51 protein-coding genes, 1 tRNA gene and 1 riboswitch are annotated in these 46,584 nt (G+C 71.1%); of the genes, 34 read left to right on the forward strand and 18 right to left on the reverse strand.

Features of this window, described 5'->3' with window-relative positions:
• Nucleotides 1-89: 89 nt before the first annotated feature.
• Entirely contained in the window at nucleotides 90-692 is a 603-nt protein-coding gene (locus ABT084_RS28830; RefSeq protein WP_351049885.1) for an RDD family protein, read from the forward strand.
• Nucleotides 693-780: 88 nt separating this feature from the next.
• Entirely contained in the window at nucleotides 781-1,542 is a 762-nt protein-coding gene (locus ABT084_RS28835) for an RDD family protein (protein ID WP_351049888.1), read from the forward strand.
• Nucleotides 1,543-1,570: 28 nt separating this feature from the next.
• Here the strand turns inward: ABT084_RS28835 and ABT084_RS28840 are convergent, their stop codons facing one another.
• On the reverse strand, nucleotides 1,571-1,849 hold the full coding sequence (locus ABT084_RS28840) for a hypothetical protein (protein ID WP_351049891.1): 279 nt from the start codon (nucleotides 1,847-1,849) through the stop codon (nucleotides 1,571-1,573).
• A 492-nt stretch (nucleotides 1,850-2,341) separates the two neighbouring features.
• Here ABT084_RS28840 and ABT084_RS28845 point away from each other — a divergent pair, with 492 nt between their 5' ends.
• Nucleotides 2,342-4,642: an immune inhibitor A domain-containing protein gene (locus ABT084_RS28845; protein ID WP_502969222.1), complete on the forward strand. Its 2,301-nt coding sequence runs from the start codon at nucleotides 2,342-2,344 to the stop codon at nucleotides 4,640-4,642.
• 110 nt (nucleotides 4,643-4,752) lie between these two features.
• Complete coding sequence (locus tag ABT084_RS28850) at nucleotides 4,753-5,058, forward strand: hypothetical protein (protein WP_330330671.1); 306 nt, start codon at nucleotides 4,753-4,755, stop codon at nucleotides 5,056-5,058.
• Here ABT084_RS28850 and ABT084_RS28855 read toward each other — a convergent pair.
• Both ABT084_RS28855 and ABT084_RS28860 read right to left on the reverse strand, forming a co-directional pair.
• Entirely contained in the window at nucleotides 5,055-5,666 is a 612-nt protein-coding gene (locus tag ABT084_RS28855) for a nicotinamidase (protein ID WP_351049897.1), read from the reverse strand. The two genes, ABT084_RS28850 and ABT084_RS28855, sit on opposite strands and share 4 nt — an antisense overlap.
• Nucleotides 5,667-6,225: 559 nt before the next feature.
• Entirely contained in the window at nucleotides 6,226-7,554 is a 1,329-nt protein-coding gene (locus ABT084_RS28860; protein ID WP_351049900.1) for a nicotinate phosphoribosyltransferase, read from the reverse strand.
• Nucleotides 7,555-7,634: 80 nt separating this feature from the next.
• Between ABT084_RS28860 and clpS the strand changes: the two genes are divergently transcribed.
• From clpS to ABT084_RS28895, 7 genes are all read left to right on the forward strand, one after another.
• Entirely contained in the window at nucleotides 7,635-7,949 is a 315-nt protein-coding gene (gene clpS, locus ABT084_RS28865; RefSeq protein ID WP_351049902.1) for an ATP-dependent Clp protease adapter ClpS, read from the forward strand.
• Nucleotides 7,949-8,587, forward strand: a complete 639-nt coding sequence (locus ABT084_RS28870; RefSeq protein ID WP_351049905.1) for a DUF2017 domain-containing protein — start codon at nucleotides 7,949-7,951, stop codon at nucleotides 8,585-8,587. The genes clpS and ABT084_RS28870 overlap by 1 nt, the downstream gene beginning before the upstream one ends.
• A gap of 341 nt (nucleotides 8,588-8,928) precedes the next feature.
• Nucleotides 8,929-10,365, forward strand: coding sequence for an amino acid permease (locus ABT084_RS28875; RefSeq protein WP_351049906.1), 1,437 nt, complete (start codon nucleotides 8,929-8,931; stop codon nucleotides 10,363-10,365).
• A 128-nt stretch (nucleotides 10,366-10,493) separates the two neighbouring features.
• Nucleotides 10,494-10,916, forward strand: a complete 423-nt coding sequence (locus tag ABT084_RS28880; protein ID WP_351049909.1) for a M67 family metallopeptidase — start codon at nucleotides 10,494-10,496, stop codon at nucleotides 10,914-10,916.
• A 99-nt stretch (nucleotides 10,917-11,015) separates the two neighbouring features.
• Nucleotides 11,016-11,126, forward strand: coding sequence for a putative leader peptide (locus ABT084_RS28885; protein WP_330330664.1), 111 nt, complete (start codon nucleotides 11,016-11,018; stop codon nucleotides 11,124-11,126).
• A 111-nt stretch (nucleotides 11,127-11,237) separates the two neighbouring features.
• A complete protein-coding gene (locus ABT084_RS28890) occupies nucleotides 11,238-11,525 on the forward strand; it encodes a MoaD/ThiS family protein (protein WP_351049912.1) in 288 nt (95 codons plus the stop codon).
• Nucleotides 11,525-12,475: a PLP-dependent cysteine synthase family protein gene (locus ABT084_RS28895; protein WP_351049915.1), complete on the forward strand. Its 951-nt coding sequence runs from the start codon at nucleotides 11,525-11,527 to the stop codon at nucleotides 12,473-12,475. Before ABT084_RS28890 ends, ABT084_RS28895 begins: the two co-directional genes overlap by 1 nt.
• 693 nt (nucleotides 12,476-13,168) lie before the next feature.
• Here ABT084_RS28895 and ABT084_RS28900 read toward each other — a convergent pair.
• Entirely contained in the window at nucleotides 13,169-13,537 is a 369-nt protein-coding gene (locus ABT084_RS28900) for a DUF488 domain-containing protein (RefSeq protein ID WP_351049917.1), read from the reverse strand.
• Nucleotides 13,534-13,965 (reverse strand): hypothetical protein, encoded by a 432-nt coding sequence (locus tag ABT084_RS28905; protein WP_351049920.1) that lies wholly within the window; start codon nucleotides 13,963-13,965, stop codon nucleotides 13,534-13,536. The genes ABT084_RS28900 and ABT084_RS28905 overlap by 4 nt, the downstream gene beginning before the upstream one ends.
• A gap of 238 nt (nucleotides 13,966-14,203) precedes the next feature.
• Here ABT084_RS28905 and ABT084_RS28910 point away from each other — a divergent pair, with 238 nt between their 5' ends.
• Complete coding sequence (locus ABT084_RS28910) at nucleotides 14,204-14,956, forward strand: MBL fold metallo-hydrolase (RefSeq protein WP_351049923.1); 753 nt, start codon at nucleotides 14,204-14,206, stop codon at nucleotides 14,954-14,956.
• A gap of 89 nt (nucleotides 14,957-15,045) precedes the next feature.
• Here the strand turns inward: ABT084_RS28910 and ABT084_RS28915 are convergent, their stop codons facing one another.
• Both ABT084_RS28915 and ABT084_RS28920 read right to left on the reverse strand, forming a co-directional pair.
• Nucleotides 15,046-16,320, reverse strand: a complete 1,275-nt coding sequence (locus tag ABT084_RS28915) for a PTS transporter subunit EIIC (RefSeq protein ID WP_351049925.1) — start codon at nucleotides 16,318-16,320, stop codon at nucleotides 15,046-15,048.
• 428 nt (nucleotides 16,321-16,748) lie between these two features.
• Complete coding sequence (locus tag ABT084_RS28920) at nucleotides 16,749-18,050, reverse strand: PTS transporter subunit EIIC (protein WP_351049928.1); 1,302 nt, start codon at nucleotides 18,048-18,050, stop codon at nucleotides 16,749-16,751.
• Nucleotides 18,051-18,235: 185 nt separating this feature from the next.
• Between ABT084_RS28920 and ABT084_RS28925 the strand changes: the two genes are divergently transcribed.
• From ABT084_RS28925 to rdgB, 4 genes are all read left to right on the forward strand, one after another.
• Entirely contained in the window at nucleotides 18,236-18,553 is a 318-nt protein-coding gene (locus ABT084_RS28925; RefSeq protein ID WP_351049931.1) for a PTS sugar transporter subunit IIB, read from the forward strand.
• 151 nt (nucleotides 18,554-18,704) lie between these two features.
• On the forward strand, nucleotides 18,705-19,430 hold the full coding sequence (gene rph, locus ABT084_RS28930; protein ID WP_351049934.1) for a ribonuclease PH: 726 nt from the start codon (nucleotides 18,705-18,707) through the stop codon (nucleotides 19,428-19,430).
• Nucleotides 19,431-19,551: 121 nt separating this feature from the next.
• Complete coding sequence (locus tag ABT084_RS28935) at nucleotides 19,552-19,980, forward strand: hypothetical protein (protein ID WP_351049937.1); 429 nt, start codon at nucleotides 19,552-19,554, stop codon at nucleotides 19,978-19,980.
• A gap of 45 nt (nucleotides 19,981-20,025) precedes the next feature.
• On the forward strand, nucleotides 20,026-20,640 hold the full coding sequence (rdgB, locus tag ABT084_RS28940; protein ID WP_351049940.1) for an RdgB/HAM1 family non-canonical purine NTP pyrophosphatase: 615 nt from the start codon (nucleotides 20,026-20,028) through the stop codon (nucleotides 20,638-20,640).
• 50 nt (nucleotides 20,641-20,690) lie between these two features.
• Here the strand turns inward: rdgB and ABT084_RS28945 are convergent.
• From ABT084_RS28945 to bcp, 3 genes are all read right to left on the reverse strand, one after another.
• Nucleotides 20,691-20,766, reverse strand: a tRNA-Leu gene (locus ABT084_RS28945).
• A gap of 47 nt (nucleotides 20,767-20,813) precedes the next feature.
• The gene (locus ABT084_RS38080) at nucleotides 20,814-21,116 is read right to left on the reverse strand and encodes an HNH endonuclease signature motif containing protein (RefSeq protein WP_502969219.1); all 303 of its coding nucleotides are present in this window, start codon (nucleotides 21,114-21,116) and stop codon (nucleotides 20,814-20,816) included.
• A gap of 254 nt (nucleotides 21,117-21,370) precedes the next feature.
• Nucleotides 21,371-21,838 (reverse strand): thioredoxin-dependent thiol peroxidase, encoded by a 468-nt coding sequence (gene bcp / locus ABT084_RS28955; protein ID WP_351049943.1) that lies wholly within the window; start codon nucleotides 21,836-21,838, stop codon nucleotides 21,371-21,373.
• Between the two features lie 121 nt (nucleotides 21,839-21,959).
• Between bcp and ABT084_RS28960 the strand changes: the two genes are divergently transcribed.
• From ABT084_RS28960 to ABT084_RS28970, 3 genes are all read left to right on the forward strand, one after another.
• A complete protein-coding gene (locus ABT084_RS28960; protein ID WP_351049994.1) occupies nucleotides 21,960-22,280 on the forward strand; it encodes a DUF3618 domain-containing protein in 321 nt (106 codons plus the stop codon).
• A gap of 22 nt (nucleotides 22,281-22,302) precedes the next feature.
• A complete protein-coding gene (locus ABT084_RS28965; protein WP_283448917.1) occupies nucleotides 22,303-22,647 on the forward strand; it encodes a GroES family chaperonin in 345 nt (114 codons plus the stop codon).
• 78 nt (nucleotides 22,648-22,725) lie between these two features.
• Nucleotides 22,726-22,792, forward strand: a riboswitch (guanidine-III (ykkC-III) riboswitch).
• A 31-nt stretch (nucleotides 22,793-22,823) separates the two neighbouring features.
• Complete coding sequence (locus ABT084_RS28970; protein ID WP_351049946.1) at nucleotides 22,824-23,144, forward strand: DMT family transporter; 321 nt, start codon at nucleotides 22,824-22,826, stop codon at nucleotides 23,142-23,144.
• Nucleotides 23,145-23,202: 58 nt separating this feature from the next.
• Here the strand turns inward: ABT084_RS28970 and ABT084_RS28975 are convergent, their stop codons facing one another.
• Nucleotides 23,203-25,638, reverse strand: a complete 2,436-nt coding sequence (locus ABT084_RS28975; protein WP_351049947.1) for a transglycosylase domain-containing protein — start codon at nucleotides 25,636-25,638, stop codon at nucleotides 23,203-23,205.
• Nucleotides 25,639-25,812: 174 nt separating this feature from the next.
• On the opposite strand from ABT084_RS28975, the gene ABT084_RS28980 reads away from it, so the two are divergent.
• From ABT084_RS28980 to ABT084_RS29000, 5 genes are all read left to right on the forward strand, one after another.
• Nucleotides 25,813-26,628, forward strand: a complete 816-nt coding sequence (locus tag ABT084_RS28980; RefSeq protein WP_351049949.1) for an ABC transporter permease — start codon at nucleotides 25,813-25,815, stop codon at nucleotides 26,626-26,628.
• Nucleotides 26,621-27,514 (forward strand): ABC transporter permease, encoded by an 894-nt coding sequence (locus tag ABT084_RS28985; protein ID WP_502969220.1) that lies wholly within the window; start codon nucleotides 26,621-26,623, stop codon nucleotides 27,512-27,514. Before ABT084_RS28980 ends, ABT084_RS28985 begins: the two co-directional genes overlap by 8 nt.
• A gap of 186 nt (nucleotides 27,515-27,700) precedes the next feature.
• Nucleotides 27,701-28,609, forward strand: a complete 909-nt coding sequence (locus ABT084_RS28990) for an ABC transporter ATP-binding protein (protein WP_351049999.1) — start codon at nucleotides 27,701-27,703, stop codon at nucleotides 28,607-28,609.
• A gap of 111 nt (nucleotides 28,610-28,720) precedes the next feature.
• The gene (locus tag ABT084_RS28995) at nucleotides 28,721-29,413 is read left to right on the forward strand and encodes a DUF1707 SHOCT-like domain-containing protein (protein WP_351049952.1); all 693 of its coding nucleotides are present in this window, start codon (nucleotides 28,721-28,723) and stop codon (nucleotides 29,411-29,413) included.
• A 195-nt stretch (nucleotides 29,414-29,608) separates the two neighbouring features.
• The gene (locus ABT084_RS29000; RefSeq protein ID WP_502969221.1) at nucleotides 29,609-31,084 is read left to right on the forward strand and encodes a DUF445 domain-containing protein; all 1,476 of its coding nucleotides are present in this window, start codon (nucleotides 29,609-29,611) and stop codon (nucleotides 31,082-31,084) included.
• Between the two features lie 102 nt (nucleotides 31,085-31,186).
• Here the strand turns inward: ABT084_RS29000 and ABT084_RS29005 are convergent, their stop codons facing one another.
• Nucleotides 31,187-31,486: a hypothetical protein gene (locus tag ABT084_RS29005; RefSeq protein WP_351049954.1), complete on the reverse strand. Its 300-nt coding sequence runs from the start codon at nucleotides 31,484-31,486 to the stop codon at nucleotides 31,187-31,189.
• A gap of 77 nt (nucleotides 31,487-31,563) precedes the next feature.
• A complete protein-coding gene (locus tag ABT084_RS29010; RefSeq protein ID WP_351049956.1) occupies nucleotides 31,564-31,728 on the reverse strand; it encodes a hypothetical protein in 165 nt (54 codons plus the stop codon).
• A gap of 512 nt (nucleotides 31,729-32,240) precedes the next feature.
• On the opposite strand from ABT084_RS29010, the gene ABT084_RS29015 reads away from it, so the two are divergent.
• The 3 genes from ABT084_RS29015 to ABT084_RS29025 all read left to right on the forward strand — a co-directional run bounded on the left by ABT084_RS29015 (nucleotide 32,241) and on the right by ABT084_RS29025 (nucleotide 35,181).
• Nucleotides 32,241-32,558: a hypothetical protein gene (locus tag ABT084_RS29015; RefSeq protein ID WP_351049958.1), complete on the forward strand. Its 318-nt coding sequence runs from the start codon at nucleotides 32,241-32,243 to the stop codon at nucleotides 32,556-32,558.
• A gap of 537 nt (nucleotides 32,559-33,095) precedes the next feature.
• Nucleotides 33,096-34,136, forward strand: coding sequence for a hypothetical protein (locus tag ABT084_RS29020; RefSeq protein ID WP_351049959.1), 1,041 nt, complete (start codon nucleotides 33,096-33,098; stop codon nucleotides 34,134-34,136).
• 22 nt (nucleotides 34,137-34,158) lie between these two features.
• Complete coding sequence (locus tag ABT084_RS29025; protein WP_351049961.1) at nucleotides 34,159-35,181, forward strand: NaeI family type II restriction endonuclease; 1,023 nt, start codon at nucleotides 34,159-34,161, stop codon at nucleotides 35,179-35,181.
• Here ABT084_RS29025 and ABT084_RS29030 read toward each other — a convergent pair.
• The 4 genes from ABT084_RS29030 to ABT084_RS29045 all read right to left on the reverse strand — a co-directional run bounded on the left by ABT084_RS29030 (nucleotide 35,162) and on the right by ABT084_RS29045 (nucleotide 38,900).
• Nucleotides 35,162-36,295: a DNA cytosine methyltransferase gene (locus ABT084_RS29030; RefSeq protein ID WP_351049964.1), complete on the reverse strand. Its 1,134-nt coding sequence runs from the start codon at nucleotides 36,293-36,295 to the stop codon at nucleotides 35,162-35,164. The two genes, ABT084_RS29025 and ABT084_RS29030, sit on opposite strands and share 20 nt — an antisense overlap.
• A gap of 137 nt (nucleotides 36,296-36,432) precedes the next feature.
• Nucleotides 36,433-37,341, reverse strand: coding sequence for an NgoMIV family type II restriction endonuclease (locus ABT084_RS29035; protein ID WP_351049967.1), 909 nt, complete (start codon nucleotides 37,339-37,341; stop codon nucleotides 36,433-36,435).
• A 49-nt stretch (nucleotides 37,342-37,390) separates the two neighbouring features.
• On the reverse strand, nucleotides 37,391-37,861 hold the full coding sequence (locus tag ABT084_RS29040) for a very short patch repair endonuclease (protein WP_351049970.1): 471 nt from the start codon (nucleotides 37,859-37,861) through the stop codon (nucleotides 37,391-37,393).
• A gap of 34 nt (nucleotides 37,862-37,895) precedes the next feature.
• Complete coding sequence (locus tag ABT084_RS29045) at nucleotides 37,896-38,900, reverse strand: tetratricopeptide repeat protein (protein ID WP_351049973.1); 1,005 nt, start codon at nucleotides 38,898-38,900, stop codon at nucleotides 37,896-37,898.
• Between the two features lie 47 nt (nucleotides 38,901-38,947).
• Between ABT084_RS29045 and ABT084_RS29050 the strand changes: the two genes are divergently transcribed.
• From ABT084_RS29050 to ABT084_RS29075, 6 genes are all read left to right on the forward strand, one after another.
• Nucleotides 38,948-39,820 carry a class E sortase gene (locus ABT084_RS29050; RefSeq protein WP_351049975.1) on the forward strand — a complete coding sequence of 291 codons (873 nt, stop codon included), beginning with the start codon at nucleotides 38,948-38,950 and terminating at the stop codon, nucleotides 39,818-39,820.
• Between the two features lie 106 nt (nucleotides 39,821-39,926).
• Nucleotides 39,927-40,112, forward strand: a complete 186-nt coding sequence (locus ABT084_RS29055; RefSeq protein ID WP_351049978.1) for a DUF3311 domain-containing protein — start codon at nucleotides 39,927-39,929, stop codon at nucleotides 40,110-40,112.
• 38 nt (nucleotides 40,113-40,150) lie between these two features.
• A complete protein-coding gene (locus tag ABT084_RS29060) occupies nucleotides 40,151-41,773 on the forward strand; it encodes a sodium:solute symporter family protein (protein WP_351050004.1) in 1,623 nt (540 codons plus the stop codon).
• A gap of 138 nt (nucleotides 41,774-41,911) precedes the next feature.
• Nucleotides 41,912-42,223, forward strand: a complete 312-nt coding sequence (locus tag ABT084_RS29065) for a DUF6412 domain-containing protein (RefSeq protein ID WP_351049981.1) — start codon at nucleotides 41,912-41,914, stop codon at nucleotides 42,221-42,223.
• Nucleotides 42,224-42,357: 134 nt separating this feature from the next.
• Nucleotides 42,358-43,071 (forward strand): YidC/Oxa1 family membrane protein insertase, encoded by a 714-nt coding sequence (locus ABT084_RS29070; protein WP_351049984.1) that lies wholly within the window; start codon nucleotides 42,358-42,360, stop codon nucleotides 43,069-43,071.
• Between the two features lie 122 nt (nucleotides 43,072-43,193).
• Nucleotides 43,194-44,051, forward strand: a complete 858-nt coding sequence (locus tag ABT084_RS29075; protein ID WP_351049987.1) for a fumarylacetoacetate hydrolase family protein — start codon at nucleotides 43,194-43,196, stop codon at nucleotides 44,049-44,051.
• 218 nt (nucleotides 44,052-44,269) lie between these two features.
• On the opposite strand, the gene ABT084_RS29080 is transcribed toward ABT084_RS29075, so the two are convergent.
• Nucleotides 44,270-45,421 (reverse strand): Gfo/Idh/MocA family oxidoreductase, encoded by a 1,152-nt coding sequence (locus ABT084_RS29080; RefSeq protein WP_351049989.1) that lies wholly within the window; start codon nucleotides 45,419-45,421, stop codon nucleotides 44,270-44,272.
• A 56-nt stretch (nucleotides 45,422-45,477) separates the two neighbouring features.
• On the opposite strand from ABT084_RS29080, the gene ABT084_RS29085 reads away from it, so the two are divergent.
• On the forward strand, nucleotides 45,478-46,584 hold a 1,107-nt coding region (locus ABT084_RS29085; RefSeq protein ID WP_351049992.1), incomplete at its 3' end, for an ROK family transcriptional regulator.

The following is a 46,584-nucleotide window of genomic DNA, read 5'->3' on the forward strand; positions in this document are numbered from 1 at the left end:
CGTATTCCGGGGCCGGCAGGGCCTTGCGGTCCAGCTTCCCGTTGCCCGTCAACGGCAGTACATCCATGACCACGACCGCGGAGGGAACCATGTGCGCTCCCGCTCCGGCCGACCCCGCTCCGGCCGACCCCGCTCCCGTCGGGGTCCCGGCCGAGGGCGCCGTCCCTGCCGTTCCCGCCCCCCGGCGCACCGACCACGCCGTCTTCGACCGGATGGCCGAGCGGGCCGTGCGCCCCGCCGGACCGGCCCGCCGACTGCTCGCGCGCGCCGTGGACTCGGCGGTCCTGGGCGCGGTCGCGGTGGCCGTGGCCCAGCCCCTCGTACCGGCCGTCACCGCGCACGTGGAGGCGAAGGTGGAGGCGGCCCGGGGGAGCGGGCACACCGTCACGGTGTGGCTCCTCGACGGGACCACCACCGGCTATCTGGGCGTCGTACTCGGGGCGGTGCTGTTCTTCGGGGTGTTCTGCGAGGTGCTGCCGACCGCGCGCTGGGGCCGCACGCTGGGCAAGAAGCTGTGCGGGATCCGGGTGCTGTCCGTCGCGACCCGGCGGCCGCCGTCGTTCGGCGCGGCGCTGCGGCGCTGGCTGGTGTACGCGCTGCTGGGCCTGCCCGGCTCGCTGTGGTGCCTGTTCGACCGGCCGCGCCGGCAGGGCTGGCACGACAAGGCGGCGGGTACGTACGTGGCCCGCTGACGGTCCGCCGACGGCCCGTGGCCCGGCGCGTCCCCCGAACGGACGCGGTCCCGTTGCGGAGGGCGCGGAGCCGGGTTCGACTCGGGCCATGAGTACCGACCAGCCGCCGCCGGGCCCGCCGCCCGAGGACGACCCGTTCCTCAAGAAGCCCCAGCAACCGACGCCTCCGTCGGGCGGTTCGCCGTACGGCCCGCCGCCGCCCGGCGGGCCCACGCCGCCCCCGGGCGGGCCGGGTGGCCCGGTGCCGCCCGGCGGCGGATATCCGCCGCCCCCGCCGCCGCCCTACGGAGGTGGCGGCCCGTACGGCGGAGACCCCTACGGGGGTGGTGGCGGAGGTCCGTACGGCATGCCGCCGGATCCGCTGGCCGGGATGCCCCCGCTCGCGAGCTTCGGCAAGCGGCTCGCGGCCCGCGTCATCGACGTGCTGATCATCAGCGTGCCGCTGTACCTGCTGCAGTGGATCTTCAGCAGCAAGCGCTACGTGGTCGACACGAGCAAGGGCGACGACATCAGCGACGTGGTGGTCAGGTCGTACAGCGGCAGCGGTCTGATCTGGACCCTCATCGGGATCCTCGCCTACGTCGGCTACGACTGGTTCATGACGAAGAGGAACGGCCAGACCGTCGGAAAGAGGGTCATCGGCGTCCGCGTCGCGATGCTCAACGACGGCAGCGTGCCGCCGTCCAACGCGTCGCTGACCCGCGCCGCCGTGCTCTGGCTGCCGACGCTCCTGTGCTGCTTCTGTCTGTGGCCGATCGCGCTCGCCATCTCGATGCTCATCGACAAGCCGTACAAACAGGCCTGGCACGACAAGGCCGCCAAGACCGTGGTGGTCACCGCGGCGACGTAGCGGCGGCGGTGCCGAGGTCCCAGAAGTCCTAGTGGTGCACGGAATGTTCGGCGGCGGCCGTCCGGGGAGCGGGAACCCGGGCGGCCGTCGGCGTCCCCACGTCGGCCGCGGCGGTGTCGGAACCACGGCGCCGCCGCTTCGGCATGGGCACGGTGAGGGCGACGAGGAGGCCGAGGGCGAGGGCCGCCGCCGAGATGACCGCGACCCCGAGGCCCGTACTCGTCTGCGAGAGCAGCAGCATGGCGATCGTCGACACCACTACGGTGACGGAGCCGGAAGTGAGCTGAACGGCGGTCGGTCGCGGCATGGCGGTATCCGTCCTCAAGCAGGGAGGGAACTCTACGACGGGGGATGCCCGAGCCCGACCAACGGTAAGCGTGTCCTTACCCGATGGCACGGGTCTGCCGGAGCACGGGGGGCGCACGGAGTCATGCGTTGGCCCGGGGTGAGGGGGCGCAGGCGCGGGCAGGAAGCACCGTTCGCCCCGAATGACTGGAGAACGTCCGAATAACGGAACTCGTTGACCGCATAGTGCAGTTGTAGGGAACAAGTCAAGGTCTGTCTTTTCTCTCGTTACTCCGGTCAAATGTCGTCACTTGAGACGCGTGCCGCGCGGAACCCCCGCTCCGATGGAGACGTTCCGAACGTCCTGGCGGCCGCGGGAGGGGAACGACATCAAGTGACCAGCAACTCCGACTTCGCCAGAAGGCGAGCGCTGCGCGCCACGGCCGTCGCCGTGACCATCGCCGCGTGCGCCGCCAGTGGCGCAGCCTTCACCACCGCGACCGCGTCGGGCCCCGTGGCCCCCGCGCCCGTGGCGGCCGCCGTCCAGCAGGACCCGACGGCTCCGGCCAACTCGGTCCAGCACAACCTCGACGGCCCGTTCAGCAAGCAGCAGGAGCAGGCCCGCAAGGCCGCCCTGGAGCAGGTGCTGGCCGGCAAGAAGAACGTCGAGCAGAAGGGTGCTTCCAAGGTCGTCAAGCTCGACGACAAGAAGTACGTCGAGCTCGGCCGCGAGAAGACCGACAAGATCTTCACGATCCTCGTCGACTTCGGCGACCAGGTGGACAGCACCACCATGTTCGACCCGGACGGCCCCACCGGCCCGAAGCCCCCGGTCCAGAAGTACGGCGGCACCCCCGGCCCGGCGCACAACCAGATAGCCCAGCCGGACCGTGCGGTGAACAACAGCACGGCCTGGCGCAAGGACTTCAGCCGCGACTACTTCCAGGACCTGTACTTCGGTACCGGCCAGGGCAAGAACTCGCTGAAGACCTACTACGAGAAGACCTCCTCGGGTCGGTACTCGGTCGACGGCCAGGTCCAGGACTGGGTCAAGATCCCGTACAACGAGGCCCGTTACGGCTCGAACTACTGCGGTCAGACCAACTGCAGCAACGTGTGGGACACCGTCAAGGACGGCGTCAACGCGTGGGCCGACGCCCAGAAGAAGGCGGGCAAGACCGACGCCGAGATCAAGGCGACGCTGTCCCAGTACGACCAGTGGGACCGCAACGACTACGACGGCGACGGCAACTTCAACGAGCCCGACGGCTACATCGACCACTTCCAGATCGTCCACGCGGGCGAGGACGAGTCGGCCGGTGGCGGTGTCCAGGGCACCAACGCGCTGTGGGCCCACCGCTGGTACGCGTACGGCACGGACGCGGGCAAGACCGGTCCGGAGGGCAACAAGGCCGGCGGCACCCAGATCGGCAACACCGGCATCTGGGTCGGCGACTACACCATGCAGCCCGAGAACGGCGGCCTCGGCGTCTTCGCGCACGAGTACGGCCACGACCTCGGCCTCCCGGACCTGTACGACACCTCCGGCGGCGGCGAGAACTCGGTCGGCTTCTGGTCCCTGATGTCGGCGGGCTCCTGGCTCGGCAACGGCAAGGACTCCATCGGCGACCTCCCCGGTGACATGACGGCCTGGGACAAGTACCAGCTGGGCTGGCTGAACTACGACACGGCCAAGGCCGCGACGAAGTCCACCCACAAGCTGGGCGTCTCGGAGTTCAACACCAAGGACAAGCAGGCCCTGGTCGTCGAGCTGCCGAAGAAGCAGGTCAAGACGGACATCGTCGCTCCCGCCGAAGGCGCCACCCAGTGGTGGAGCAACATGGGCGACGACCTCAAGAACACCCTCTCGCGCCCGGTCGACCTGACCGGCAAGACCTCCGCCGCCCTGTCCCTCAAGGGCTGGTGGGACATCGAGAAGGACTACGACTTCCTCTACGCGGAGGTCTCCACCGACGGCGGCGCCAACTGGACCGCCCTCGCCGGTACCGCCAACGGCAAGGCCATCCCGCTCGACGCCGGCGGTTCCCCGGCCCTGACTGACGCCTCCGGCGCCTGGCAGGACCTGAACTACCCGCTCGACGCCTACGCGGGCAAGAAGTTCGACCTCCGCTTCCGCTACCAGACGGACGGTGGCGCGGGCGGCAAGGGCTTCACCGGTGACGCCCTCAAGGTGACGGCGGACGGCCAGACCCTCTTCACCGACGGCGCCGAGAACGGCGACAACGGCTGGACGGCCAAGGGCTTCTCGCGCATCGGTGGCAGCTTCACCAAGGAGTACGCCCAGTACTACCTGGCGGAGAACCGCCGCTACGTCTCGTACGACTCCACCCTCAAGGTGGGCCCGTACAACTTCGGCTACGCCAACACCAAGCCGGGCTGGGTCGAGCACTACCCGTACCAGGACGGCCTGCTCATCTGGCAGTGGGACACCTCCCAGAAGGACAACAACACCAGCCAGCACCCGGGCCAGGGTCTGATCCTCCCGATCGACGCCAACGCCAAGCCCATGAAGTGGGCCGACGGCACCCTGCTGCGGAACAAGATCCAGCCGTACGACGCCCCCTTCAGCGCGTACTCGACGGACGCCTTCACCCTGCACAAGAACGGTGAGGCGCTCTTCCTGAAGCCGAAGCCCGCCAACCTGGTCTTCGACGACCACAAGGGCACGTACTACTACGACGAGAACCCGACCGGTTCGGTGAAGGTCACTGACACCAACACCAAGATCAAGATCGTGAAGGAGCCCTACGACGGTCTCCAGATGACGGTCGAGGTCGGTCCCTCCACCAAGTAACACGCAAAACTGCAGGTCAGAGCATGATCGGCCGTCGCCCTCTAGCGGGCGACGGCCGTTCGCGTTTAGATGCCGGTGCGAGTTTCTTATTGACGGGGGAGATGACAAGCATGCCCGGTGGAGGTTTCGTCAGGTTGCCAGGCGGCAGCGTGGTGGTCGCGCTCACGCTGCCCAGACCGTCCGGTGAGGGCGGAAATGTCCGCGTGCTCGTGCACGCCGTGAACCGGGCCCGCGCCCTGACCAGGCTGCGGAACCTCGGGATGCGGGCCGTGTACCTGCGCGGCAACGCGCAGCCCCCGACCCCCGACGAGGTGACGGCCGTCCTGCACCACCCGGACGGCCTGCTGTGGCGCTGCGCCCCCGACCGGGCCGCGGAGCTGTGGCACCCGATCCGGGCCCTCCTGCCGGGCGCCTAGGCGGCGCCCAGGCCGCCCACGTGCGGGGTGCCGGAGAGCTTCACCCCGGCCGTCCTGAGCTGCTCCAGGGCCCGCTCCGTGCTCTGCGGGGCCACTCCCGCCGTGAGGTCGAGCAGCACGCGGGTCTGGAAGCCCGCGGCCACGGCGTCCAGGGCGGTCGCCTTCACGCAGTGGTCCGTGGCGATGCCGACCACGTCGACCTCGGTGACCTCGCGCGCCCGCAGCCAGTCGGCGAGCGTGGCGCCGTTCTCGTCGGCGCCCTCGAAGCCGCTGTACGCCGCGTCGTAGGCACCCTTGTCGAAGACGGCCGCGATCGCGCCCGAGGCGACGGCGGGGGCGAAGTTCGGGTGGAACCCGACGCCCTCGGTCCCGGCCACGCAGTGCACGGGCCAGGAGGTCTCGAAGTCCGGCTCCGCCGGGGGGCGGGCGAAGTGGGCGCCGGGGTCGACGTGGTGGTCGCGGGTGGCGACGACGTGCCGGTAGCCGGGGGTGGCCTGGCCGATCAGCTCCGTGATGGAGGCGGCGACGTCGGCGCCGCCGGTGACCGCGAGGCTGCCGCCTTCGCAGAAGTCGTTCTGTACGTCGACGACGATCAGTGCGCGGTGCATGTCCGGTGTCCTTCGTTCGATGTGACGTCGGTACCTCTACCTCCGGCCGACCCAGCCCCTCCGGGTCCCCCCTTCCCCACCCCCGAGCCCCCGAACCCGGCGCCCCTCCCCGACCGGCCCGGGCACCTTCCAGCCCCGTCGGCGGGGCTGGAGCCCGGGCCATTTTCAGGCGACGGGTATCGGCCCCTTCCGGGTGCCTCCGGCGGGGCTGGAGGTCGGGCCATTTTCAGCCTCGCCGGCGTTTGAGGCGCCCCCGGAGGGCGGGACGAGCCGCGGACGGGGATCGGGCGACGGGTATCGGTGCCTTCGGGGTGCCTCCGGCGGCGCCTCAATCGCCGGCGGGGCTGAAAATGGTCGGCGGGGTCGGGGTTGCCTCCTGCGGGGTTGGAGGTCGGGCCATTTTCAGCCTCGCCGGCGTTTGAGGCGCCCCCGGAGGGCGGGACGGGTCGCGGACGGGGATCGGGCGACGGGTATCGGGGCCTTCGGGGTGCCTCCGGCGGCGCCTCAATCGCCGGCGGGGCTGAGAGTGGTCGGCGGGGTCGGGGAGGGGGCGGCCGGGTCAGGCGTATTCCGTGGGGATCACGGCCTCGCCGCGGGAGAGCTGGGTCGCGGACAACGGCAGGGCCGCCAACGCCCCCCGGTGCCGATCCCGCGCCGCCTCCAACGGCTCCCGCGCGACCACCTCACCCCCCTTGACCAGCTGCGTCAGCAGCTGCTCCCCGGCCAGCGCCGTCGGCACCGGCCCCGTGCCCAGAACCTCCGCCTCGGCCACCCCGTCGGCGTCCCGGCGCCGCGCGGCCCACTTGCGGCCGCCCACCGAGGTCTTCCCGCCGGAGGACTTCTTCGCCACTGGGTGCAGCGCCGCCTTCGGGTCGGCCGAGGTCGCCCGGGCGACCAGCTTGTAGACCATCGAGCAGGTGGGGTGCCCGCTCCCGGTGACGAGCTGCGTGCCCACCCCGTACGCGTCCACCGGCGCCGCGGCCAGCGAGGCGATGGCGTATTCGTCCAGGTCGGAGGTGACCACGATGCGCGTGGAGGTCGCCCCCAGCTCGTCGAGCTGCTGGCGCACCCGGTGCGCGACGAGCAGCAGGTCCCCCGAGTCGATGCGCACCGCGCCCAGCCCGGTGCCCGCCACCTCGACGGCCGTCCGTACCGCCTCGGCGACGTCGTACGTGTCCACCAGCAGCGTGGTCGAGCCGCCCAGCGAGGCCGCCTGGGCCTGGAAGGCGTCCCGCTCGCTGTCGTGCACCAGGGTGAAGGCGTGCGCGCTGGTGCCCACGGTGGGGATCCCGTACCGGAAGCCCGCCGCCAGGTCCGAGGTGGAGGCGAAGCCGCCGACGTACGCGGCCCGCGCCGAGGCCACCGCGGCCAGCTCGTGCGTGCGGCGCGCGCCCATCTCGATCAGCGGCCGGCCGCCCGCGGCCGAGGCCATCCGGGAGGCGGCCGCGGCGATCGCCGAGTCGTGGTTGAGGATCGAGAGGACCACCGTCTCCAGCAGCACGCACTCGGCGAAGCTGCCCTCGACGCGCAGCACCGGGGAGCCGGGGAAGTAGACCTCGCCCTCCGGATAGCCCCAGATGTCGCCCGAGAAGCGGTACGACGCCAGCCAGTCCAGGGTCCGCATGTCGACGACGGCCCGCTCGCGCAGGAACTCCAGCACGGCCGCGTCGAAGCGGAAGTTCTCCACCGCGTCCAGCACCCGGCCCGTTCCGGCCACCACCCCGTAGCGCCGCCCCTCGGGCAGCCGCCGGGTGAAGACCTCGAAGACCGAGCGCCGGTCGGCGGTGCCGTTGGCCAGCGCCGCCTGCAGCATCGTCAGCTCGTAATGGTCCGTGAAGAGCGCTGTCGACGGCACGTCCACCGGCAGGCCCAGGTCCGCAGGGTTCATGGCACGGATGCTAGCGCACATCTCGTCAAAGTGACGAGATGTAGGGCCCGTTTGTGCGACGGGCCCGTCACAGTGGCAGCATGGGACGAGTGAGTGTCGCCCCCATTGAGATCGAACGCACCGAATCCGCCGAGGAGACCTTCGCGGTCCCCGAGCCCGACGTCCCCTGGGTGACGATGGTGCACAACGACCCCGTCAATCTCATGAGCTACGTCGCGTACGTGTTCCAGGCGTACTTCGGCTACTCCAAGGACAAGGCGAACAGACTGATGCTCGACGTCCACCACAAGGGGCGGGCCGTCGTCTCCAGCGGCAGCCGCGAGGAGATGGAGCGCGACGTGCAGGCCATGCACGGCTACGGCCTGTGGGCGACCCTCTCCCAGGACCGCAACTGATGGAGCGCGAGACCGGCACCTTCGTGCCGCTCGAGGGCGGCGGCGCGGCCGTCGCCCTCGACGAGATCGAGATCCAGATCCTGCGCTCCCTGGCGGTACAGCTGCTGGAGCTGATCGGCCCCGGCGCGGCCGAGCCGGCCGAGGATGCCGACCCGCTGGCCGTGCTCTTCGCCGCCGACGGCCCCACCGAGCCGCCCTCCGACCCCGCGCTGGCCCGGCTCTTCCCCGACGCCTACGGCGGCCCGGGCGGCGACGAGAAGGCCGATCCGGAGGAGCTGCGGGCCCACTCGGCCGAATTCCGCCGGTTCACCGAGAACGACCTGCGCACGCGCAAGCGCGAGGACGCGCTGGCCGTCGTACGCAGCCTCGACACGCTGGTCACCCCGGCTGACGGCGGCGAGGGCGATGACGGCGCCGGGGGCGGTGGCGGGGTGCTGGAGCTGACCGGGGAGCTGCCGCTGCGCTGGCTCGGCTCGCTCAACGACCTGCGGCTCACCATCGCGGCGCGGCTGGAGATCACCGAGGACGACGAGAGCGCGGTCCTCTTCCGGCTGCCGGACAGCGATCCGCGCAAGCCGATGGTGATGGCGTACCTGTGGCTCGGCGGTCTCCAGGAGACGCTGATCGAGACCCTCTGAGCGGTGCCGCGCCGCCGCGACGGCCAGGGCTTCGTTCACGCTCCGTTCGCTCAGCGGACGCTCAAATCCGGATAACGATCAGATCACCGTCATGCGGTGATCTGATCGCCTTCATGGGCTATGTCCGCATTTTTTCGTGCTGTGGGTCACTTTTTCGTGCCCCGCCCACCCGTAAGCCCGTGATAAATCTTCACGACTGCCGACGGGACGCCACCCCTGTCCCCGGCTCGCTCCAACCGGCTGACCGCCGGGTGCAACTCCATCCGTATCCGGGGGGATCGAGGATCCGGCCCGCGGCCACTCTGTGGCGCGGGTCGGCGTGGAGAAAGGCGCACCAAGACATGACCTCTGTGCAGGTCGAGCACGACGACACCAAGCCGGCCGGCGGCGGAGCCGAGGCGGGCGAGGGTTACCACCGCACGCTCGGCGCGCGGCAGATCCAGATGATCGCCATCGGCGGCGCCATCGGCACCGGCCTGTTCCTGGGCGCCGGCAAGGCGATCTCCAAGGCGGGCCCCAGCCTGATCCTGGCCTACGCCATCGCGGGCCTGGTCATCTTCTTCATCATGCGGGCCCTGGGCGAGCTGCTCATGTACCGCCCCGTCTCGGGCTCCTTCTCGGACTACGCCCGGGAGTTCCTCGGCCCCTTCTGGGGCTATGTGACGGGCTGGACGTACTGGCTCTTCTGGGTGGTCACCGGCATCGTCGAGGTCACCGCCGCCGCGAAGTACATGTCCTTCTGGACCCACGGCGACTTCCCGCAGTGGGGCTTCGCGCTGATCTTCACGCTGATCCTCTACGCCGCCAACCTGATCTCCGTGAAGCTCTTCGGCGAGCTGGAGTTCTGGTTCTCGATGGTCAAGGTCACCGCCATCGTCGGCATGATCCTGATCTGCGCGGGCATCCTGACCATCGGCTTCTCCGACGCCGCCGACACGGCGAGCGTCTCGAACCTGTGGAACGACCGGGGCTTCTTCCCCAACGGCATCGGCGAGACGCTGATGACCCTGCAGATCGTGATGTTCGCCTTCCTCGCGGTCGAGCTCGTCGGCGTCACCGCCGGTGAGTCCAAGGACCCCGAGAAGACCCTCCCCAAGGCCATCAACACCGTGCCGTGGCGGATCGCCGTCTTCTACGTCGGCGCACTGATCATGATCCTGTCGGTCATCCCGTGGAACCAGTTCAAGGCGGGCGAGAGCCCCTTCGTGCTGGCCTTCGAGAAGATGGGCCTCGGCATCGGCGCGGCCATCGTCAACTTCGTGGTGCTGACCGCCGCCCTGTCCTCCTGCAACTCGGGCATGTACTCCACCGGCCGCATGCTGCGCGACCTCGCGCTCAACGGCCAGGGCCCGAAGGTCTTCACCAAGCTGACCAAGAGCGGCACCCCGCTCGTCGGCACCACCTTCTCCGCCGCGCTGATGCTGGTGGGCGTCTGGATCAACTACGTCGCCCCGGGCAAGGCCTTCGACTACGTCGTCTCCTTCGCCACCATCTCCGGCATGTGGGCCTGGATCATGATCCTGGTCTGCCAGATCCGCTACCGGGCCAAGGCCGACCGCGGCGAGCTGCCCGGGTCCTCGTTCCGGGCGCCCGGAGCCCCGTACACGAGCTGGTTCGCGCTGGCCTTCATCGCCATGGTCATCGTGATGATGGGCATCGACAAGGACGCCCGGGTCTCGCTGTACTGCGCCCCGCTGTGGGGTCTGATCCTCGGCGTCTCGTACCTGGTCATGAAGAACCGCGACCCGCGCGGCGCGGCGTTCACCGAGGCCTCGTAGCGTCGTAGCCGCTTGGCCTCGTAGCCGCCTGGCCTCGTGGCCGCCCGGCAGAGGCTGTCTGTCCAGCATCCGGGCCCTTCCGTACCACTCCTCGGTACGGAAGGGCCCGTCTGTCTATCCTTTCGCTCATGCTGACCCTCACCCAGGACCTGTACGACCGGATCGTCGAGCACGCCCGCCAGGACCACCCGGACGAGGCCTGCGGGATCGTCGCCGGTCCGGCGGGCACCGGCCGCCCCGAGCGGTTCGTCCCGATGCTGAACGCCGCGCGGTCGCCCACGTTCTACGAGTTCGACTCCAAGGACCTGCTGAAGCTCTACCGCGAGCTGGACGACCGGGACGAGGAGCCCGTCATCGTCTACCACTCGCACACCGCGACCGAGGCCTACCCCTCGCGCACCGACGTGACGTACGCGAACGAGCCCGGCGCGCACTACGTCCTGGTCTCCACGGCGGACAAGGACGGCCTGGGCGAGTTCCAGTTCCGGTCGTACCGCATCGTCGACGGAGTGATCACGGAGGAAGAAGTGCAGGTCGTCGCGGCTTACTGAGGGATGACGGCGGGGCTACTGACCAGTATGTGAGCCGATGTCGTCCACGATGCGGGATCACACTCCAAACGGGGGACCGGGAATCGTTAACATGACCGCATGGTTCCCCACGACGTGAGCATCGAGACGCCCGGCAGGCTGCTGCTCGTGGCGCGGCTGCACGTCGATCTGTGCCGCCTCGCCAGTGCCATCTGTCCTGCCGCTGCCTGATCACCGCAGTGCCCGCAGTGCCCGTAGTGCCCGCTGAGCCGCGCCACCACCGCTTCGCCCTTCCGCACGTTCTCGCACCTCTTCGAACCTTCTTCACGACTGGAGCCAGCCATGGCCATCGAGGTCCGCATCCCGACCATCCTCCGCACCTACACCGACGGCGAGAAGGCCGTGTCCGGTGAAGGCGCCACCCTCGCGGACCTCTTCCGCGACCTGGAGACCCGTCACAAGGGCATCCAGGAGCGCATCATCGACGAGGCCAAGGGCGGCGAGCTGCGCCGCTTCGTGAACGTGTACCTCAACGACGAGGACGTCCGCTTCCTCGCCGGCATCACCACCGAGCTGAAGGACGGCGACAGCGTCACCATCCTCCCGGCCGTGGCCGGCGGATCGAAGTAATGCGCTACGACTCCCCGCTGGCGGCGGTCGGCAACACCCCGCTGGTCCGGCTGCCCCGGCTGTCCCCGTCCGAGGACGTCCGGATCTGGGCCAAGCTGGAGGACCGCAACCCGACCGGCTCGATCAAGGACCGCCCCGCGCTCCACATGATCGAGCAGGCCGAGAAGGCCGGCCGCCTCCACCCCGGCTGCACCATCCTGGAGCCCACCTCCGGCAACACGGGCATCTCGCTCGCCATGGCGGCGAAGCTCAAGGGCTACCGGATCGTGTGCGTCATGCCGGAGAACACCAGCCAGGAGCGCCGTGAGCTCCTGGCCATGTGGGGAGCCGAGATCGTCCCGTCGCCGGCCGCCGGCGGCTCCAACACGGCGGTGCGCGTCGCCAAGGAGCTGGCGGCGGAGCACCCGGACTGGGTGATGCTCTACCAGTACGGGAACCCGGACAACGCGGGGGCCCACTACGCCACGACCGGGCCGGAGATCCTCGCCGACCTGCCGTCCATCACGCACTTCGTGGCGGGCCTCGGTACGACGGGCACCCTCATGGGGGTCGGGCGCTACCTGCGCGAACACGTCGAGGGCGTGCGGATCGTCGCCGCCGAGCCGCGCTACGACGACCTGGTCTACGGCCTGCGGAACCTGGACGAGGGCTTCGTCCCGGAGCTGTACGACGCCTCCGTGCTGACCACCCGCTTCTCGGTGGGCTCGGCGGATGCCGTGACCCGCACCCGGGAACTGCTCCAGCAGGAGGGCATCTTCGCGGGCGTCTCCACCGGTGCGGCGCTGCACGCGGCGATCGGGGTGGGCCGCAAGGCGGTGGCCGCGGGCGAGTCGGCGGACATCGTCTTCGTCGTGGCCGACGGCGGCTGGAAGTACCTCTCGACGGGCGTCTACACGGCCGCCACGACGGAAGAGGCCATCGAAACCCTCCACGGCCAACTCTGGGCCTAGGCCAGGTCCAGCCCCGCCGGCCGGGGTTTTCGCCCGGTCAGCCGCCCCGCACCGGCTGCCAAATCCAGCCCCGCCGACTGGGGTTTTCGCCGGGATCTGCCCGGTCTAGTGGCCCCGTCCCGGGGTGCCGAATCCAGCCTCGCCGGCTGGGTTTTCCGCCGGGGTCTGCCCGGTCCAGTGGCCCCGTCCCGGGGTGCCGAATCCAGCCTCGCCGGCGTTTGAGGCGCCGCCGGAGGCGACATCGGGCGGTGGGTGGTGGCGGCTGGTGTGCGGGCTGTGCCCGGTGGTGCCTTCGGCTGGCCCTCAAGCGCCGGGCGGGCTGGGTTTTGGCCGGCTTCTCGCTGCGGTGACGCACATCCAGCTTTGCGGGCGTTGTCCCCGCCAAGTCCGGTCCAGTGGCCCGGTCCCGGGGTGCCGAATCCAGCCTCGCCGGCGTTTGAGGCGCCGCCGGAGGCGACATCGGCCGGTGGGTGGTGGCGGCTGGTGTGCGGGCTGTGCCCGGTGGTGCCTTCGGCTGGCCCTCAAGCGCCGGGCGGGCTGGGGTTTGCCCGGCTTCTCGCTGCCGCGACGCACATCCAGCTTTGCGGGCGTTGCCCTCGCCAAGTCCGGTCCAGTGGCCCCGTCCCGGGGTGCCGAATCCAGCCTCGCCGGCGTTTGAGGCGCCGCCGGAGGCAGGGCCGGGCGGGGTGGGAGTCACGGGGTCAGGAGCGAGGCCAGGATGGCGGCGTGGCTGGAGGACGGGTTCCGGACGGCGGTCAGGAGGGTCACCGGGCCGGCCGCCGCGAGGCCCCGCAGCCGCTCCAGCCCGGCCAGGGCCTCGGCCCCGGCCAGCTCGGCCTCGTACCGCTCGCGGAACTCCTCGAAGTCCCCGCCCCCGCCGTGGAACCACTTCCGCAGCTCCGCCGACGGGGTGAGCTCCTTCGGCCACTCGTCCACCGCGGCCGCCGCCTTCGCCAGCCCCCGCGGCCACAGCCGGTCCACCAGCACCCGCACGCCGTCCACCGCCGGATCCGGGGGATCGTAGACCCGCCGCAACCGCACCCCCGGCACCGCCCCGGTCACCGGCCCTCACCTCCGAGTCCGAGCCCCTTCACCTGATCCCACACCGCGGGATCCACCGCCCCGACCCGCCGCCGCAGCTCCCACACCGAGACCTCCCGCGCCCGGTCCGCCTCCACGAACGCGGCCCGGCCCCGCGCCGCCCCGAGCACCCCCGGCGGCAGCGCGATCACGCCGGGCCGGGCGTCCCGGTACTTCCCGGTGACCGGAGCGACCCGCGCACGCCGCCCCCGTACCGCCAGGACCAGGTACGAACGGCCGTCCTCCAGGCACCACAACTCGCGCGCCACCGGCTCCGGCGCCGGCCCCGGGCCGTGCCCGGCCGCACCGGTCCGACCCGGCCGCACCGCCGCCGTCCGCCGCCCCGCCACCAGCACCACGAGGGCCACGGCGACCACCGCCGCCACCCCCGGCCACCAGGACGTGTCCATGCATCGACCGTAACCGCGCCCCCACCCGCCCGCACGGCCCGCACGGCACCCGCGCACGGCAACCCGTGTACGGGCGCTCGCTCCACCGGGTGACACCGCAGGTGAGTTGCCCCACAACGGCCCGCCGCGGAGGAGCGACGGGACGATTCGCGCTTTACGCTCGACTCCACGCACGCCCCCGTCGCCCTCCCCGTATCCGTGTAACGTCCACGGACCGTCCACGGAGGTTCCCGTCTCCATGAAGCTCACCGTCGTCGGTTGCTCCGGCTCGTTCCCCTCCGCGGAATCGGCCTGCTCGAGCTACCTCGTCGAGGCCGACGGCTTCCGGCTGCTCCTCGACATGGGCAACGGCGCCCTCGGTGAGCTGCAGCGGCACTGCGGCCTGTACGACCTCGACGCGATCTTCCTCAGCCACCTGCACGCGGACCACTGCATCGACATGTGCGGCTACTTCGTCGCCCGCTACTACCGCCACGAGGGCGGCCGCTGCGGCACCATCCCCGTCTACGGCCCCGAAGGCACCGAGAAGCGCCTGACCACGGCCTACGAGGACGTCCCCGACGAGCGCTCGATGAGCGAGGTCTTCGACTTCCGCACCCTGAAGGCCGGCACCTTCGAGATCGGCCCCTTCCAGGTGCGCACCGAGCGGGTCGCCCACCCCATCGAGTCCTACGCCATCCGCCTCGAACACGGCGGACGCTCCCTGACGTACTCCGGCGACACCGGCGTCTGCGCCGAACTCGGCCTGCTGGCCGAGGACGCCGACCTGTTCCTCTGCGAGGCCTCGTTCACGCACGGCAAGGAGGACATCCCCGACCTCCACCTCAACGGCCGCGAGGCGGGAGAGTTCGCCCGGGCCGGCCGCGTCGGGCGGCTCGTACTGACCCACATCCCGCCGTGGACCGACGCGGCCCGCAACGTCGCCGACGCCCGCGAGGTGTACGAGGGCCAGGTGGACCTCGCCCACGCGGGCGCCGTCTACGAGATCTAGCCCGCGCCCCGCGCACGCCGAAGCCCCCGCCGTCCGGAAGGAAGGCGGGGGCTTCGGCGTACGCGGGGGGCGCCTGACGGCGGCCGGGGCTACTTCGCCTCGGCCTTCTCCATCTCGGCGAGCTCCTCGTCGCTCTCGCGGCCCGGCGTCGGGAGGTTGAACTTGGTGATCGCGAAGCGGAAGCCGACGTAGTAGACCGCCGCGAAGACCAGGCCGATGGGGATGATCAGCCAGGGGGACGTGGCCTTGTTCCAGCCGAGGCCCAGGTCGATCAGGCCGGCGGAGAAGGTGAAGCCCGCGTGGACACCGAGCGCCCAGGTGACGGCCATGGAGACGGCGGTCAGCACCGCGTGGATGGCGTACAGCACCGGCGCGATGAACATGAAGGAGAACTCGATCGGCTCGGTGACACCCGTGACGAACGAGGTGAGGGCGAGCGAGACCATCATGCCGGTGACGGCCTTGCGGCGCTCCGGACGGGCGGCGTGCGCGATGGCCAGGGCGGCGGCCGGCAGGCCGAACATCATGATCGGGAAGAAGCCGGTCATGAACTGTCCGGCGCTCGCGTCGCCGGCCCAGAAGCGGTTCAGGTCACCGTGCACGACGGCGCCGGCGGCGTCGGTGAAGTCACCGATCTGGAACCAGGCGACGGTGTTGACGAACTGGTGCATGCCGATCGGGATCAGCGCGCGGTTGATGAGGCCGAAGATGCCGGCGCCGATGGAGCCGAGTCCGGTCATCCACTCGCCGAAGTTGGTGATGACCTCACCGATCGGCTCCCAGGCCAGGCCGAAGAAGACACCGACGAGGACGCCGACGAAGGCCATGATGATCGGGACCAGGCGGCGGCCGTTGAAGAAGCCGAGCCAGTCCACCAGCTTCGTGCGGTGGAAACGCTGCCACAGGACCGCGGCGAGCAGACCCATGATGATGCCGCCGAGGACACCGGGGTTGTTGACCACCGCAGGGACGTCGACGCCCTTGTTCTCGGTGGTGTTGATGATGGCCTCGTGCACCGGGAACGCGGTGAGCACGTTCTTGTAGACGAGGAAGCCGACCAGCGCCGCGAGGGCGGTGGAGCCGTCCGCCTTCTTGGCGAAGCCGATCGCGACACCGATGCAGAAGAGCAGCGGCAGGTTGGAGAAGACGGCGTCACCGGCGGTGGCGAACACCGTGGCGACCTTGCCCCAGCCGAGGCCGTCCTTGCCGAACACGTCGGGCTGGCCGAGGCGCAGCAGGATACCGGCGGCGGGCAGGACGGCGATGGGCAGCTGGAGGCTGCGGCCGACCTTCTGGAGGCCCTGGATCAGGCCCGATCCCCGCTTCTTCGCGGGCGGCGCCGTTGCGGCAGTAGCCGAACTCATAACTTCCTCCGGGGAGCAAGGCGCCGCCAAGGGGGTGCATCCAAGGGGGACGGCGACGTCTCGAAAAAGGGGGACACGCCGCCGGGGGAAGCGAGCGTGGTCTACACCAATGGGTGGTGTAGACCAGTTGTAACACGGTGAGGGTTAGATAAGGAACCTTCGTTTTCCTGTGGCCTGCGCCACACCCCGGCCCGGACCGGCCGCCCGAACGGCGGGGTGGACCCACGGACATGACGAAGGCCCCCGGATCCTGGGATCCGAGGGCCTGGACGGCCGGGCCGAAGGGCCCGGAACGCTGCGCCGCGAGCCGCATAACGGCTTGGCCACGCCGGGCTTGGCCACACCGGGCTTGGCCACGCCGGGCTTGGCCACACCTGGGGTGGCGGCGCCTGGCGTGGCTGAGCCTGGCTCGGCTGAGTCCGGCTCGGCTACGCCTTCGTGTTCTCCGCCTGCATGACCGCGATCTCCTCGTCGGACTCCCGCCCCGGAGTCGCCAGGTCGAGCTTCGTGATGAGGAAGCGGAACACCGCGTAGTAGACGACGGCGAACGCCAGCCCGATCACGATGATCATCCACGGCTTCGTCGCCAGGCCCCAGTTGATGACGTAGTCGATCAGGCCCGCCGAGAAGGTGAAGCCGTCGTGCACCCCCAAGGCCCAGGTGACCGCCATCGACACACCGGTCAGCACCGCGTGGATCACGTACAGCAGCGGCGCCACGAAGAGGAAGGAGTACTCGAGCGGCTCCGTGATCCCCGTGACGAACGACGTCAGGGCCACCGACAGCATCAGACCGCCGACCTCCTTGCGGCGCGCCGGCTTCGCGCAGTGCGTGATCGCCAGCGCCGCCGCCGGCAGGGCGAACATCATGATGGGGAAGAACCCCGACATGAACTGCCCCGCGTTCGGGTCGCCCGCCAGGAACATGGCGATGTCACCGTGCACGACCTGGCCGTCCGGCTTGGTGAAGCTGCCGAACTGGAACCACAGCGGCACGTTCAGGAACTGGTGCAGACCGATCACCAGCAGCGCGCGGTTCGCGACGCCGAAGAGACCCGCACCCCACGCGCCCAGATCCCGCAGCCAGGTGGAGAAGCTCTCCAACGCGTCACCGATCGGCGGCCAGATCCACAGGCAGAGCACCGCGAACACGATCGCGACGAAGGCCATGATGATCGGGACGAGACGACGGCCGTTGAAGAAGCCCAGCCAGTCGACCAGCTTCACCCGGTGGTAGCGCTGCCAGAACCAGGCGGCCAGCAGGCCCATGACGATGCCGCCGAAGACCCCCGGATTCTGGAAGGTGTACTCCGCGAAGGAATCGCCCTGCCCCAGACAGCCGCCCTTGATGTCCTTGGTGCCCGCCGGGCACGCCTTGGGGAAGGCGTGCAGGACGTAGCGGTAGACGAGGAAGCCCACGACCGCGGCGAGCGCCGTCGACCCGTCGGCCTTCTTGGCCATGCCGATGGCGACGCCGATGCAGAAGAGGAGGGGCAGGCCCATGTCGGCGTTGAGCAGCGCGCCGCCCGCGCTCCCCATCACCTTGGCGACGTCGTTCCAGCCCAGGCCGTCCTTGCCGAAGACGTCGTCCTGGCCGAGCCGGTTGAGGATGCCGGCCGCCGGGAGGACGGCGATCGGCAGCTGGAGGCTGCGGCCCATCTTCTGGAGCCCCTGGAAAATGCCGTTCCACCACTTCTGCTGCGGCACTGCGGCGGCGCTGCTCGCGCTCATCGGCGTCCTCCCTGGGCGGCCGGTGAACGGCCCGTTTTTGGCGGTTGCGACACTTGCGGCACACTGGTGTAGACCACTACTCGCCACTCCTGATGCGGCCGCACACACCCGCCCAGTGGGCAGGTCGGTGCTGATCGTTATCATTCGTGACGTACTGGACATGTGCCCGTGTAGATGGGCCAACCGTGGGCTACCGTGACGGAGCGGACGCTCACGCGGAGTACGCACACCGCCGAGACTCGTTCTTCGTAGAACTCAGGGAGAAACAGATGGCCACCAAGGCTGAGAAGATCGTCGCCGGGCTCGGCGGTATCGACAACATCGAAGAAGTCGAAGGCTGCATCACGCGCCTGCGCACCGAGGTCAAGGACCCGGGCCTGGTCGACGAGGCCGCGCTCAAGGCCGCCGGCGCCCACGGCGTCGTCAAGATGGGCACCGCGATCCAGGTCGTCATCGGCACCGACGCCGACCCCATCGCCGCCGACATCGAAGACATGATGTGAGCTGAGCCCACCCGGCTCGCACACCCCCGCACACCCCCCGCACCACCGCGGCCGCCAACACGGCCGCACGAGAAGACCCCGTCCGGGCCGCCCCCGACGGGGTCTTCCCACAGCGACATGACGCCGCGCCGCACCGGCTAGGCTCGGAGCCATGTCTCGCATCGACGGCCGCACGCCCGAACAGCTCCGCCCGGTCACCATCGAACGCGGATGGAGCAAGCACGCCGAAGGCTCCGTCCTCATCTCCTACGGCGACACCAAGGTCTTCTGCACCGCCTCCTTCAGCGAAGGCGTCCCGCGCTGGCGCAAGGGCAGCGGCGAAGGCTGGGTCACCTCCGAGTACTCGATGCTCCCCCGCTCCACCAACACCCGCGGCGACCGCGAATCCGTACGCGGCAAGATCGGCGGCCGCACCCACGAGATCTCGCGCCTCATCGGCCGCTCGCTGCGCGCCGTCATCGACTACAAGGCCCTCGGCGAGAACACCATCGTCCTGGACTGCGACGTCCTCCAGGCCGACGGCGGCACCCGCACCGCCGCCATCACCGGCGCCTACGTCGCCCTCGCCGACGCCATCACCTGGGGCCAGCACAAGAAGCTGATCAAGGCCGGCCGCAAGCCGCTCACCGGCACCGTCGCCGCCGTCAGCGTCGGCATCGTCGACGGCGAACCCCTCCTCGACCTCTGCTACGAGGAAGACGTCCGCGCCGAGACCGACATGAACGTCGTCTGCACCGGCGACGGCCGCTTCGTCGAGGTCCAGGGCACCGCCGAAGGCGAGCCCTTCGACCGCAAGGAACTCAACGCCCTGCTCGACCTCGCCGCGGGCGGCTGCGCCGACCTCGAGGCCATCCAGCGCGGAGCGCTGGAGCTGTAGCGCGCGGCCGCGCGAACGCGGCGGCAACCGCGGGGCGAGATCCCGCGTCTTGACGAGTACGGGCGCACAGTGTCAAAACTGTGCGCCCGTCCACGTAACCGGCCACCGGGGGAGACCGCACATGTCCCAGCAGCAGCAGCAGCAGCAGCCGCCGCACCAGCACCGCCACCGCCGCTACCGCGTCCCCGCCGTCCTGCTGGCGGTCGCCCTCGCCGTACCCGCCCTGACCTCCTGCGACGCGATCTCCACCGCGATGGACTGCGCGAACACGGCGGTGGCCATCACGGACGGCGCGAACGACCTCCAGCAGGCCGTCTCCCAGGCGGGCAACAGCCCCCAGGACGCCCAGAACGCGCTCAACCAGATCGAACAGAACCTGAAGAAGGTCGGCGACAAGACCGGCAACGCCGACCTCGGCAAGGCGGTGGACTCCATGACCACGGCGGTCAAGAACGTCCGCACGTCGATCCAGAACGGCAACAACGCCCCGGACATCACCCCGGTCGCGGACGCGGCCAAGGAGATCTCCAAGGTCTGCACCCCGGGCTGAGCCGCCTCTTTCGGCCGCCGGGATGACCGCCGGGATAATGGGGACATGACCTCCACGCCCTCCCGCCTGATCCTGGCCACCCGCAACGCGGGCAAGGTCACCGAACTCCGCGCGATCCTGTCCGACGCCGGCCTGCCGCACGAGCTGGTCGGCGCGGACGCCTACCCGGAGATCCCCGACGTCAAGGAAACGGGCGTCACCTTCGCCGAGAACGCCCTGCTCAAGGCCCACGCCCTGGCCCAGGCCACCGGCCTGCCCGCCGTGGCCGACGACTCCGGCCTCTGCGTGGACGTACTGAACGGTGCCCCCGGCATCTTCTCGGCCCGCTGGGCCGGCACCCACGGGGACGACCAGGCGAACCTGGACCTGCTCCTGGCCCAGCTCGGCGACATCGGCGACGAACACCGCGCGGCCCACTTCGCCTGCGCCGCCGCCCTCGCCCTCCCGGACGGCACCGAACGCGTCGTCGAGGGCCGCCTCCTGGGCACCCTGCGCCACACCCCGGCGGGCACGGGCGGCTTCGGCTACGACCCGATCCTCCAGCCCCTGGGCGAGACCCGCACCTGCGCCGAACTGACGGCCGCGGAAAAGAACGCCATCTCCCACCGCGGCCAGGCCTTCCGCGCCCTGGCCCCGGTGGTCCGGGAGCTTCTGGGCTGAGCGGCGACACGAACGGTCGGTGCCATCAAGGATGGCACCGACCGTAGCTGTGGGCCCGGTGGGACTCGAACCCACGACATACCGGATCTAAACCGGCATCCTCTCGTCCAGCTGGGATACGGGCCCGTGGTGCCCACCTTACTGGTCGTCGTGATGTTGCTGTGAGGAGATCTTCAGTGCCGGGGCCGACGCGCACCTCCCCGGCACCAGGTGCTCGTGCTTGCATGGCAGTTGGGGCAGAGGAAGCGCAGGTTCTCCGCGCGGTTGTTCCGCCAGTTGCCGTCGATGTGGTCGACCTCCAAGGGCAGAGGCTCCCCTTGCCATGTGGCTTCCATGCCGCACATGGCGCAGCGCTCCTCGTGCCCGGTCTCCAGCAGGGCACGGCGCAGCCGGGTGTTGGGGGTTCTGGTGGGGGTTGTCGACCGGTCCTCGCAGAGGATCTCTTCGGCGGACCGTCGCCGGCCGTTGTGCCGCATGTTCTCGGTTCGCGGCGGCGGCGCGCTCGAAGCGGGTCACCTCCACGCCCAGCTTCCGCATCCGGTCGAGCAGGTAGCGGCGTGAGGCGCCCTTCCGATCCACCCCCAACCTTTCCAGCGCCTCCGTCAGCGTGCGCGACCCTCGCACGGAGTAACGGACCGATAGTCGGACGATTACGGGGGTTTTCGTCCGATGAGCGGAGTGGCCCGCGCCGGTTCGGCGCGGGCCACTCCGTCGGAGGAAGGGGGCGGGGTCAGATGCCCAGGTCCTTGATGATCTTGGCTACGTGGCCGGTGGCCTTGACGTTGTAGAAGGCGTGCTCGACCTTGCCCGCCTCGTCCACGACCACTGTGGAGCGGATGACGCCGGTGACCGTCTTGCCGTACAGCTTCTTCTCGCCGTACGCGCCGTACGCCGTCAGGGTCTCCTTCTCGGGGTCGCCGACCAGGGTGACCTTGAGGTCTTCCTTCTCGCGGAACTTCGCCAGCTTCTCCGGCTTGTCGGGGGAGACGCCGATGACGTCGTAGCCCGCCGTGGCCAGGAGGGAGAGGTTGTCGGTGAAGTCGCAGGCCTGCTTCGTGCAGCCCGGGGTCAGGGCCGCCGGGTAGAAGTAGACGATGACCTTGCGGCCCTTGTGGTCGGCGAGCGAGACCTCGTTGCCGTCCGCGTCGGGCAGGGTGAAGGCGGGGGCGGTGTCGCCCGGCTGCAGTCGCTCGCTCATGTCTCAGCAGTCTCCTCGGGAGGGGATCGGTACGGGACGAGACTAAGCTGACAGACTGTTCATGGCGGACTACGCCCCTTACGACCAGCACGACCAGGACCACGACGACGGAGGCAGCGCGGTGCCGGAAGCCAGGACCCCCGAACAGATCGAGGCGGACATCGTCCGCAGGCGCGAGCAGCTCGCCGAGACGCTCGACGAGATCGGCGTGCGGATGCACCCGAAGACGATTGTCGGGGACGCCAAGGCCAAGGTCGCCGGGATCGTGGATCACACCGCGGGCCGCGCCTTCGTCGCCGTCAACCGGCTCGTCACCGATGTGAAGGGGGGGCTGCGCACCGAGGACGGCGCCCCGCGCATCGACCGGATCGTGCCGGTCGCGCTGGTCGGCGTCGCTCTCGTGGGGCTGCTCGCGCTCGGTGCCCGCCGCAAGCGCGCGTGATCCGGGCGGGTAGGTTCGGGGCGTGAGCGAGAACAGCACCCACGACGACAAGCTGCCCATCCGCATGCTGCACGACCGCGTGCTCGTACGGTCCGACTCGCCCGAGGGCGAGCGCCGCTCGGGCGGCGGGATCCTGATCCCTGCGACGGCCGCGGTGGGCAAGCGGCTCGCCTGGGCGGCCGTGGTCGCGGTCGGCCAGAACGTGCGGAGCGTGGAGCCCGGCGACCGGGTGCTGTACGACCCCGAGGACCGGGCCGAGGTCGAGGTGCGCGGGGCGACGTACATCCTGATGCGCGAGCGGGACCTGCACGCCGTGGCCGCGGAGCGGCTGGAGGGGGCCGAGGACTCCACCGGCCTCTATCTCTGAGTGGTGCGAGCGTTCCCTTGAGGGCCGGTGACCGAGGTCACCGGCCCTTTTGTCTGCCTCCGTCCGGACTTTGCCCGGATTTTGCTACGGTGGTGGGGATCCCCGACGAGACGCGCCGTACCGGGTCCGGACAAGACGACGCACCTGATGTCCGTTCTCGTCCGGAGGTGCCCGTCATGGCATGGATCCTGCTTCTGCTCGCCGGTCTGCTCGAAGTCGGCTGGTCGATCGGCATGAAGTTCACCGAGGGTTTCACCCGCCTGTGGCCCAGTGTGTTCACCGGGGCCGGGATCGTCGCGAGCATGGTGCTGCTGTCCGTCGCGGCGAAGTCGCTGCCCATCGGGACGGCGTACGGCGTGTGGGTCGGTATCGGTGCGGCCGGTGCGGCGGTACTGGGGATGGCCGTTCTGGGTGAGCCCGTGACCGCCGCCCGGATCTTCTTCATCTGTCTGCTGCTGGTCGCCGTCGTGGGGCTGAAGGCGACCTCCGGCCACTGAGCGGCCACTGAGCGGCCACTGGGCGTCCACTGGGCGTCCACTGAGCGGCCGCGCCGCGTCATTGGCCGAAGAGGTCGGTCCCCTCCGTCGTGCCGCCCCGGTCGCCGCCCTGGGTCGTCGTACCGCCCTGGGTGCCCGCGGTGGTGGTGCCGCCGCGGTCGCCCGCCGTGGTGCCGCCCTGGTTGCCCGCGGTGGTGCCTCCGGTGGTCGGGGTTCCCGTGGTGCCTCCGTTGCCGGGCGTTCCCGTGGTGCCCCCGCCTCCGGTGGTCGGGGTGCCGGTCGTACCGCCGTTGCCCGGGGTTCCCGTGGTGCCGCCGTTGCCCGGGGTGGCGGTGGTGCCGCCGTCCTCGGTGGCCGGGGGGCGGCTGAACGGGGCTTCGGGGGAGACCGGCGGCGGCGGGGGCGGCAGGCCTCCGCCGGGCTGGAGGTCCAGCTCGAAGTCCTGCGGGTCGCTGCCGTCGAGGGCCGCCTTCGTGTACGCCGCCCAGATCCGGGCCGGATAGCCGCCGCCGCTGATGCGGGGTTCGCCCAGGGCGCCGTAGAGCGATTCGGGGGTGCCCTTGTCCGGGTCCTGGCCCATGATCGAGACGACCGTGACGAGGTCCGGGGTGTACGCCGCGAACCAGGCGGAGCGGTCCAGCTCGGCGGTGCCGGTCTTGCCGGCGGCCGGGCGCCCGGCGGCGAGGGCCGCCGTACCGGTTCCGTTGTCGACCACGCTGACCAGCATGGACGTGGTGGTGTCGGCTGCCTCGCGGGTGACCGCCTGGCGTCCGGCGCGGTCGGGGAGGGGCACGGTCTCGTCGCCCTTGGAGATCTTCTCGACGAAGGTGTACGGCGTGTAGCGGCCGTGGTCGGCGACGGTCGCGTAGGCCTGGGTCATGTCGAGGACGCTGGCCTGCACCGTGCCCAGCGCGATGGCCGGCCCCGCGTCGAAGTTGGGGGTGTTCTCCGGGATGCCGAGGGAGACGGCCGTCTGCTTGACCTTGGCGCCGCCGACGTCGACCGCCATCTGCGCGTACACCGCGTTGACGGAGAGGTCGGTGGCGGTGCGGACGGTGATGTCGCCGTAGGAGGCGTCGTCCTCGTTGGAGGGGGCGAAGGGGATCCGGCTGCCGACCACGGGGCGCTTGTTGGTGCCGTTGTAGAGGGTGTTGGGGGTGATCCTGCGGCCTTCCTGGGTGCGTGAGTTGTTCTCGACGGCGGAGGTGAAGACGAACGGCTTGAAGGTGGACGCCACCTGGTAGTCGTGCCGGGTGGCGTTGTTGACGTACTGCTTGGCGTAGTCGATGCCGCCGTAGAGCGCGACGACCTTGCCGGTGAGCGGGTCGATGGAGGCGCCGCCGGCGCGGACGACGCGGTCCACCGTGCGGGCGTCCGGGTCGAGTTTGGCGACCATCTGCTTCTGGACGGCGTCGACGAAGGCGTTCTGGCGGCGTTTGTCGAGGGTGGTGGTGATGCGGTAGCCGCCTTCGGAGAAGGTCTTGTCGTCGAGGATCTTGCGGTCGACGATGTATTCCTTGATCGCCTCGACCAGGTAGCCGCGCTGGCCGGAGAGTCCGGCGGCCGGGCGGACCTTCCCGGGCTCGGGGAATGTGGTGGCGGCGCGCTCGGCCTCGGGCATCCAGCCCTTCTTCACCATGCCGTCGAGTACGTAGTTCCAGCGGGCCAGGGCGCGAGGGCGCCCCTGGGGGTGGGCGACGACGTCGAAGGCACTGGGGGAGTTGAGCAGGGTGGCGAGGTAGGCGCCTTCGGCGGTGGTGAGTTTACTGACGTCCTTGCCGTAGTAGGCCTGGGCGGCGGCCTCGATGCCGTAGGCGTTGCGGCCGAAGTAGCTGGTGTTCAGGTATCCCTCGAGGATGTAGTCCTTCGACTTCTCGCGACCGAGTTTGATCGCGATGAAGAACTCCTTGGCCTTCCGCTTCACCGTCTGTTCCTGGCCCAGGTAGTAGTTCTTGACGTACTGCTGGGTGATGGTGGAGCCGGACTGGGTGCCCTTGCCGGTCGCCGTGTTCCAGGCGGCGCGCAGCATCGCCTTGGGGTCCACCGCCCGTTCGGAGTAGAAGTCGCGGTCCTCGGCGGCCAGTACGGTCTCCTGGACGGTCCGGGGGATCTGGGAGAGCGAGACGTTGACGCGGTTGACCTCGCCGTCGCTGGCGAGGGGGGAACCGTCGGCGTACAGGTACACGTTGGACTGGGCGGTGGCGGCGGTGTTGGCGGGCGGGATGTCCACCAGGAGGTAGCCCGCGACCAGGGCGCCACCGAGCAGCAGGACGAGCAGCAGGAACGTTCCGAGCAGCATGCGCCAGGTGGGGAGGGCGCGGCGCCAGCCGGTGCGCTTGCGTTTGGTCTTGGGGGTCTTGGGGGGCTTGGGAGCCTTGGGGCTGCCCTGGTGCGTGTGGGGGGCCTCGGCTTTCGCCGTGCCGTCCGCGGTGCCGTCCGCCGTGGTGTCCGGGTCCCGAGGGGTCCAGCCCGGCGGTGGTGACGGGTCGTTCATGTCTCCAGGGCTCCTCGGCGCCGTACGAAATATCCGTGTCTGTACCTGATGGTGTCTACCCGATGGCCCTTCGTTCCGCGCCGGACGGGGGTAAATCCCTCGCGTGGATCGCCCCACCGCACTAAGCTCGCGCGCTTTGGCCGTCGTAGGAACAACGTGCAAACGGAGGTTTCGGTGCACAGGACCGCGCACCTCTATGCGGCGATCGCGGCCGGCGGCTTCCGCCGCTACGCCACTTACGGAACGGCGACCGCCGCCGGGGTGTTCACCAATACCGTCTTCGGCTTCATCGTGGCGTACACCTACATCGCGCTGTGGGACGAGCGGCCGGGCCTCGGCGGCTACGACCAGGCGCAGGCGCTGACCTTCGTATGGGTCAGCCAGTCGCTGCTCGCCGCGGGCGCGCTCATCGGCGGCGGGTTCCAGGAGGAGATGCAGGAGCGCATCCGAACGGGTGACATCGCCGTCGACCTCTACCGGCCCGCCGACCTCCAGATGTGGTGGCTGGCCGCGGATCTGGGGCGTGCGGCCTTCCAGTTGCTGGGGCGTGGGGTGGTGCCGCTCGTCGCGGGGGCGCTCGCCTTCCGGCTCGCGCTGCCGCACGCGCCGGGGCGCTGGCTGCTCTTCCTGCTGTCGGTGCTGCTCGGGCTCGTGGTGAGCTTCGCGCTGCGCTACCTGCTCGGGCTGTGCGCGTTCTGGCTGCTGGACGGGTCCGGGGTCAACATGGTGGCCACCCTCGTCTCGATCTTCTTCTCCGGGATGCTGCTGCCGCTGACCCTCTTCCCCGGCGGTTTCGGCGAGGTGGTCCGGATGCTGCCCTGGTCGGCGATGCTCCAGGTGCCGCTGGACCTGCTGATGGGCAAGCACCCGGGGGCCGCGGGCACGGCGCGGGCGCTGGGGTTCCAGGCCGTGTGGGCGGCCCTCCTGCTGGGCGTGGGGCGGCTGGCGCAGTCGGCGGCCACGCGGAAGGTGGTGGTCCAGGGTGGTTGAGACGGTCGGTACGTCCGTGCGCGGGGCGGTGGCGCAGCCCGTCCACGACGCGTGGGGGGAGCGGCCCGGGGTCTGGCGGCGGGCGGCCGAGGGGCTGCGCGGCTACGGCCTGATCGTGGCGATGTGGATCCGGGCGACCATGACGTACCGGACGTCCTTCCTCGTCGCCCTGTTCGGCAACGGCGCCGGGTGCCTGCTGGACTTCGTCGCGATCTACATCATGTTCCGGCACGTGAGCGCCCTCGGCGGGTTCGCGCTGCCCGAGATCGCCCTGCTGTACGGGTCCTGCTCGGCCTCCCTCGGGCTCGCGGACCTGCTGCTCGGCAACACCGACCGGATCGGCGCCCGGATCCGCGACGGGTCCCTGGACACGATGCTGGTGCGCCCGGTGCCGGTGCTGGCACAGGTCGCGGCGGACCGGTTCGCGCTGCGGCGCCTCGGCCGGGTGGTGCAGGGGCTGGGGGTGCTGGCGTGGGCGGTGTCGGCGCTGGAGGTGCACTGGACGGTGGGCCGGGTGCTGCTGCTGCCGGTGATGGTGGTCGCGGGGGCGGCGATCTTCGGGGCGGTGATGGTGGCGGGAGCGGCGTTCCAGTTCGTCGCGGGGGACGCCGCGGAGGTGCAGAACTCCTTCACCTACGGCGGCAACACGATGCTCCAGTACCCGCCGACGGTCTTCGGCAAGGAGCTGCTGCGCGGGGTGACCTTCGTGGTGCCGCTGGCCTTCGTGAACTGGCTGCCCGCCCTGCACGTGCTCGGGCGGCCCGATCCACTGGGGCTGCCGGGGTGGCTGGCGTACGTGAGCCCGCTGGTCGCGGCGCTGGTGCTGGTACCGGCGTCGCTGGCGTGGCGGGCGGGGCTGCGCTCGTACCGGAGCACGGGGAGCTGAGCGCGGATGGAGGCGGAGGTGAGCGCGGCGCATACGAGTGCGGGTGCGGGTGCGGTGCGTACGGATGCGAGTACGGATGCGAGTACAGGTGCGAGTACGGGTGTGGGCCCGGGACGGGAGAGCCGCGTGGGAGAACCGCTGATCGAGCTGGCGGACGTACGGAAGATCTTCGACGTGCGGCGCAGGATGGGGCTGTTGCGCCGGGAGAAACAGCAGGTCAAGGCCGTGGACGGGATCAGCTTCAGGGTCGCGCGGGGCGAGATGGTCGGCTACATCGGGCCCAACGGCGCCGGGAAGTCCACCACGATCAAGATGCTGACCGGCATCCTGACGCCGAGCGGCGGCCGGTTGCGGGTGGCGGGCATCGACCCGGCGCGCGAGCGGACGCGGCTGGCGCACCGGATCGGGGTGGTGTTCGGGCAGCGCACCACGCTGTGGTGGGACCTGCCGCTGAAGGACTCGTACGGGCTGATGCGGCGGATGTACCGGATCCCGGCCGACCGCTTCCGCCGCAACCTGGAGCGCTGCGTGGAGCAGCTGGACCTGGGCGCGCTGCTCGACGTACCGGTGCGTCAGCTGTCGCTGGGGCAGCGGATGCGCGGGGACATCGCGGCGGCGCTGCTGCACGATCCGGACGTGCTGTACCTGGACGAGCCGACGATCGGGCTCGACGTGGTGAGCAAGGCCAAGGTGCGCGCGTTCCTGCGGGAGCTGAACGGGCAGTCGGGCACCACGGTGCTCCTGACCACGCACGATCTCCAGGACATCGAGCAGCTGTGCGAGCGGGTGATGGTGATCGACCACGGACGGCTGATGTACGACGGCGCGCTCGCCGGACTGCACACGGCGGGTCCCGCGGGGCGCGGCGAACGGACGCTGGTGGTGGACCTGGAGCGGGACCTGCCGCCGATCACGGTGGCGGGCGCGCGGGTGGTGAAGGTGGAGGGGCCGCGGCAGTGGCTGGCCTTCCCGGCGGAGGCCTCGGCGGCGCCGCTGGTGGCGGCGGTGGCGGCGGAGTACCCGCTGGTGGACCTGTCGGTGCGGGAACCGGACATCGAGGACGTGATCGCGCGGATGTACGCGGGGCGGGGGTGAGGGGTAGGGGGTGCGGGGTGCGGCGTACGCGGTGCGGGGTGCGGGAGGGGGCGGGGTAACGGGCCCCGGGACCCCTACGGTTCGGGCGGCCCTCTGCATAGGCTGTGCCGTATGAGTGACGAGCGGCCTGAGAAGCCGTTGCCGGAGCTGAGGGCATCCGACGCCGACCGGGAGCGGGTGGTGGAGCGGCTGCGCGACGCCGTCGCCGAGGGCCGGCTCGACATGGAGGAGTTCGAGGAGCGGCTGACGGCCGCCTACGCGTCCCGCACGTACGCCGAACTGGAGCCCCTGACCATCGATCTGCCGGCGCCGGGCCAGACGCCGGGCGGCCCGGTGTCGTTCAGCAAGGCCCCCGCGCCGCGGCCGGGCGGCGCGTCCTCGGGCGAGTCGTGGCCCGCGCGGATCGGTGGCCGGGGCACGTCGTCCTGGGGCGTGGCGATCATGTCCGCGTTCCAGCGCAAGGGGGCGTGGACGGTGCCCGCGCGCTTCTCGGCGGTGGCGTTCTGGGGCGGGGGCGAGATCGACCTGCGCGAGGCCCGGTTCGAGGAGCGCGAGGTGGTGATCACCTGCGTCGCGATCATGGGCGGGATCGAGATCGTGGTGCCGCCGGGCGTGGAGGTCGACGTACGGGGCATCGGCGTGATGGGCGCCTTCGACCACCGGGACATGGCCGTCCCGGCGGAACCGGGCGCTCCGCGGGTGATCGTGAACGGTCTGGCCTTCTGGGGCGGGGTCGACGTGAAGCAGAAGGCCCGCAAGATCCCGGGGCTCGGTCGCGGGCGCTCGAAGCGCAAGGAGCTGTAGGGCGGGCCGTAGCTGTAGGGCGAGCTGCAAGGGCGAGCTGCAAGGGCGAGCTGCAAGGGCGAGCTGTAAGGCGAGCTGCGAGGCGAGGGCTGCGGAGCGCGCCAGGGCCCGGGTGCGGCGCGGCCACGGGCCGTGGCGGCCGGGACACGCCGGGTGGTGGCGGGAACTCCCGGGCCGCCCCGGGAGTCGGATGCTATGCAGACGAACCGGCGCCCCCGGGGAAGGCAGGAACAGGTACCCGTGAACGACAGCGACACAGGGACGAGCACCGGAGCGCCGTCAGGGTCGAGCGCCGGAGCGCCGCCGGGCGCGAGCGCGGGAGGGCGGCCGGGCGCGAGCGCCGGTGTGCCGCCGGGCGGGTCACGGCCGCCCGGCGCGGCTGCTGCCGCCGCCGGTCAGTTCGTGTTCAACGCGGCGGACGAGGAGCGCCAGCGCGGCGTCCGCCGGATGAAGACGACGGCGACCGGCCTGCTGATCCTGGTCGCGCTGATCTACGTACTGGCGAAGTGGGCCCAGCACACGGGCACCGGCGGCGGTGACGGCGGCTGGGCCGGCTACGTCGCGGCCGCGGCCGAGGCGGGCATGGTCGGCGCGCTCGCGGACTGGTTCGCGGTCACCGCGCTCTTCCGGCGCCCGCTCGGGCTGCCGATCCCGCACACCGCGATCATCCCCACCAAGAAGGACCAGCTCGGCGTCTCCCTCGGGGAGTTCGTCGGCGAGAACTTCCTGTCCTCCGACGTCGTCCGTACGCGCCTGCACGCGCTCGGCATCGGCGGCCGCCTCGGCTCATGGCTGGCCGAGCCCGCGCACGCCGACCGGGTCACCGAGGAGCTGGCGACCGCGCTGCGCGGCGCGCTGACCGTGCTGCGCGACTCCGACGTCCAGGCGGTCGTCGGGGAGGCCATCACGCGGCGCGCGGAGAACGCGGAGATCGCGCCGGGCATCGGCAAGACGCTGGAGCGGATCGTCGCGGACGGCGGGCACCGGCGGGCCGTGGACCTGGTGTGCGTCAAGGCGCACGACTGGCTGGTCACGCACGGGGAATCGGTGATGGACGCGGTCCAGGGCGGGGCCCCCGGCTGGACCCCGCGGTTCGTGGACCGCAAGATCGGCGACCGCGTGTACAAGGAGCTACTGCGGTTCGTCACCGAGATGCGCGACATGCCGGAGCATCCGGCGCGCGGGGCGGTGGACCGGTTCCTGAGCGACTTCGCGGCCGATCTCCAGTCGGATACGGACACCCGCGCCCGGGTCGAGCGGCTCAAATCGGAGATCCTGGCGCGCGGTGAGGTCCAGGACATCATCGCGTCGGCGTGGTCGGCCATCCGTACGATGATCCTCTCGGCGGCGGAGGACGAGCAGAGCGAACTGCGCCTGCGCGTGCGGGCGTCCCTGATCTCGCTCGGCTCCCGGCTGGCGACCGACGGGCGCCTCCAGGAGAAGGTGGAGGGCTGGATCGAGGGCGCGGTGGTGTACGTCGTGACCACCTACCGGACCGAGATCACCTCGCTGATCACCGACACGGTGGCGGGCTGGGACGCGGAGCACACCTCGCGCAAGATCGAGGCGCACATCGGGCGGGACCTGCAGTTCATCCGGATCAACGGCACGGTGGTGGGGGCGCTGGCGGGGCTGCTGATCTACACGGTCAGCCGGGCTCTGGGGGCGTAGGGGGGGTGGGGGGGGCGTGGGGGTGGGGGGCGCGCGCGTCGCCCTGGGCTCTGGCCCCGGGTCCTGGCCCGGGGCGCGGGCCGTGACCCGGGGCTCGCGGGGTCAGCCGCGGTCGGCCACGGCCCAGGAGGCGGCGGCCACGACGCCGGCCACGCCGAGGACCGCGGGCCAGGCGCCGATCTTCTTGGCCAGGGGGTGCGATCCGGCGAAGCCGGCCACGTACAGCGCGCCGAGTCCGGCCGCCGCCGGGGCGCCCGCCCGCCGGTGCCATTCACGTCCGGCCACGAGTCCGGCCGTACCGAGTACGACGCCGCCCAGGGGCCGCTTGCGCGTCCACCGCGCGACGGCGTAGCCGCCGACCAGTCCTGCCGCGGCCACCACCGAGGTCGGTACCTGTGCCATGTCCATTCCCTCCGCCGTACGGACGTCCTACGCTTGGTCGCGCGCAGTCCCCGCATCCAGTGCTCCTCCCGCCGAGGCTAACGCGACCGCCGCACGACGCGGCGGGCGCCCAGGGCGCCGAGCAGCAGCACGGCCCCGCCCACGACGGCGTGCGGGACGCCGGGCGGCAGCAGGGCGACCACTCCCAGCACCAGGAAGAACGCCAGCGCGCACGCGCCGAGCCCACGCAGGAATCCGTCCACGAACGCTCCTCGACCCACGATCACTCGCTCCACTTGATCACTCGGCCCCCCGCGGCCACTCGGCCCCGGCCACACAGCCCCCGCCGCACGGCCCCGCCACACAGCCACCCACCACCTGACAACGCCTCAACACCCGGCCCTGACACGGCGAGGCGGGGGATCTGCCGGGAACCTCCCGATCGAGGGATGCGCCACACCAGGCAACCCCGGAGGCGTAGATTCGCTCTCCGCAGGAGAGAACCCACCCAACCCACCCCAGGAGCGGACAACCGTGATCTGCTACGGACCGGCCGTCCTCGACCTGACGGACGAACTGGTCGACACCTACGCCGACGTTTTCTCGGGCCCGCCGTGGAACGAAGGTGAAGAAACCATTCGCCAGTTCGCGGCCCGACTGCAGTCCGACACCCGTCGACGCGGCTTCCGCACCGCCTTCGCCCAGACCGCGAACGGCATCGACGGCTTCGCCACGGCCTGGCTGACCCGGGCCCCCTTCCCCGGCGACCGCGGCTATGCCCAGGTCACCGCCCAGCTCGGGCGCGCCCGCGTACGGCGCCTCCTCGTCGACGCCCTCGAGGTGGACGAGCTCGCCGTACGCCGCCACGCCCGCGGCCAGGGCACCGGCCGGGCCCTCCTCGCCGAAACTCACCGCCGACGCCCCGGAGCACCGCGCCTGGCTCCTCACGGCCCGCGCCGCCACCGACACGGTCGCCACCTACCGCCGCCTCGGCTGGCACGAGGTCACTCCCCTCCCGGGCACCGAGAACGCCGTGATCGTCTTCCTGTCCCCCCACCACCCGGAGGCCGCGGAAGCCACCCTGGCGGCGTGAGGGGGCGGGGCGGGGGTTGCGGGGCGGGGGCTGTGGATGCTTGCCGGGTCGGTGGGGGTGGCCCGGGCCGGGGTTCGGGCTACCCCGTGGCCGTGGCCGTGCCCGTACCGGTCCGCCTCCGCTGACCCTGCGGGCCCCGGCACGGCCCGCCCGCGCGGTGGGCGCGCGGTGGGCATGCCGTACCGCCTGACCCGGGGCCCGGCCCCTGACCGTGGACCCGCCCGACCCTGGGGGCGCCCGACCCCGGGCCCGACCTGGCCGTGGCCCGCCCGACCATGACTCGGCCTGGGTCTACGCCCAGGTGGCGGGCGCTCCGCACGGCCCGACCTGACCCGCACCCTGACCCTGCGCGCCCCGGGCCTGCCCGCTCGCGCACCGGGCGTGGCACCGCCCGACCCGGACCCGGGCCCGGGCCACGCCCACGGGCCAGCACGCCGTGCCGCCCAGCCCCGGACCCGCCCGACCCCGACCCCGGCCCGCCCCGCCCCCGCCCCGCGACCCACGCTTGACCGCAGGGCCGTCGGGCATATCGGGGGCATGATCACGGAATCAGACCCCACGTCCCCCACGTCCCCCACCCACCCCACTCCGGCCGACTCCGTCGCCTCGCTCGCGCGGCGGCAGCTGAACCTCGCGACCTATCACCAGCTCAAGGCCGCCCGGGTGCCCCCGGCCACGATCACCGGGCGGACCCGGCACGGCGGGCCCTGGCAGCGGTTGCTGCCCCGGGTCTACCTCCTCCAGACCGGGCCGCCGGACAGCCGCCAACGCGCCCTCTCCGCCGTCCTGTACGCCGCTCAGCCCACCGGGGGCGACCCCCTCGACGGCAGTACGGCGGCCCTCACCGGCGGTGCCGCCCTGGCCCTGATCGGCGTACGCGACGCCCCACCGACCCCCGTCGACGTCCTGGTCCGCGCCCCGCGCACGCTGCACCCCGCCCCCGGGGTCCGGCCCCTGACCACCTCCCGCTGGCCGGCCACGATCACGGTCTCCGGCATCCCGAGCACCCGCCCGCTGCGCGCCGCCGCGGACTTCGCGGCCCGCGCCGAGGACCCGGACCTGGTCCGATCGGTCCTGGCGAACGTGGTCCAGGCCGGCTGGTGCCACCCGCACGACCTGCACGGCGAACTCCGCGCGTCCCGCACCCTGGGCCGCCCCGCGGTCCGCGGCGCGGCCGCCGAACTGGTGGCCGGGGTCCGCTCGATCGCCGAGGCCCGGGCCCGCGACACCCTGTCGGCCACGGACCTGCCGACCCCGCTGTGGAACGCCCGCCTGTACACCCCGGACGGCGCCTTCCTGGCGAGCCCGGACGCGTACTGGCCGGACGAGGGGGTGGCCCTGGAGATCGACTCGGCGGAGTACCACTACACGCGCGACTCCTGGCACGCCACGCTCCTGCGCCGCCTCCGCCTGGAGGCCCACGGCATCCTCGTGGTCAGCGCGACCCCGTCGATGATCCGCGACACCCCCACCGAAGTCACCGCGGCCCTGCGCGCCCTCCTCACCCTCACCACCGCCCGCCCCACCCCACCCACAGCCACGGCCCGCGGCCACCAACAGCTGGAGCTACCTGTCTAGGGCGATATGTGCGATATCTGCCGTGCGAGTTGTCAATTCAGCGCTGAAAATGCGCGAATCTGATCGTAATCTGATCGCCATGACGATGGCTGATGTTCTTTTCGGGGATGACTTCGAGCCCGCCGGGGACGGGGACGGGGGCGGGGGCGGGGACGGGGACGGGGAGTTGGGTCGCGTGGTGGCCTGGTTCACCCGCCAACCCAATCTGCAGAATCGTTTCTCTGGAGTTCTGAGGAGATCGATCGACGAAGTCCTGGATGGTCAGCGAACCGGTCGGTACGACCTGAACGACCCCAATGTGGCCAAGACGGAGAAGACCTATTTGGGCACAAAGGTCGAAATTGTATGCCAATCAGAATTTGATCTGCCGCGGGGTTCCGGCATGGATTACAGCGTCGACGGCGTCGACGTCGATGCGAAATTCTCGCTCACGGGTGGCTGGATGATCCCGATCGAGGCGATGGGGCACATCTGTCTCGTGATGTCCGCTGACGATGCGGCTTCGTCCTTCCGGGTCGGCCTGGTACGAATCAAGGATGAAATCTTGACCAGCGGTGGAAACCGCGACGGGAAGCGTTCCATATCCGCGCGAGGGCGCTCCGCCATTCGTTGGCTGGTCCAGGGTGGGGCGTTGGCCCCGAATGTTCTGCTACAGCTTGACCCGGAGACTCGCCGGAGGATTGAAGCGGTGCCGGCGGGTCAGCAGCGGGTGAATCAAGTTTTTTCGCTCTTGCAGGGAACGGTGATAGATCGCAATGTCATCGCCACCGTCGCCCGACAGTTGGACGCGCCGAAGCGGGTTCGTGATGCCCGCCACCAGCTGAGATCGGAGGGGATCGTCATCCTCGGCCACCAGAACGACAGTCCTGGCATCGCGAGGGAGTTGGGGCTGGAGGTTCCGACCAAGGGAACCTGGATCGCCGCGTCGCTCGCGCTGGCACAACCGGATGACACCCGTCCTGGCGCGGTCATCGACGGGAAGACCTACGTCGTCGCGAAGGCGGGGGAGACCAGGGCGCCCGTTCCTACGACGCTTCGGTTCTGACGTTCGCCAGCAAGTAGGGCTTGAGGTGGGCGGCGATCGCCTCGGCGAGCATGGGCGGCACTGCGTTCCCGATTTGTTTCGCGATCTGAATCTTGGTTCCACACCACAAGAATGTGTCGGGGAACGTTTGCAGGAGGGCGGCTTCGCGATGTGTGATGGGTCGGTCTACTCGGTAGCCGTCCGTGCCGGGCTCCCATTGGGGGTGCAGGTACTGCCCCTTCTCCGGCTTGTAGAACTCTGTCCTGATCGTCAGCGAAGGCTGGCCCCACTGCATTCGCCCCATGACGTCAGTGGTCCCGGTCGCCTTCTTCTTCCAGCAGTTCGGAAGGAGATCGTGGGGAAGGTCGAACCGTCCACCCCCCGGCGGAACGTGGGCGTAGCGTTGAAGGGAGAGGTCGGTCGGAGTCCTGCCGATGTGAAGATCTTCGCTCTTGAAGATCCCAGGGATGGTCTGACCGAAGAACGAAGCCGTCGAGGCAGGCAGCGTCGTCGTGTTCGGCCTGTCGGCCAGTCCCTTGTCGCCGAAGGCGTCCCGCACCGTGCGCCACGAGGCGAGGCCCATGGGGTTGCCCTGCCCATGGGTCTGACCGGGGAGGGGGATGCGGCCGATCCTGGAGCCGATCACGATGGCGCGCTTCCGGCGTTGCGGGACGCCGAAGTCAGCTGCCAGGAGTAGTCCGTGCGTGAGCTCGTAGCCCTCGAGGAGCCCCCCTCGTCGAACCTCCTGCTGAAGCAGCAGGAACTCGGAGGACTTCAGGAACCGGTCCACGTTCTCGATGATGAAGACCTTGGGGCGGGCGTGCTGAACGAAGCGGATGTACTCCTTCCAGAGCTTGTTCCGCGGATCGTTGACGTCGCGAGTACCCAGGTTGGAGAAGCCTTGGCACGGCGGTCCACCGATGATGACGTCCGCTTCCGGGATCTCGTCATCCCGGACCTCGGCGATGTCGCCCCAGCGCATGTGCTTTTCGCCGTAGTTGGCTGCATAGGTCGCAGCTGCGTGAAGATCCCACTCCACCGCCATGGTCGGTTTGTACCCTTTCGCGGCGATGAAGCCGGCGGTCATGCCGCCGCAGCCTGCGAACAGGTCGATCATGGAGATGTGCTTGGCCATGAAGGACAGGTTAGTCGGAGGCGCTGACAATTGTCCCGGACGCCGGTCGGAACGGGGGTGGATGCCCTGGCATGCTCCGGTGAATGCGGGAATGTGTGGTCGGTCACATGGGTGCGGTGTCGGCGGCCCTTGCCGGCTCACAGGGTGGCGATGTACTCACGCAGCTCGTCGTAATCGCGCAGGCGGCGCTGGTCGCAGAGGCGCCTGAAGTTGTCGCGGATCGCCAGGCGGGCCCGGGGCTGATTCCCGGAGCAGTATTCGTCGATGGCTTGCGAGAGCGCGGGCAGGTTGAGGTGGTAGACGCAGTCGATCTCTCCCGAGCCCCTGCCGAGGAGGGCCAGCATGGACGGGCGGGGCTCCATTGTCACCGTCGCGAAGTGCGGCATCCGCCCTCGGCGCAACGACGCCATCTTTGCTCCCTGGCTGCGGCAGTCCTGGGCGCGGTCGGTCCGGAGCGTCCACTTCAGGGAAAGGCCTGCCACCAGATGGCGAGGTGCGACCGCTCCGGACGCGACTGCTCCGGAGGTGACGCCGGGCGTCGAACGGGACACGGTGATGTCCAGCTTGAGGAGGGACTCCTCACCCAGGAGGTCCAGCAGGTTGCGGCGGCGGTCCTCCAGTAGCTCCAGTTCGTTGTGGATCCCGTCGAGGTGGGTGTCCAATTCGCTCTGTACATCCGCGGCAATGATGGCGGAGGCGGAAAAGTCCCGGAGTTCTTTCACCCTACGGGTCACCGAGGAGGAGCTGTCCTTGCGGAGAGTGGCCGTCGCGTTGAGGTGCGAGAATTGTTCGAAGCTGGCAATGGACCGCTCCGGTTGCACCATCAGGTGGGGAGACTCGATCTGGAAGTACTGGGTGAGGTCCATCGCCATCGTGCTTGCCATGAGATTGCCGACGGCGTCGGACGGTGCGAGCTTGTCGGGCGTTATCCCCATGGCTTCGAAAAAAACAGTGCCGAGGTCGACGGACTGCTTGTCGCTCGCGTCCGAAGTGTTGGGGCGCCCGTTTCGGTATCCGCAGAGAGAGGCGACGAACGATGCGGGCACAGGTGCTCCAGTTCTACGATGCAAAGGGTGATCGGTGGGTGTGGAGGATTCAGCCGGACCTGGAAGGTCGGGGTGGTGCGAGGCCATCCGAAGGCCGGGAGTAGAAAGCTCCGGCAGACCTGGTCCTCATGATCGTGTCGGCGATGGAGGCAGGAGCTTCGTGCTCCCAGAATCGGAGCACGATCCAGCCGCTCGCCTGGAGGTGTGCGGTTGTGGACCGGTCCCGAGCCATGTTCTTGTCCAGCTTCGTCCGCCACCACTCGGCGTTCGACTTCGGTTGTGTCGCATGCCGAGCACAGCCGTGCCAGAAGCAGCCGTCGAGGAAGACGGCGATCTTGTCCCGCCCAAAAGAAATGTCGATGGTGCGCCGCGGCATGCCCGGCACGGGGACATTCACGCGGTAGCGGAGTCCGGAGGCGTGCAGGAGCCGCCGTACCGCCATTTCAGGAGCGGTGTCGCGTGAGTTCTGGCGGCTCATGCGGGCCGAGACCTCGGGTGAGGAGGGGACGACATCGGGCATGGATCAATGATGCCGGCCCCATCGAGCCGGCTGCTCAGGCCGCCGGTGCGCCGTGGCAGGTGGCGTAGGGCTTGGTTGAGGTGCACCAGCACGGGGTGGTGGGGGACGGGGGCCAGGGGGTGGCTTTGCCGCGGGCGGCCAGGGTGGTGGCGTATTCCGCGAGGAGGCTCGGGGAGGCCGGGGAGGTTTTCTCCGAGGCGGCGAAGGCTTCGTACGAGGGGACGCTCGCCGTGACGATGCCGAGGTTCGTGGTGCCCGAGGCGGCCAGGGCGCGCAGGGAGGTCTCGATGTCCGTCAGGTGCGCGGCGTGCGAGGGGTACTCCGAGGCCAGGGTCGGGTAGGACGCCAGGAGTTCGGTCAGTTCCTGGAGGGGCCAGTGCAGGAGGGCCACCGGGAAGGGGCGGGAGAGCGCGGCGCGGCGGTCGCCGAGCTCGGCGCGCAGGCGGGCGATCTCGGCGCGGAGCTCGGCCGGGTCGTCGGAGCCCAGGGCCCAGATGCGCTTGGGGTCGTGGAGTTCGTCCAGCGGGATCGGGCCGGTGTGGCGGGTGTCGGCGACCATGTCCCAGTCGTCGTGGGCGAGTCCCAGGAGCCGGCGGACCCGGTGGCGGCCCGTGAGGAGGGCCGTCGTGGAGGTGGTGAGGGGTTCCTCGTCCGTGATGAGGAGCTGGGCGGCCTGGGTGAAGCACTCGTGGGAGGCGTCGAGTTCGTCGTGGGTCTCGAGGGTCTCGGCGATGACTTCCCAGGGCGCGGGGTCGTCGGGGGCCGCCGCGCGGATGCCCGAGATCAGGGCGCGGGCCTCGGCCTCGTGCCCGTACTCCCACAGGTTCGAGGCCTGGAGGGCCTTGATCAGGTGGATGTTGTCCGGTGTACCGGCCAGGAGTTGGTCGTAGAGCGTGCTCGCCCGTTCGCGTACGTCGGCCAGTTCGAGGTGGGCCGCGGCTTGCAGGAGCAGCGGCTCCTGGTCCTCGGGGTAGCGGTTCGCCGTGCGGATGAGGCGCTCGGCTTCGGCGATGTGCTCGGCAGGCGTGTCGGGGCGCATGGTTCACACCGTACTGCCGCTGGTCAGTTGGCGGGGCAGGACTTAAGGTGCGGGCCGTGCGGGATCACATACCTGTGGTGGTGCAGGGGAGCGGTCGGCGGGCGCGGCGCGTGGGGATCGCGCGGGTGCTGTGGAGCTGTGCCGAGCTCGCCGTCACGGTGGGTGTGGTGCTGTTGTTGCTGGTGGTGCACCAGGTGTGGTGGACGAACCGGGAGGCCGTGGCGTCGGCGCGGGATCAGGTGCGGGCGCTGGAGCGGGCCTGGGGTGGGGATGGGGACAGTGGCGGGGGCGGAGGCGCGGCCTCCGGTCTGGGTGACGGTCAGGACGTGGGGCCGGGGGATGGTGGCAGTGCCGGTGCCGGTGCCGGTGATGGCCCTGATGCCGATCCTGTTGTCGGGGCGCCGGCTGTTGGCCCGTCTTCCCGCCCCGGTGCCGGAGCGGTGCCCGCGCCCGGCGCGGGGCGGGCGGCGGCCCCGGCCGCGTCGCAGGCGTACGCCGTGCTGCGCATCCCGCGCCTGGGGCTGGTCGTGCCCGTCGCGCAGGGGGTGTCCAAGGCGGCGGTCCTCGACAAGGGGTACGCCGGGCACTACCCCGGGACCGCGCAGCCCGGGGCCCAGGGGAACTTCGCGCTCGCGGGGCACCGCAACACGCACGGGGAACCTTTCCGGTACGTCAACCGGTTGCGGGCCGGGGACGAGATCCAGGTGGAGACGCAGGGCCGGCGGTACACGTACGTCGTGGACAAGGTGCTCCCGGAGACGACCGAGCGGGACGCCGGGGTGATCGCGCCGGTGCCGCGGAGCGTGGTGAAGCCCGATTACGGGTACGGCCAACCCGGGGCGTACATCACGCTGACGACCTGCACGCCCGAGTACACGTCCAAGTACCGGCTCGTGGTCTGGGGAACGCTGCGGAGTTAGTGCGGGGCGAGCCGTGGTGGGCCTGCCGTGGTGGGCCTGCCGTGGTGCGCCTACCGTGGTGGGCCTGCCGTGGTGCGCCTACCGTGGGGCGGTGCGTCCGAAACGGGTGAAACGTCCTCAGCTGGTGTGGCTCGCCACGCCCTTCGTCCTCTTCCTCGGGGTGCTGCCCCTCGTGAACCGGGTGGAGCCGCTCGCCTTCGGGCGGGTGCCGTTCCTGTTGGTGTGGTGCGTCGGGGCGACCCTGGTGACCCCGCTCGCCGTCTGGCTGGCCTGGCGCGGTGATCACCGGTGAGCGCGGCGGCCGTGGCGACCTCCGTCTTCGCCGTGTTCATGGTGGCGACCGTCGCGCTCGGCCTGTTCGCGGTGCGCGGACGCGGTGGCGGTGGCGGTGGCGGGGGCGGTGGCGGGGGGCTCGCCGAGTGGTCGGTGGGCGGGCGTTCGCTGGGCACGGTCTTCATCTGGGTGCTGATGGCGGGCGAGGGCTACACCAGCTTCAGCTACCTGGGCGCGGCGGGCTGGGGCTACAACTACGGCGCGCCCGTCATGTACGTCGTCGCCTACATGTCGTGCGGATACGCGGTCGGGTACGTCGTCGGGCCCCTGCTGTGGGATTACGCGCGCCGGCACGGCCTGGTCGGGATCTCGGACATGGTCGCGCACCGGTACGGCCGCCCCTGGCTGGGCGCGGCGGTCGCGGTGCTGGCGACGGTGTTCCTGCTTCCGTACATCCAGCTGCAGATCACCGGGATGGGTGTGGTGGTCTCCACGGTGACCTACGGGACCGTCCCGCTGGAGTGGGCCTACTTCGTGGCCTTCGCCGTCACCACCGGCTTCGTGGTGGTCAGCGGGCTGCGCGGGAGCGCGTGGGTGTCGGTGCTCAAGGACGTGCTGGTGATCGGGACGCTGGGCTTCCTCGCGGTGTACGTGCCGGTGCACTACTTCGGCGGGTACGGGGAGCTGTTCGCCCGGCTGGTCGCGGAGCGGCCCGAGTGGCTGACCCTGCCCGGGAACGGGGGAGCGGGCGGGCACAGCGGTCTGGGGACGGGGTGGTTCGTGTCCACCTCCGTGCTCAACGCGCTGACCGTGGTCATCTTCCCGACCACCGTGGCGGGCTACCTGGGGGCGCGCAGCGCCGACGCCCTGCGGCGCAACGCGATCCTGCTGCCGGCGTACAACGTGCTGCTGTTCGTGCCCATGCTGCTGGGGATGGCCGCGCTGTTCGTGGTGCCGGGGCTGACCGGCGCGGACTCCAACCTCGCGCTGTTCAAGCTGATCGTGGACTCGTTGCCCGCGTGGGCGGTGGGGGTGATCGGGGTCGCGGCCGCGCTGTCGTCGATCGTGCCGATGGCGGTGTTCATGCTGGTGATCGGGACGATGTGGGGGCGCAGCGTGCTGTCGTTGCTGCCCCGGTGGAGCGCGGGGGAGCGGCAGAAGCTCGCCTCGCAGGTGGTCGTGGTGGTGGCCGGGCTGCTGGCGCTGGTGATGACCTACACGGCGCCGAACACGCTGGTGCGGCTCTCGCTCATCTCCTACGAGGGGATGGCGCAGCTGGTGCCGATGCTGCTGCTGGGGCTGGTGTGGCGGCGGTTGACGTCGGCCGCCGCGGTGAGCGGGCTGGTGGTGGGGGTCGCGGTCGTCTGTGCGCTCGTGTTCACGGGCAACGACCCGGTGTGGGGCGTGAACGCGGGGATGGTCGCGCTCGCGCTGAATCTGGTGGTCGCGCTGGCGGCGGCGTGGGGCGGGCCGCGGGAGGCGGATGGGCGGCCGGACGCGGAAGTGCTGGCGGCCGATCCCGCTGTCGTGTCCGCTCCCGCTGTCGCGGCCGGTCCGGCTGTCGCGGCCGGTCCGGCTGTCGCGGCCGGTCCGGCTGTCGCGGGCGGTTCGGCTGCCGTGTCCGCTCCCGTTGTCGAGGGCGGTTCGGCTGCCGATTCCGATCCTGCTGCCGGCGGGTGAGGCGGCCGTGGGCGTGCTGGTAGTAAGTGCGACGGCCGTGGGTGCGCTGTCAGTGGGTGCGGTTAGGGTGGTGGGCAGAACGACATCCGGGTCGGGACCGGATGCGTATGCCACGCGTGGAGTTGGGGGGTGGGTCGAATGGCGCGGGTCCGCGGACTGTTCAGCGTCGTCCTGCTCGCCGGGCTCTTCACGCTGCTGCTCGGCTCCTCCCTCGGCGAGAGCGGCCTGAGCGCGGCCGTCGCCTTCGCGGCCACGGCCGCCGTCGGAGCCGCGGTGCTGGGCTGTGCGGCGTTGCTCGCGCGGTGCGCCGCGCCCGTACCCCCCACCCGAATACGCACCGCGATCCGTGATCGCGAACAGCGCACGGCCTTCCTGCCGCAGCGCGATCCCGACGCCTCCGGCCGCTCGCGGCCCAGGGCGCCCGGGCGGCTCGTCCTGACGGCCGCGTAGGGGCGCTCCCGGGTCATCGCGACCCCGCACCACCCATATCCCTCGCCACACCCACGCGCCCCCGCGCGGCTCGTCACGCCGAAATGCACCTCACGCATCTTTCGACGTCCGACGAGACCTCCCGGAGGGGCCCCGTGTCCGTTTTCAGCTCTCTCACCCATGCCCTCACCCAGGGCGTGGCGCAGCCCGTCGCCGCGCTCGCCCGCCTGCTGGATCCGGTGGCGGCGCCTGCCGCGACCGCCGTCGCGATCGTGCTGTTCACCGTGCTCGTGCGGCTCGCCCTGCACCCGCTGAGCCGGGCCGCCTTCCGGGGCGCGACCCCGACGGCCGGGTGCCTGCCCGTACTGGTGCAGCTGCCGGTGTTCTTCTTCATGTACCGCGCGTTCACGTCCACGGACAGCGGGCTGCTGGGCGAGCGGCTCTTCGCGGCGCCGCTCGGGGCCCGGTGGTCCGACGCGCTGGGGGACGGCGGCCCGTTCGGTGCGTCGGGGCTGGTGTTCCTGGCGCTGTTCGCCGCCATCGCGGCCGTCGCCGCGTGGAGTGCCGTACGGGGGCGGCGCGCCGCGCGCTCGGGCGGTGGCCCCGAGCTGCCCGCCACGGTGCCCGCGGAGCAGCGGGAGGCGATGCGCAAGCTGACCGGGGTCCTGCCCCTGCTCTCCTTCGGCACGCTGATCACCGCCGCCGTGGTGCCGCTGGCCGCGGGGCTGTACCTCATGGCCACGACCGGGTGGACGGCGGCGGAGCGGGTCTGGCTCCAGCACCGCAAGGAGCGGGCCGCGCTCGGAGACGGGCGTTCCGCTCTCGGAGACGGCCGTTCCGCTCTCGGAGACGCGCGTTCCAGTCTGTGAACAGGGTCTTGCGGATTGGTCGGACATCTTGGAGGATCAGCCAATCCTCCGATGGCCGCAACCCATCGGCCGGCCCGGGGCATGCCCGCGGGCCGACCACCCACGACCACGGGAGAATGCCCATGAAGCTGCTGCGTGTCGGACCGGTGGGTGCTGAGCGCCCCGCTCTGCTCGACCAGGACGGGACCCTGCGGGACCTGTCCGGCCTGATCACGGATGTGGACGGCGCTCTGCTCGCCGACGACTCCGTGCTGTCCCGGGTACGGGACGCGGCCGCTTCCGGCGAGCTTCCGGTCCTGGGCGCCGAGGGTCTGCGGATCGGTGCGCCGGTCGGCCGGATCGGCAAGATCGTGGGCATCGGGCTGAACTACCACGCGCACGCGGCGGAGGTCGGCGCCGAGACCCCGGCGGAGCCGATCCTGTTCCTCAAGGCCCCGGACACCGTGGTCGGCCCCGACGACACCGTGCTGATCCCGCGCGGCAGCGTGAAGACCGACTGGGAAGCGGAGCTGGGCGTCGTCATCGGCAGCACGGCCCGCTACCTCGGCTCGGCCGAGGAGGGCCTCGCGCACGTCGGCGGCTACCTGCTCGTGAACGACGTATCGGAGCGCGAGTTCCAGATCGAGCGCGGCGGCACCTGGGACAAGGGCAAGAACTGCGAGACCTTCACCCCGCTCGGCCCCTGGCTCGTCACGGCCGACGAGATCCCGGACCCGCAGGTCCTGGACGTGAAGCTGTGGGTCAACGGCGAGCTGAAGCAGGACGGCGAGACCTCCGACCAGATCTTCCCGGTCGGCGAGGTCGTGCGGTACCTGAGCCAGTTCATGACGCTCCACCCGGGCGACGTCATCGTCACCGGCACCCCGGCCGGCGTGGCCATGGGGCAGCCGGAGCCGAAGCCGTACCTGAGGGCCGGTGACGTCGTGGAGCTGGAGATCGAGAAGCTCGGCCGCCAGCGCCAGGAGTTCAAGAGCGCCTAGGCCCGGGTCCCGGCCCGGCTCCCGGCCGGCCCGGGTCCCGGCCGGCCCGGGTCCCGGCCGGCCCGGGTCCCGGCCGGCCCGGGTCCCGGACGCGCGAAGGGGGCGGGTCCGCCATGACCGGCGGGCCCGCCCCTTCTCGTACCCGTACCCGTACATGTACCCGTACCCGTACCCGCACGCGTAGCCGGAGCGTCAGCCCCGGCCTCGTGGTGCGGTGTTCAGGCGGATCCGCCGGCTCGCGGTGAGATCTCCACCGCACACCCCTCGTCGGACGAGCGCCGCGCCGCCTCCAGGACCGCCAGGCAGTCCGCCGCCTCGTGCGCGGTGACCGGAGCCGGGCCGCCGTCGCGCAGGGCGGCGGCCACCGCGGCGTAGTACGCCGGGTAGTCGCCCGGCTCGGTCGGTACGGGCCGGCCCCCGCCGGTCAGCGGGGACTCGCCGGAGCCGATCCGGCCGCGGCAGTGCTCGGGCTCCTCGCCCCACGGCAGGTCCACGCCGGGCCGCTTGCCCTCGCGCAGGGCGCCCTCCTGCGGGTCCAGGCCGTACTTCACGTACCCCGCGGACGAACCGAGCACGCGCATGCGCGGGCCCAGCTGGGCGGTGGTCGCGCTGACGTAGAGGTGGGAGCGGACGCCGTTCGCGTGGGTGAGCGCGATGAACGTGTCGTCGTCCGCCCGCGCGCCCGGCCTGCGCACATCCGTCTCCGCGTACACCCGGACGGCCGGCCCGAACAGCACCAGGGCCTGGTCCACCACGTGGCTGCCGAGGTCGTACAGGAGCCCGCCGATCTCCTCCGGGGCGCCGGATTCGCGCCAGCCGCCCTTGAGCTGCGGACGCCAGCGCTCGAAGCGGGACTCGTAGCGCTGGATCTCGCCCAGCTCGCCGTCCTCGATCAGACGGCGCACCGTGAGGAAGTCGTTGTCCCAGCGGCGGTTCTGGAAGACGGAGAGGAAGGTTCCGGTCCGGTCGGCCAGCGCGGCGAGTTCCCGCGCCTCCGCGGCGGTGGCGGCGAGCGGCTTGTCGACGACGACGGCGAGGCCCGCCGTGAGCGCGGTGGTGGCGAGCGGGACGTGCGTCTTGTTGGGGGAGGCGATGACCACCAAGTCCAGGTCCGCGGCCCGGTTCCACAGGTCGTCCGGCGTCGGTACGACGTGCGCGTCCGGGAATTCGGCGAGCACCTGGGCCGCGCGGGTGGCGTCGGAGGTGACGACGGTGTCGAGGACGAGGCCCTCGGTCGCGGCCACGAGCGGGGCGTGGAAGGTGGAACCGGCGAGTCCGTAGCCGATCAGCCCCACACGGAGGGGGCCGGTGCGGGGGGTGTGCGTGCCGGACGGGGAGCCGCTGGTGCTGGTGGGAGTGGTGGTAGCCATGGAGTCCACTTTGGCAACACTGTTGCCTAAGTGCAAGGAGGGTGGACAATGGGCGGGTGATCAGGGGTAGCGGTGGCGGGGACGGTACGGGCGCCACGGGCGGCGGCGGGGCGAATCTGGCCGGGCTGCGCGGGCACAACGCGGCGCTGGTCCTGGGCCTGCTGCGCGCGGCGGGCCTGCGCGGGGAGGCGGGGCCGGGCCGCGGCGAGCTGGCCGCCGGTACGGGCCTGACCCCGCAGGCCGTCAGCAAGATCACGGCCCGGCTGGCGGCGGAGGGCCTGGTCGCGGAAGCGGGCCGCGGCGCCTCGACCGGGGGCAAGCCGCGCACGCTGCTGCGGCTGGTCCCCGAGGCGCGGTACGCCGTGGGGGCGCACCTGGACCGCGATGAGCTGCATGTGGTGCGCGTGGATCTGCTGGGGCGGGTGGTGGCCGAGTGGCGCCAGGAGCTGGACTTCGGCGCCGCGCCCGAAGCGGTTGTGGGGGTGGTGGCGGACGCGGTGGTACGGGCCTGCTCGGGCGGGTCGCCGCTCGGCATCGGGGTCGCGGCGCCCGGGCCGCTGGACCACCGGTCGGGGGTGCTGGGCCGGGTGACGGGCTTCCCGGGCTGGGAGGGGTACCCGCTGCGGGCGGCGCTGGAGGCGCGCATCGGGCTGCCGGGACCCGGGTCGGTGCCGGCGTCGGTGCCGCTGCTGGTGGACAAGGACACCAACGCGGGTGCGGCCGCGGCGGGGGCCGGGCCCGGCCCGGGGTCCGGCAGCTCGGTGTACCTGCACGTGGGTACCGGGCTGGGCGCGGGGCTGCGCCTGGGGGGCGCGGTGTACCGGGGGAGCCGTTCGGGCGCGGGGGAGTTCGGGCACCAGGTGCTGCTGCTGGACGGGCCCGCGTGCCGGTGCGGGGCGCGCGGGTGCGCGGAGGTGCTGTGCCTGGAGGCGGTGGCGCGGGGCGATTTCGCGCGGGCCGCACGGGTGCTGGGGGAGGCCGCGGCGAACCTGGTCGCGCTGCTGGACGTGGACCGGGTGCTGCTGGGCGGGCGCGTGGTGGCGGCCGCGCCGGAGGTGTTCGTCGAGGGCCGAGAAGGTCGCCATGCTCGACCACCTCTCCAAGGGCCGCTTCGAATTCGGCACCGGCCGCGGCGCGGGCAGCCACGAGATCCTCGGCTTCCT

This window comes from Streptomyces sp. NPDC002138, assembly GCF_040296485.1.
GTDB lineage: Bacteria > Actinomycetota > Actinomycetes > Streptomycetales > Streptomycetaceae > Streptomyces.

Bases quoted from the DNA above. Each gene is read 5' to 3' on its own strand.
- ABT084_RS28830 (WP_351049885.1), top strand. From the start codon at position 90: ATGTGCGCTCCCGCTCCGGCCGACCCCGCTCCGGCCGACCCCGCTCCC.
- ABT084_RS29030 (WP_351049964.1), bottom strand. From the start codon at position 36,295: ATGGCCAAGCACATCTCCATGATCGACCTGTTCGCAGGCTGCGGCGGC.
- ABT084_RS28885 (WP_330330664.1), top strand. From the start codon at position 11,016: ATGGTTCCCCACGACGTGAGCATCGAGACGCCCGGCAGGCTGCTGCTC.
- ABT084_RS29040 (WP_351049970.1), bottom strand. From the start codon at position 37,861: ATGCCCGATGTCGTCCCCTCCTCACCCGAGGTCTCGGCCCGCATGAGC.
- ABT084_RS29000 (WP_502969221.1), top strand. From the start codon at position 29,609: ATGCAGACGAACCGGCGCCCCCGGGGAAGGCAGGAACAGGTACCCGTG.
- ABT084_RS28890 (WP_351049912.1), top strand. From the start codon at position 11,238: ATGGCCATCGAGGTCCGCATCCCGACCATCCTCCGCACCTACACCGAC.
- ABT084_RS28970 (WP_351049946.1), top strand. From the start codon at position 22,824: ATGGCATGGATCCTGCTTCTGCTCGCCGGTCTGCTCGAAGTCGGCTGG.
- ABT084_RS29065 (WP_351049981.1), top strand. From the start codon at position 41,912: ATGGCGCGGGTCCGCGGACTGTTCAGCGTCGTCCTGCTCGCCGGGCTC.
- ABT084_RS29015 (WP_351049958.1), top strand. From the start codon at position 32,241: ATGCCCAGGTCACCGCCCAGCTCGGGCGCGCCCGCGTACGGCGCCTCC.
- ABT084_RS28855 (WP_351049897.1), bottom strand. From the start codon at position 5,666: ATGCACCGCGCACTGATCGTCGTCGACGTACAGAACGACTTCTGCGAA.
- ABT084_RS28875 (WP_351049906.1), top strand. From the start codon at position 8,929: ATGACCTCTGTGCAGGTCGAGCACGACGACACCAAGCCGGCCGGCGGC.
- ABT084_RS28915 (WP_351049925.1), bottom strand. From the start codon at position 16,320: ATGAGTTCGGCTACTGCCGCAACGGCGCCGCCCGCGAAGAAGCGGGGA.
- ABT084_RS28920 (WP_351049928.1), bottom strand. From the start codon at position 18,050: ATGAGCGCGAGCAGCGCCGCCGCAGTGCCGCAGCAGAAGTGGTGGAAC.
- ABT084_RS29045 (WP_351049973.1), bottom strand. From the start codon at position 38,900: ATGCGCCCCGACACGCCTGCCGAGCACATCGCCGAAGCCGAGCGCCTC.
- ABT084_RS28870 (WP_351049905.1), top strand. From the start codon at position 7,949: ATGGAGCGCGAGACCGGCACCTTCGTGCCGCTCGAGGGCGGCGGCGCG.
- rdgB (WP_351049940.1), top strand. From the start codon at position 20,026: ATGACCTCCACGCCCTCCCGCCTGATCCTGGCCACCCGCAACGCGGGC.
- ABT084_RS28975 (WP_351049947.1), bottom strand. From the start codon at position 25,638: ATGAACGACCCGTCACCACCGCCGGGCTGGACCCCTCGGGACCCGGAC.
- ABT084_RS29075 (WP_351049987.1), top strand. From the start codon at position 43,194: ATGAAGCTGCTGCGTGTCGGACCGGTGGGTGCTGAGCGCCCCGCTCTG.
- ABT084_RS28935 (WP_351049937.1), top strand. From the start codon at position 19,552: ATGTCCCAGCAGCAGCAGCAGCAGCAGCCGCCGCACCAGCACCGCCAC.
- ABT084_RS28990 (WP_351049999.1), top strand. From the start codon at position 27,701: ATGGGGCTGTTGCGCCGGGAGAAACAGCAGGTCAAGGCCGTGGACGGG.
- ABT084_RS28910 (WP_351049923.1), top strand. From the start codon at position 14,204: ATGAAGCTCACCGTCGTCGGTTGCTCCGGCTCGTTCCCCTCCGCGGAA.
- ABT084_RS29005 (WP_351049954.1), bottom strand. From the start codon at position 31,486: ATGGCACAGGTACCGACCTCGGTGGTGGCCGCGGCAGGACTGGTCGGC.
- ABT084_RS28995 (WP_351049952.1), top strand. From the start codon at position 28,721: ATGAGTGACGAGCGGCCTGAGAAGCCGTTGCCGGAGCTGAGGGCATCC.
- ABT084_RS28905 (WP_351049920.1), bottom strand. From the start codon at position 13,965: ATGGACACGTCCTGGTGGCCGGGGGTGGCGGCGGTGGTCGCCGTGGCC.
- ABT084_RS38080 (WP_502969219.1), bottom strand. From the start codon at position 21,116: ATGCGGCACAACGGCCGGCGACGGTCCGCCGAAGAGATCCTCTGCGAG.
- ABT084_RS28860 (WP_351049900.1), bottom strand. From the start codon at position 7,554: ATGAACCCTGCGGACCTGGGCCTGCCGGTGGACGTGCCGTCGACAGCG.
- ABT084_RS28835 (WP_351049888.1), top strand. From the start codon at position 781: ATGAGTACCGACCAGCCGCCGCCGGGCCCGCCGCCCGAGGACGACCCG.
- bcp (WP_351049943.1), bottom strand. From the start codon at position 21,838: ATGAGCGAGCGACTGCAGCCGGGCGACACCGCCCCCGCCTTCACCCTG.
- ABT084_RS28840 (WP_351049891.1), bottom strand. From the start codon at position 1,849: ATGCCGCGACCGACCGCCGTTCAGCTCACTTCCGGCTCCGTCACCGTA.
- ABT084_RS28850 (WP_330330671.1), top strand. From the start codon at position 4,753: ATGCCCGGTGGAGGTTTCGTCAGGTTGCCAGGCGGCAGCGTGGTGGTC.
- rph (WP_351049934.1), top strand. From the start codon at position 18,705: ATGTCTCGCATCGACGGCCGCACGCCCGAACAGCTCCGCCCGGTCACC.
- ABT084_RS29020 (WP_351049959.1), top strand. From the start codon at position 33,096: ATGATCACGGAATCAGACCCCACGTCCCCCACGTCCCCCACCCACCCC.
- clpS (WP_351049902.1), top strand. From the start codon at position 7,635: ATGGGACGAGTGAGTGTCGCCCCCATTGAGATCGAACGCACCGAATCC.
- ABT084_RS28880 (WP_351049909.1), top strand. From the start codon at position 10,494: ATGCTGACCCTCACCCAGGACCTGTACGACCGGATCGTCGAGCACGCC.
- ABT084_RS29080 (WP_351049989.1), bottom strand. From the start codon at position 45,421: ATGGCTACCACCACTCCCACCAGCACCAGCGGCTCCCCGTCCGGCACG.
- ABT084_RS29060 (WP_351050004.1), top strand. From the start codon at position 40,151: ATGGTGGCGACCGTCGCGCTCGGCCTGTTCGCGGTGCGCGGACGCGGT.
- ABT084_RS28895 (WP_351049915.1), top strand. From the start codon at position 11,525: ATGCGCTACGACTCCCCGCTGGCGGCGGTCGGCAACACCCCGCTGGTC.